At 41.3% G+C, this 40453-nt stretch carries 42 protein-coding genes, 12 tRNA genes, 1 rRNA gene and 1 pseudogene; 53 read left to right on the top strand and 3 right to left on the bottom strand.

Annotated elements, in window-relative coordinates; translation table 11 throughout:
* The first annotated feature begins 48 nt into the window (after positions 1 to 48).
* From BLS46_RS08805 to BLS46_RS08855, 11 genes are all read left to right on the top strand, one after another.
* Positions 49 to 119, top strand: a tRNA-Gly gene (locus BLS46_RS08805).
* 34 nt (positions 120 to 153) lie between these two features.
* Positions 154 to 227, top strand: a tRNA-Ile gene (locus BLS46_RS08810).
* A gap of 11 nt (positions 228 to 238) precedes the next feature.
* Positions 239 to 310, top strand: a tRNA-Glu gene (locus BLS46_RS08815).
* 5 nt (positions 311 to 315) lie between these two features.
* Positions 316 to 405: transfer RNA gene (locus BLS46_RS08820), tRNA-Ser, on the top strand.
* A gap of 12 nt (positions 406 to 417) precedes the next feature.
* Positions 418 to 491 (top strand) — tRNA-Met (locus tag BLS46_RS08825).
* A gap of 3 nt (positions 492 to 494) precedes the next feature.
* Positions 495 to 567, top strand: a tRNA-Phe gene (locus BLS46_RS08830).
* 14 nt (positions 568 to 581) lie between these two features.
* A tRNA-Tyr gene (locus BLS46_RS08835) sits at positions 582 to 662 on the top strand.
* Positions 663 to 673: 11 nt separating this feature from the next.
* Positions 674 to 744: transfer RNA gene (locus tag BLS46_RS08840), tRNA-Trp, on the top strand.
* Between the two features lie 14 nt (positions 745 to 758).
* Positions 759 to 831 (top strand) — tRNA-His (locus tag BLS46_RS08845).
* Positions 832 to 844: 13 nt separating this feature from the next.
* A tRNA-Gln gene (locus BLS46_RS08850) sits at positions 845 to 916 on the top strand.
* A gap of 9 nt (positions 917 to 925) precedes the next feature.
* Positions 926 to 1009: transfer RNA gene (locus BLS46_RS08855), tRNA-Leu, on the top strand.
* 72 nt (positions 1010 to 1081) lie between these two features.
* Here the strand turns inward: BLS46_RS08855 and BLS46_RS08860 are convergent.
* Positions 1082 to 1333 (bottom strand): annotated as a pseudogene (locus BLS46_RS08860) (tyrosine-type recombinase/integrase); the annotation flags it as partial.
* Between the two features lie 171 nt (positions 1334 to 1504).
* Between BLS46_RS08860 and BLS46_RS08865 the strand changes: the two are divergent.
* The 11 genes from BLS46_RS08865 (at position 1505) to BLS46_RS08915 (ending at position 11851) form a co-directional block, all read left to right on the top strand.
* Entirely contained in the window at positions 1505 to 2161 is a 657-nt protein-coding gene (locus BLS46_RS08865; protein ID WP_093587083.1) for a hypothetical protein, read from the top strand.
* On the top strand, positions 2158 to 2967 hold the full coding sequence (locus BLS46_RS08870; RefSeq protein ID WP_093587019.1) for an Nmad3 family putative nucleotide modification protein: 810 nt from the start codon (positions 2158 to 2160) through the stop codon (positions 2965 to 2967). The genes BLS46_RS08865 and BLS46_RS08870 overlap by 4 nt, the downstream gene beginning before the upstream one ends.
* Before the next feature lie 38 nt (positions 2968 to 3005).
* The gene (locus BLS46_RS08875) at positions 3006 to 3203 is read left to right on the top strand and encodes a hypothetical protein (protein ID WP_093587021.1); all 198 of its coding nucleotides are present in this window, start codon (positions 3006 to 3008) and stop codon (positions 3201 to 3203) included.
* 522 nt (positions 3204 to 3725) lie between these two features.
* Positions 3726 to 5003 carry a glutamate-cysteine ligase family protein gene (locus BLS46_RS08880; RefSeq protein ID WP_093587023.1) on the top strand — a complete coding sequence of 426 codons (1278 nt, stop codon included), beginning with the start codon at positions 3726 to 3728 and terminating at the stop codon, positions 5001 to 5003.
* A 75-nt stretch (positions 5004 to 5078) separates the two neighbouring features.
* Positions 5079 to 6563 carry a threonine synthase gene (gene thrC / locus BLS46_RS08885; protein WP_093587025.1) on the top strand — a complete coding sequence of 495 codons (1485 nt, stop codon included), beginning with the start codon at positions 5079 to 5081 and terminating at the stop codon, positions 6561 to 6563.
* Positions 6564 to 6623: 60 nt separating this feature from the next.
* Positions 6624 to 7904, top strand: a complete 1281-nt coding sequence (locus tag BLS46_RS08890; protein ID WP_093587027.1) for an MATE family efflux transporter — start codon at positions 6624 to 6626, stop codon at positions 7902 to 7904.
* Positions 7905 to 7907: 3 nt separating this feature from the next.
* Positions 7908 to 8528 (top strand): HAD family hydrolase, encoded by a 621-nt coding sequence (locus BLS46_RS08895; RefSeq protein ID WP_093587029.1) that lies wholly within the window; start codon positions 7908 to 7910, stop codon positions 8526 to 8528.
* Between the two features lie 165 nt (positions 8529 to 8693).
* Positions 8694 to 9881, top strand: a complete 1188-nt coding sequence (locus BLS46_RS08900; protein WP_093587031.1) for a LysM peptidoglycan-binding domain-containing protein — start codon at positions 8694 to 8696, stop codon at positions 9879 to 9881.
* Between the two features lie 149 nt (positions 9882 to 10030).
* A complete protein-coding gene (locus BLS46_RS08905; protein ID WP_093587033.1) occupies positions 10031 to 10894 on the top strand; it encodes a DUF2262 domain-containing protein in 864 nt (287 codons plus the stop codon).
* A 158-nt stretch (positions 10895 to 11052) separates the two neighbouring features.
* Complete coding sequence (locus BLS46_RS08910; protein WP_093587035.1) at positions 11053 to 11478, top strand: MarR family winged helix-turn-helix transcriptional regulator; 426 nt, start codon at positions 11053 to 11055, stop codon at positions 11476 to 11478.
* A 10-nt stretch (positions 11479 to 11488) separates the two neighbouring features.
* Complete coding sequence (locus tag BLS46_RS08915; RefSeq protein WP_093587037.1) at positions 11489 to 11851, top strand: DUF1304 domain-containing protein; 363 nt, start codon at positions 11489 to 11491, stop codon at positions 11849 to 11851.
* Positions 11852 to 11891: 40 nt separating this feature from the next.
* On the opposite strand, the gene BLS46_RS08920 is transcribed toward BLS46_RS08915, so the two are convergent.
* Complete coding sequence (locus BLS46_RS08920) at positions 11892 to 12749, bottom strand: DUF975 family protein (protein ID WP_093587039.1); 858 nt, start codon at positions 12747 to 12749, stop codon at positions 11892 to 11894.
* 116 nt (positions 12750 to 12865) lie between these two features.
* Here BLS46_RS08920 and tgt point away from each other — a divergent pair, with 116 nt between their 5' ends.
* The 24 genes from tgt (at position 12866) to gap (ending at position 35091) form a co-directional block, all read left to right on the top strand.
* Complete coding sequence (gene tgt, locus BLS46_RS08925; protein WP_093587041.1) at positions 12866 to 14008, top strand: tRNA guanosine(34) transglycosylase Tgt; 1143 nt, start codon at positions 12866 to 12868, stop codon at positions 14006 to 14008.
* 134 nt (positions 14009 to 14142) lie between these two features.
* The gene (locus BLS46_RS08930; RefSeq protein ID WP_093587043.1) at positions 14143 to 15960 is read left to right on the top strand and encodes an acyltransferase family protein; all 1818 of its coding nucleotides are present in this window, start codon (positions 14143 to 14145) and stop codon (positions 15958 to 15960) included.
* Positions 15961 to 16100: 140 nt separating this feature from the next.
* Positions 16101 to 17252: an N-acetylglucosamine-6-phosphate deacetylase gene (gene nagA / locus BLS46_RS08935; protein ID WP_093587045.1), complete on the top strand. Its 1152-nt coding sequence runs from the start codon at positions 16101 to 16103 to the stop codon at positions 17250 to 17252.
* Between the two features lie 148 nt (positions 17253 to 17400).
* Complete coding sequence (locus BLS46_RS08940) at positions 17401 to 17766, top strand: DUF1033 family protein (RefSeq protein ID WP_000286399.1); 366 nt, start codon at positions 17401 to 17403, stop codon at positions 17764 to 17766.
* A 63-nt stretch (positions 17767 to 17829) separates the two neighbouring features.
* The gene (comGA, locus tag BLS46_RS08945; RefSeq protein ID WP_093587047.1) at positions 17830 to 18771 is read left to right on the top strand and encodes a competence type IV pilus ATPase ComGA; all 942 of its coding nucleotides are present in this window, start codon (positions 17830 to 17832) and stop codon (positions 18769 to 18771) included.
* Positions 18719 to 19735, top strand: a complete 1017-nt coding sequence (gene comGB / locus BLS46_RS08950; RefSeq protein WP_093587049.1) for a competence type IV pilus assembly protein ComGB — start codon at positions 18719 to 18721, stop codon at positions 19733 to 19735. The genes comGA and comGB overlap by 53 nt, the downstream gene beginning before the upstream one ends.
* 1 nt (position 19736) lies before the next feature.
* Positions 19737 to 20060 (top strand): competence type IV pilus major pilin ComGC, encoded by a 324-nt coding sequence (gene comGC, locus BLS46_RS08955; protein WP_093587051.1) that lies wholly within the window; start codon positions 19737 to 19739, stop codon positions 20058 to 20060.
* A complete protein-coding gene (gene comGD, locus BLS46_RS08960; RefSeq protein WP_093587053.1) occupies positions 20023 to 20457 on the top strand; it encodes a competence type IV pilus minor pilin ComGD in 435 nt (144 codons plus the stop codon). The genes comGC and comGD overlap by 38 nt, the downstream gene beginning before the upstream one ends.
* Positions 20420 to 20722: a competence type IV pilus minor pilin ComGE gene (gene comGE, locus BLS46_RS08965; protein ID WP_180364078.1), complete on the top strand. Its 303-nt coding sequence runs from the start codon at positions 20420 to 20422 to the stop codon at positions 20720 to 20722. The genes comGD and comGE overlap by 38 nt, the downstream gene beginning before the upstream one ends.
* Positions 20685 to 21146 carry a competence type IV pilus minor pilin ComGF gene (gene comGF / locus BLS46_RS08970; RefSeq protein WP_093587055.1) on the top strand — a complete coding sequence of 154 codons (462 nt, stop codon included), beginning with the start codon at positions 20685 to 20687 and terminating at the stop codon, positions 21144 to 21146. Before comGE ends, comGF begins: the two co-directional genes overlap by 38 nt.
* Complete coding sequence (comGG, locus tag BLS46_RS08975; protein ID WP_093587057.1) at positions 21124 to 21537, top strand: competence type IV pilus minor pilin ComGG; 414 nt, start codon at positions 21124 to 21126, stop codon at positions 21535 to 21537. Before comGF ends, comGG begins: the two co-directional genes overlap by 23 nt.
* 32 nt (positions 21538 to 21569) lie before the next feature.
* Positions 21570 to 22160: a class I SAM-dependent methyltransferase gene (locus BLS46_RS08980; RefSeq protein WP_093587059.1), complete on the top strand. Its 591-nt coding sequence runs from the start codon at positions 21570 to 21572 to the stop codon at positions 22158 to 22160.
* 58 nt (positions 22161 to 22218) lie between these two features.
* A complete protein-coding gene (locus BLS46_RS08985) occupies positions 22219 to 23172 on the top strand; it encodes a class I SAM-dependent methyltransferase (protein ID WP_093587061.1) in 954 nt (317 codons plus the stop codon).
* A 49-nt stretch (positions 23173 to 23221) separates the two neighbouring features.
* Positions 23222 to 24412 carry an acetate kinase gene (locus BLS46_RS08990; protein ID WP_093587063.1) on the top strand — a complete coding sequence of 397 codons (1191 nt, stop codon included), beginning with the start codon at positions 23222 to 23224 and terminating at the stop codon, positions 24410 to 24412.
* Positions 24413 to 24571: 159 nt separating this feature from the next.
* Positions 24572 to 24943 (top strand): ribonuclease P protein component, encoded by a 372-nt coding sequence (gene rnpA / locus BLS46_RS08995; protein WP_093587065.1) that lies wholly within the window; start codon positions 24572 to 24574, stop codon positions 24941 to 24943.
* Positions 24918 to 25730 carry a membrane protein insertase YidC gene (locus BLS46_RS09000; protein WP_180364079.1) on the top strand — a complete coding sequence of 271 codons (813 nt, stop codon included), beginning with the start codon at positions 24918 to 24920 and terminating at the stop codon, positions 25728 to 25730. The genes rnpA and BLS46_RS09000 overlap by 26 nt, the downstream gene beginning before the upstream one ends.
* A 17-nt stretch (positions 25731 to 25747) precedes the next feature.
* Positions 25748 to 26737 carry an RNA-binding cell elongation regulator Jag/EloR gene (gene jag / locus BLS46_RS09005; RefSeq protein ID WP_093587067.1) on the top strand — a complete coding sequence of 330 codons (990 nt, stop codon included), beginning with the start codon at positions 25748 to 25750 and terminating at the stop codon, positions 26735 to 26737.
* Between the two features lie 50 nt (positions 26738 to 26787).
* Positions 26788 to 27411, top strand: coding sequence for a ribonuclease P (locus tag BLS46_RS09010; RefSeq protein ID WP_093587069.1), 624 nt, complete (start codon positions 26788 to 26790; stop codon positions 27409 to 27411).
* A 117-nt stretch (positions 27412 to 27528) separates the two neighbouring features.
* Entirely contained in the window at positions 27529 to 29505 is a 1977-nt protein-coding gene (gene tkt / locus BLS46_RS09015) for a transketolase (RefSeq protein ID WP_093587071.1), read from the top strand.
* 117 nt (positions 29506 to 29622) lie between these two features.
* The gene (gene yajC, locus BLS46_RS09020) at positions 29623 to 29943 is read left to right on the top strand and encodes a preprotein translocase subunit YajC (RefSeq protein ID WP_084972885.1); all 321 of its coding nucleotides are present in this window, start codon (positions 29623 to 29625) and stop codon (positions 29941 to 29943) included.
* A 47-nt stretch (positions 29944 to 29990) separates the two neighbouring features.
* Positions 29991 to 30434 carry a low molecular weight protein-tyrosine-phosphatase gene (locus BLS46_RS09025; RefSeq protein ID WP_093587073.1) on the top strand — a complete coding sequence of 148 codons (444 nt, stop codon included), beginning with the start codon at positions 29991 to 29993 and terminating at the stop codon, positions 30432 to 30434.
* Complete coding sequence (locus tag BLS46_RS09030; RefSeq protein ID WP_093587075.1) at positions 30421 to 30834, top strand: MORN repeat-containing protein; 414 nt, start codon at positions 30421 to 30423, stop codon at positions 30832 to 30834. Before BLS46_RS09025 ends, BLS46_RS09030 begins: the two co-directional genes overlap by 14 nt.
* A 296-nt stretch (positions 30835 to 31130) precedes the next feature.
* Entirely contained in the window at positions 31131 to 33782 is a 2652-nt protein-coding gene (adhE, locus tag BLS46_RS09035; protein WP_093587077.1) for a bifunctional acetaldehyde-CoA/alcohol dehydrogenase, read from the top strand.
* Positions 33783 to 34080: 298 nt separating this feature from the next.
* Positions 34081 to 35091 carry a type I glyceraldehyde-3-phosphate dehydrogenase gene (gap, locus tag BLS46_RS09040; RefSeq protein ID WP_000260678.1) on the top strand — a complete coding sequence of 337 codons (1011 nt, stop codon included), beginning with the start codon at positions 34081 to 34083 and terminating at the stop codon, positions 35089 to 35091.
* A 67-nt stretch (positions 35092 to 35158) separates the two neighbouring features.
* Here the strand turns inward: gap and BLS46_RS09045 are convergent, their stop codons facing one another.
* Entirely contained in the window at positions 35159 to 36034 is an 876-nt protein-coding gene (locus tag BLS46_RS09045; RefSeq protein WP_093587079.1) for an RluA family pseudouridine synthase, read from the bottom strand.
* Positions 36035 to 36120: 86 nt separating this feature from the next.
* Between BLS46_RS09045 and pbp2a the strand changes: the two genes are divergently transcribed.
* From pbp2a to BLS46_RS09085, 7 genes are all read left to right on the top strand, one after another.
* Positions 36121 to 38316, top strand: coding sequence for a penicillin-binding protein PBP2A (gene pbp2a / locus BLS46_RS09050; RefSeq protein ID WP_093587081.1), 2196 nt, complete (start codon positions 36121 to 36123; stop codon positions 38314 to 38316).
* A gap of 52 nt (positions 38317 to 38368) precedes the next feature.
* A complete protein-coding gene (rpmG, locus tag BLS46_RS09055) occupies positions 38369 to 38521 on the top strand; it encodes a 50S ribosomal protein L33 (protein WP_001809375.1) in 153 nt (50 codons plus the stop codon).
* Between the two features lie 9 nt (positions 38522 to 38530).
* The gene (secE, locus tag BLS46_RS09060) at positions 38531 to 38707 is read left to right on the top strand and encodes a preprotein translocase subunit SecE (RefSeq protein ID WP_000505776.1); all 177 of its coding nucleotides are present in this window, start codon (positions 38531 to 38533) and stop codon (positions 38705 to 38707) included.
* A 57-nt stretch (positions 38708 to 38764) separates the two neighbouring features.
* Positions 38765 to 39301: a transcription termination/antitermination protein NusG gene (nusG, locus tag BLS46_RS09065; RefSeq protein WP_000376732.1), complete on the top strand. Its 537-nt coding sequence runs from the start codon at positions 38765 to 38767 to the stop codon at positions 39299 to 39301.
* Between the two features lie 120 nt (positions 39302 to 39421).
* Positions 39422 to 39895 (top strand): hypothetical protein, encoded by a 474-nt coding sequence (locus BLS46_RS09070; RefSeq protein WP_001049309.1) that lies wholly within the window; start codon positions 39422 to 39424, stop codon positions 39893 to 39895.
* Between the two features lie 65 nt (positions 39896 to 39960).
* Positions 39961 to 40032 (top strand) — tRNA-Glu (locus BLS46_RS09075).
* A 232-nt stretch (positions 40033 to 40264) separates the two neighbouring features.
* A 16S ribosomal RNA gene (locus BLS46_RS09085) occupies positions 40265 to 40453 on the top strand; the annotation flags it as partial.

Here is a 40453-nt window from a genome sequence, read left to right on the forward strand (position 1 = left end):
CATGTGTCGGCGGTTCGATTCCGTCTCGCGCCATTTTATAATAGTTATGCGGGTGTAGTTTAGTGGTAAAACTACAGCCTTCCAAGCTGTTGTCGCGAGTTCGATTCTCGTCACCCGCTTTGAACTTTGTTCAAATTACCAAGTTTTTAACTTGGGCGCGTAGCTCAGGTGGTTAGAGCGCACGCCTGATAAGCGTGAGGTCGGTGGTTCGAGTCCACTCGTGCCCATTTATGAATATGGTCCGTTGGTCAAGGGGTTAAGACACCGCCTTTTCACGGCGGTAACACGGGTTCGAATCCCGTACGGACTATTTTTGGAGGATTACCCAAGTCTGGCTGAAGGGAACGGTCTTGAAAACCGTCAGGCGTGTAAAAGCGTGCGTGGGTTCGAATCCCACATCCTCCTTTTTATTATTAACGCGGGATGGAGCAGCTCGGTAGCTCGTCGGGCTCATAACCCGAAGGTCGTAGGTTCAAATCCTGCTCCCGCAATTTGGCTCGGTAGCTCAGTTGGTAGAGCAATGGATTGAAGCTCCATGTGTCGGCGGTTCGATTCCGTCTCGCGCCATATACTTATGACTAGGAAGGGTAGCGAAGAGGCTAAACGCGGCGGACTGTAAATCCGCTCCTTCGGGTTCGGGGGTTCGAATCCCTCCCCTTCCATTCCTTTAGTTACGGGCATAGTTTAAAGGTAGAACTAAGGTCTCCAAAACCTTCAGTGTGGGTTCAATTCCTACTGCCCGTGTTTATAGAATTATGGCGGGTGTGGTGAAGTGGTTAACACACCAGATTGTGGCTCTGGCATGCGTGGGTTCGATCCCCATCACTCGCCTATTTTATATTATTGGGGTATAGCCAAGCGGTAAGGCAAGGGACTTTGACTCCCTCATGCGTTGGTTCGAATCCAGCTACCCCAGTTACTATTTGCCGGCGTGGCGGAATTGGCAGACGCGCTGGACTCAAAATCCAGTGTCCGCAAGGACGTGCCGGTTCGACCCCGGCCGCCGGTATAGTAATAAAGACAAGGTTTTTGCACCTTGTCTTTTTTTATCAGTTTTTGTTGAGTTACCAATTTTTCCATTTTAAAATAAATCATCAAGTTTATTAGCCAATGTTTTCTGTTTGCTAGGGTACAAATGAGAATAAGTATCAATTGTTGTTGTAATAGATGCGTGTCCTAATCTTTCTTTGACAACAAGATAATCCTCTCCTTGATTTATAAGTAATGATGTATGAGAGTGTCTCAAATCATGTATTCTTATTTTCTTTAAATCTTTATCCCTTTCTAGTATTTGCTTAAACTTCTTATCAATCATATTTTTTGTAATTGTTATTCCTTGAGGTTATCCGAACGTTAAACTATCTTCAGCATGTATTTACAAAAGAGTATAATCCCTTTCATCAACAGAGCATTTTTGATATACTATATTTAATTAGAATACAAAAACTTTTGGAGAGAAGGAGGTAAAAGAGTGGACAAACAAACCATTTTTTACTGCTATAGAATGACTCATGATTATGGTATCAATCCTTGTGTCTTTACAGAAAATTATGATACAACTCCTCATCTTCTTACCGAAGGAGGATGTATGCTTCAGTTAAGAAGGAATATTAAAAAGAACTGGGCGGATAAAATAAACTCTAAGTCTGTAGATGCTTACATAATGGCTGTAGCAGGGCATTCAAATGATGGGAAAAAATGGAGAGATGATCAAGGAATGTTTATCACTCCAAAATATAATCATCTAATTTTTGTTGCTAAAATTAGTGAAATTTTAACAATGAAAGAATATTTACTTTCTCCAAAATCTAATAATAGAAGAGATGCTTATACTTATCAATGGCTGATTGAAAAGAATGGATTAAACCAATCAAGTTTTATGAATGAAATAGTGATTCTTGCAGACCGTTTTAATTATTTTGGTAAGTCTCCACTTAAAATTCCTAAAGAAATTTTAGACTTTTTTCCGATGGGAGAACGAGCAAGAATGAATGGGAAACCATTCCCAAGATGGAATGCTAAAAATGGATTTTATAATTCGGAAGAGAGATTTACTGATGTGTTAGAATTAATGGAATTTGCTGAAACTATACTAGGTTCACAAAACAAAGTAATGGATTTGCCCTATCATCCATTCTTTATACGAGGAAAAGAATTGTGAAAATAATTTTATCAAGAAAGGGATTTGATTCATCCAATGGTTCCATCCCGAGTCCTATATTACCTGACGGGACGCTACTTTCATTGCCAATACCTGCCAAGTTTGATAGTATCTCTTTTGACGACTTAAACTATAACGGAGTATTATTTTCAGATATCTTAAGACAACTAAAAGGGAAAGAAGATAAAACAAATCATTATAATTGTCATCTTGATCCAGATATAAGAGGAAATCTTAGGAATACTCCTGTTTCTAACTGGAGAGCAGCATTTGGTCAAATTAAAAGCTCACAGGGATTATTAAGAAATCAAAATGTTTCTATCGGCGATCTTTTTCTATTTTTCGGATGGTTTAGACAAACCGAAGGAGATATTTACAACGGAACATTGCATTTTAAAAAAGATGCCCCGGATCTAAATATCATTTATGGTTATTTGCAAATTGGTAATATGATGAATGATAAAGAATCTCTGCAAAATATGTATCCATTTCATCCTCATTCTTGCGACCATATGAGTAATTTGCAATCAAATATGCTTTATATCCCAAGTGAAAACTTATCATTTTTACCTCAAGAAAAAGGATATGGAACTTTTAATTTTCACGATGACAGAGTATTAACAATGAATGGTAAATCAAGAAGTGTATGGAAAGAGATACCAGCGCTTATGCCTGAAAATATAAATGGGAATCATAAAAATTCTGCTAAAGATTGTGGTTTAAAATATTCTGGTATATGGCAAGAAAAAGTTTTGTTAGAAAATGAATTATCAAATTCTTGGGCTAAAGAGTTATTTTTGTTATAATAAAAAAAACACTTACCCTAATTAAAGGAGAAAATAAAATGATTACATTAACTGTTGAAAAAGATTGGACTGGGAAATACACGTTTATAGTTTCGAATGGATTTGATAGTCAAAGTTTGACACCAGGAACATTTGTTTCAGATTTTCAAATCGACCAAGCTAAACAAAACATTCAGTATGCCGGAAGTATTGATGATGGTATTAGAGTAGTAAAAAATACTTTAGGAATTATCTAAAAGAAAAATATTAGAGTCATTTATACAAAAATTAGACCTAATTTATGTCTAGTTTGTTAATATTCCATATACCTCAAATAATCGTACAAGTGTCTCGAATACCTCTGGATGAATATAACCTATTGGGACATATCGTCTATTCTCTGATGATGCTCTTAGAACGATACGGTATGGAGTGTTACCAAAAAGTTACTAAAATTTGAAAAATGAGTCTATTTTGCAAGCTTCAAAAGGCTTAAAACCCTATTAAATCAAGGTTGTAAGATTTAAATAATGTAGTTATGGAACTCAAAATCCAGTGTCCGCAAGGACGTGCCGGTTCGACCCCGGCCACCGGTATAGTATGAAAGACAAGGTTTTCGGACCTTGTTTTTTGATTTAGTGAAGATTTTGATATTTTTCTTTAAGTACAGATAACTGATGAATGATCTTTTTCTTCTTATTCTAGTCATTTTTAGTGTATTTTTGGTATAATATTACTTATTCACAATTTATTTTGATTATGAAAGAGTTTGGTGATTAATGTCTCGGTCTGTTGAACTACTAAAGAAACGTTATTTAAAGAATATAAAAGAGAACCCAGATTTATTTATTGGGGTTGAGCTGGAGTATCCTGTTGTAAATTTAGAGGGTAAGGCTACGGATATTGAGGTTGTTAAGGAACTGTTTCGGTATTTATCTTCTATTCTGAAGTTTACAGTTGAGAAAGTTGATGATTTTGGCAATCCAATTCAGTTACTAGATCTGGTCAGTCAGGATACCATCTTATTTGAAGTTGCTTATACGACCGTTGAGTTTGCCTTTGGTAGGGCTAAATCCATCCAAGAGGTTGAGGAGCGTTTTAGAGACTACATGGATCTGATTCAGAATAAGTTGGGTGAAGCTAATCATGCTATTGTTGGTTCTGGAGTCCATCCATACTGGGAGAAGAATGAGAATCAACCGGTGGCTTATCCCCGCTATCAGATGTTAATGAACTATTTGAAGTTGAGCAGAACCGTTCCAAGAACGGATTTACACGATTATCCACGATATGGTGCTTTTATCTGTGGGAGCCAAGTTCAACTGGATGTTTCAAGGTCTAACTTTCTGCGGGTCATTAACGCTTTTACGCAAATTGAAGCAGCAAAAGCTTATTTGTTTGCCAATTCAGAGTTTTCAGGAGAAGATTGGAATACCAAGATTTCTAGGGATATTTTTTGGGAAGAGTCTATGCATGGGATTTATCCTGAAAATGTAGGTGTTAATGCCAGACTCTTCAAAGATGAGAATGATTTTTTTGATTATCTGAATCACTCTGCGATTTTTACAGCAGAGCGGGATGGTGAAACCTATTATTTTTATCCAATTCGAGCAAAAGATTATTTGACTACACCTGAAATCCAGGCATTTACCCTTAATGGGGATGAGGTATTGATCTATCCTCAGGAGGAGGATTTCCAAACTCATCGTAGTTACCAGTACCAAGACTTAACGACTCGAGGAACAGTTGAGTTTCGTAGTGTGTGTACTCAGCCGCTTGATAGGACTTTTGCTTCTGCTGCCTTTCACTTGGGATTGTTGGTTAATTTAGATCAATTAGAAACTTATTTGCAAAAGGCTCCGTTTTTTACTACAGCTGGTCGTGATTACAAGTCTTTAAGGCGACAATTTTCTAAGAAAAAACTTACAGATCAGGAAGAAACTGCAATTGTTGAGTTTTCAAAAGACTTACTCCTTCTAGCTGAGGAAGGATTGGAGCAAAGAGATAAGCAAGAAATGATTTATTTACAGCCTTTAAAGAAAGAATTGGGATTATAAATTCTCTTATAAAGGGAGAATTTTCTGAAAAATCATGATATAATGGAAGAGACTATAGATAAAGGATAGAGATTCATGACATTAGTTTATCAATCAACGCGTGATGCCAATAATACAGTAACTGCTAGCCAAGCTATTTTGCAAGGTTTGGCGACGGATGGTGGTTTGTTTACACCGCTTACTTATCCAAAGGTAGATTTGGACTTTGAAAAATTGAAAGATGCTTCTTACCAGGAAGTTGCTAAGTTAGTTTTGTCAGCATTTTTAGATGACTTTACTGCAGAGGAGTTGGACTACTGTATCAACAATGCCTACGATAGCAAGTTTGATACTCCATCGATTGCGCCATTGGTGAAACTGGATGGGCAATACAACTTGGAATTGTTCCATGGTTCAACGATTGCCTTTAAGGATATGGCCTTGTCTATCTTGCCATACTTTATGACGACAGCCGCTAAAAAGCATGGTTTAGAGAACAAGATTGTCATTTTGACAGCGACATCTGGTGATACTGGAAAAGCTGCTATGGCAGGGTTTGCGGATGTACCTGATACTGAGATTATCGTTTTTTATCCAAAAGATGGTGTCAGCAAGGTACAAGAGTTGCAAATGACTACTCAGACTGGCGACAATACTCATGTTATCGCTATCGATGGAAACTTTGATGATGCGCAAACCAATGTGAAGCACATGTTCAACGATGTAGCTCTTCGTGAAAAGTTGGCTGCCAATAAACTGCAATTTTCATCAGCTAACTCTATGAACATTGGTCGTTTGGTACCACAGATTGTTTATTATGTCTATGCTTACGCTCAGTTGGTCAAGTCTGGTGAGATTGTGGCTGGTGATAAGGTCAACTTCACAGTACCGACAGGAAATTTTGGAAATATCTTGGCTGCCTTTTACGCTAAGCAAATCGGTCTACCAGTCGGCAAATTGATCTGTGCTTCAAATGATAACAATGTCTTGACAGATTTCTTTAAAACCTGTGTCTATGACAAGAAACGTGAGTTTAAAGTAACAACTAGTCCATCTATGGATATCTTGGTATCTTCAAACTTGGAGCGTTTAATTTTCCATCTTTTGGGGAATGATGCGGTTAAGACAGCTGAACTCATGAATGCCTTGAGTACACAAGGACAATATGAATTGACAGACTTTGATGCAGCGATTCTGGAACTCTTTGCAGCTGAATATGCGACTGAGGAAGAAACTGCGGCAGAAATTAAACGTGTTTATCAAACAGACGCCTATATCGAGGACCCACATACGGCGGTTGCCTCAGCTGTTTATAGAAAATACCAAGTGGCTACTGGCGATGCGACTAAGACAGTGATTGCTTCAACAGCTAGTCCATACAAGTTCCCAGTGGTTGCAGTAGAAGCTGTAACAGGAAAAGCAGGCTTAACTGACTTTGAAGCCTTGGCTCAATTACATGACATTTCAGGAGTGGCAGTGCCACCAGCAGTTGATGGCCTTGAAACAGCTCCAGTTCGTCATAAAACAACAGTGGCAGCTGCTGACATGCAAGCAGCGGTGGAGGCTTATCTAGGACTTTAAGACAGAGGGCGTAAACTCGGTTGGGAAACCAACTGAGTTTCTTTTCATCAGGAGGAGAGATTGTTTAAGAAAAATAAAGAGATTCTTAATATTGCATTGCCAGCTATGGGTGAAAACTTTTTGCAGATGCTCATGGGAATGGTGGACAGTTACTTGGTCGCTCACTTGGGCTTAATCGCTATTTCAGGTGTTTCAGTGGCTGGCAATATTATCACCATTTACCAGGCGATTTTCATCGCTTTGGGAGCTGCTATTTCCAGCGTTATTTCAAAAAGTTTGGGGCAGAAAGATCAGTCCAAGTTGGCTTATCACGTGACAGAGGCTCTCAAGATAACCCTATTGCTGAGTGCACTTTTAGGCGCCTTATCGCTCTTTGCTGGGCAAGAGATGATAGGACTTTTGGGAACTGAGCAGGCTGTGGCCGAGAGTGGTGGACTCTACCTATCTTTGGTAGGCGGATCGATTGTTCTCTTGGGCTTGATGACGAGTCTAGGCGCCTTGATTCGTGCAACGCATAATCCGCGTCTCCCCCTCTATGTGAGTCTTTTATCCAATGCCTTGAATATTCTTTTTTCAAGTCTAGCTATTTTTGTCCTTGATATGGGTATAGCGGGTGTTGCTTGGGGGACTATCTTGTCTCGCTTAGTCGGTCTTGTGATTTTGTGGTCGCAATTAAAACTGCCTTTTGAGAAACCGACTTTTGCTTTAGATAAAGAACTATTGACCTTGGCTTTGCCAGCGGCAGGAGAACGTCTCATGATGAGGGCTGGAGATGTAGTGATCATTGCCTTGGTCGTCTCTTTTGGGACGGAGGCAGTAGCGGGAAATGCAGTCGGAGAAGTTTTGACCCAGTTTAACTATATGCCTGCCTTTGGCGTCGCTACGGCAACGGTCATGCTGGTGGCTCGAGCGGTTGGTGAGGATGATTGGAAAAGAGTAGATAGTTTGAGTAAGCAAACCTTTTGGCTTTCTCTACTTCTCATGTTACCCTTAACTTTCAGTATCTATGCCTTAGGGACACCACTGACTCATCTCTATACGACGGACCCTATAGCAGTCGAAGCTAGCGTGTTGGTGGCACTTTTCTCTCTACTAGGGACTCCCATGACGATAGGAACAGTCATCTATACTGCAGTTTGGCAGGGCTTGGGGAATGCTCGCCTTCCCTTTTATGCAACAAGTATCGGGATGTGGTGTATCCGCATAGGGACAGCCTATCTGATGGGCATTGTTCTTGGTTGGGGCTTACCTGGTATTTGGGCAGGAACACTTTTGGATAATGGTTTTCGCTGGTTATTTCTACGCTACCGTTACCAGCGTTATATGATGTTGAAAGGATAGGAAATGCAAAAAACAGCTTTTATTTGGGATTTAGACGGGACCTTATTGGATTCTTACGAAGCGATTTTGTCAGGGATTGAGGAGACCTTTGCTCAGTTTGCTATTCCTTATGATAAGGAGAAAGTGAGAGAGTTTATCCTCAAATTTTCGGTGCAGGATTTGCTGGAGCAGGTGGCAGAAGAGAGAGATCTGGATGCGGAAGTGCTCAATCAGGTGCGTGCCCAGAGCCTGTCTGAGAAGAATGCTCAGGTAGTTTTGATGCCAGGTGCGCGTGAAGTGCTAATTTGGGCAGACCAAGCAGGAATTCAGCAGTTTGTCTATACTCATAAGGGAGACAATGCTCTTACCATTTTAAGAGACTTGGGGTTGGAATGTTATTTTACAGAAATTCTAACTAATCAGAGTGGTTTTGCGCGCAAGCCAAGTCCAGAAGCGGCGATATATCTGCTAGACAAGTATCAGCTGAATCCTGATAACACCTATTATATAGGGGACCGGACTTTGGATGTGGAATTCGCCCAGAATAGTGGTATTCAAAGCATCAACTTTTTAGAGTCGTCTTATGAAGGGAATCAGAAGATTCAAGCGCTAGAAAATATTCCTTATATTTTTGAGGATAAGTGACGAGAAAATTGTGTCAGTTTTGTGACAGAAACCTAACAAACTATTTCAAGTAATCGAGTTTGTTACAAGGAATAGACAGTTCTATTAAATAGGCCTGAGAGGGCTTTTTTTCTGCTTTCTTTGTGTTATGATAAACAGGTACTCATTTGAAAGGAATATGAACGAATGAAGAAAAGAATTATTTTAGCCTCAACAGTAGCCTTGTCTCTTGCCCCAGTTTTGGCAACTCAAGCAGAGGAGATCCTTTGGACTGCTCGTACCGTTGAGCAAATCAAAAACGATTTGACTAAAACGGACAACAAAACAAGCTATACAGTACAGTATGGTGATACTTTGAGCACCATTGCAGAAGCTTTGGGAGTAGACGTGACGGTTCTTGCTAATTTGAACAAAATCACCAATATGGACTTGATTTTCCCAGATACTGTCCTCACTACAACTGTCAATGAGGCAGAAGAGGTGACGGAAGTTGAAATCCAAACTCCTCAAGCAGATGCTAGTGAAGAAGTGACGACTGCGACCGCTGATTTGACGACGAATCAAGTGACAGTCGATGAACAAACAGTTCAAGTAGAAGATCTTTCTCAACCAATTGAGGAAGTACCAAGTGCAACAGAGACTGAAAAACCAACAGAAGTAGCACCAAGTTCAGAAGTTTCTGAGACAGCGACCGCTGCTGAAGAGATACCATCTACTGAAGCACCTGTAGTTGAAGAAACAGCTGAAACGACTCCAGCAGAAGAACCAGTAGCAGAAACAACTCGTCCGGTTGAAGAAGAAGCTCCTCAAGCAGCGACTCCAGCTACGGAAGAAACGGTAGCAACAACTCCAGCTGCAACACCAGAAACTGAAACGCCTGCTGATACAACGGAAACAAGTGCAACAGAATCAACAACAAATTCTGACACTGCAACTTCGACTTATCAAGCAGAGCAAAGCCAAACTCCTTCAAGAACTTATTCAGCTCCAGCGGCTCCTGACTATGCAGGACTTGCTGTAGCTAAGTCTGAGAATGCTGGTCTTCAACCACAAACTGCAGCCTTTAAAGAAGAAGTAGCCAACTTGTTTGGCATCACATCCTTTAGTGGTTACCGTCCTGGAGACAGTGGCGACCATGGAAAAGGTTTGGCCATTGACTTCATGGTTCCAGTGAGTTCAGCACTCGGAGACCAAATTGCAGAATATGCAGTCAAAAATATAGCTAGCCGTGGTATCAACTATATCATCTGGAAACAACGTTTTTACGCTCCATACGATAGTAAATATGGACCAGCCTACACGTGGAATCCAATGCCAGACCGTGGTAGCGTAACCGAAAACCACTATGACCACATTCACGTATCTATGAATTAAGAATAATAAGAAGCTATACATTTAAAAGTGTAGCTTCTTTTTGTGTAAAATAGTATCAATAAGTGAAATAAAATCTAAAACATGTTAAAATGTAAGCGAATACAAAACTATACTAACGCTTTTAAGCATAGAGAGAAAGGATGAAGTGAATGACAAATCGATTAAAATCTCCATTTGAGAAAACAAGAGATGATTTTGAAGAGGAATTTTGTGGTGAAATTGTCGAATTCTTGATTTTTACCCTCCAAAATGTAACTGGGGCCGCTTCTTTAAAAGATGGTTGTAAAATGCCGTCCGTTCATTTTAAAGCTAGCGTCAATGTTGCAACCCAGGAATTCTCTGAACGTGAGGGACGTTTGGAATGGGTATTGACTCCTGAGGAATTTGAAGAAAAGAGATGGGGCTTTTGTTTTGAACCCTACAAAATTCATCATATCAAATGTCAAAAACGATCCTTCATGGAGTTAGAGCCATATATGTCAGAAGTAGCTAATAACTGCTACCACTTGCTGGAATACCTAGATGACCAATCCTCAGACTCTAGGTTAGAGACCTTGATTGAAACCTATCAAAAACCGGTCATCATTCAAGACGATATTGGCGAATTCACCTTAAACAGAGCCTATTCTTGGTTTGAAGGATTTATCACTTACGAGGGTGGTAAGATTCATGCTATCTTTGCTGCGAGTGCAGATGAAAGTCTCCCTCCAAGTTCTTTTGATGATCTAAAGAAATTTATGGGAACTTTCCAAGTTCAAGATACTCGGATTAAAGACTATATTGTCAAAGAACTGTGGGAAACAGCTCAAGACTGGATAGATTCAGATGAAAATGATGTGGAGTTAACAGAAGAGTATTTTACCAACTCTCTTTCCTTGAGTGAACTATCGATCAACGAAGACGGGGAATTGACCCTCTACTATGATGATAGCGAGGAAATTTTTGCAGGCCATGCCATCGAAGTTGTCATTGATAAAGAGGGAGAAATCCTTCGAGCAGATTTGGTAGGTTAGTGCTGGATTTTATCTAGAATATAGAAATAATAGCCTTTTGGGATTGAAACCAAGAGGCTATTTTTCGTGAGTAAGCAAAATGGTTGCATTTTTAATCTTTCTGTAATATACTTGATAAGTCAATAGTTGATAAATCAAGTGTACGCAAGGAGGTAGAAATGAAAAAAATTAACGACTTACTGTACCAGCTCCATTTAACAGATCAGATGATCACTCAACTTTTTGAGAAACAATTGGGAATTAGTTTGACCCGCTATCAAATCTTGCAGTTTTTACTGCAGCAGTCACCCTGCAACCAGATTGCCGTTCAGGAGAAGTTGCAAATCGACCAGGCGGCCTTGACCCGTCATTTTAAGATACTAGAGTCAGAGGGCTATGTCAGTCGCAAGCGTAATCCGGCCAATCAGCGAGAAGTCTTAGTTGAATTAACCCAAGAAGTCAAGAATCAACTCTTAGTCAGTCCGCCTAAACATCATTTGCGAGTGAAGGAACAGATGGAGAGCATCTTATCGACAGCCGAGCAGAAAGAGCTAACAACTTTACTGACGAAACTAGTGTCAGGTCTAGAAAAAATAGAATTTTAAGGAGAAAACGATGTCAATCATTACTACTATTTTAGCAACCCTTGTTGCCCTCGAACATTTTTATATCTTTTATTTGGAGAGTATGGCAACCCAATCAGATGCAACCAGCCGAGTCTTTAATATGGATAAGGAAGAACTGGCTCGTCCTTCAGTGAGTTCACTGTTTAAAAATCAAGGGATTTATAATGCTTTACTGGGTGTCTTTCTCTTGTATGGGATTTATTTCTCACAAAGTTTGGAAATTGTGACCATCTTTGTTTTATTTGTGCTTGGTGCAGCGACCTACGGTTCTCTGACAGCAGACAAGAAGATTATTCTGAAGCAAGGTGGACCCGCTATTTTGACTCTGCTGAGTGTGTTGCTTTTGAAATAAGAAAACCAGCGTCTTTCAGGACGCTGGTTTTTGTATGCTCTTATCCAGTTCGACGTTTACGAGCTAGTAGTGCTCTGTAAAAGAAGATGTGATTGTTCTGGATATAGGGAAGGATTGAAAAACTAGCAATTCCAAAGGTGATCCAATTGAGGAAGTACCAAGGAAGTAGTTGTAAGTCTAGGACAAAGCGTTGAAATTTGTAACCCTTCATCAAGAAACGGCTGGTTTTCAGGATTTGACGGGGTTTAGCCTGTCCTAAATCCTGAGTGTCGCAGAGGAGGAATTCTACCTGCGAGTAGGCATAATGTTGCGGAACGTAGAGGATGTTTCCCACAATCATCAAGATGAGGCTCGCGAAAAAGTAGAGTCCAAAGGTCATAAGGAACTGCTCTGTTTCAACGGATGAGAGGTCTAATTTTGGAAATTCAGGATGTAAGGCGACAAATCTCCGAGCCAAGAGATTGCTATAAAAGAGAAAATAAACGCCTACTAAGTTTGGAATGCTCCATAAAAAGAGGTAGAAACGTTTGAGGAGCAGGGTTAGGAAGGTTTGCGAGAAGCGCTCTTCAGCAAAGAGGGCCAGGCTTGATTTTACGGAGAGTTCCGTATCCGGATCCTTGAGGAGTCGGAGTGTTGCAAAAGCAGCACCTGCTAGAAAAATCGTGCTCATAAAAGAAACCACTAGCGGGAAGAGATAGGCTTGGAGCACTTGTGCCAGCATGCTGAAAAAGGATTGCTCTAAAACACTTTCTTGGAGACGAGCCAAGGGGTTGAGAAAGCCTGATAAGATGACCAGTATGCTAGGTAAGAGATAGACGAGAAAGAGGCGGGGATTTTCAGCCTGAAATTGCCTCGTCTGCAGACGAATGGTTTTTAAATCAATTTTTGGGTATTTCATTCTTTCATTATACCATAGTTCGTGACAGTTCCTGGTTTTTTTGATAAAATCATACAGTATGCCTTTGGGCGCAAAGTATGAACTGGGACTGTTTTTCCCAGCTTCGGAGGTAGAAAATGTCAGATTCACCAATCAAATACCGTTTGATTAAGAAAGAAAAACACACGGGAGCCCGTCTGGGAGAAATCATCACTCCGCATGGTACCTTCCCAACACCTATGTTTATGCCAGTTGGGACCCAAGCCACTGTTAAAACCCAGTCGCCTGAAGAATTGAAGGAGATGGGATCAGGGATTATCCTGTCTAATACTTATCATCTGTGGCTCCGTCCAGGGGACGAACTCATCGCACGCGCAGGCGGTCTCCACAAGTTCATGAACTGGGACCAGCCAATCCTGACGGATAGTGGTGGTTTTCAGGTTTATTCTCTAGCAGATAGCCGTAATATCACAGAAGAAGGGGTAACCTTTAAAAACCATCTCAATGGTTCCAAGATGTTCCTATCGCCAGAAAAAGCCATCTCTATTCAGAACAATCTAGGCTCAGACATCATGATGTCTTTTGATGAATGTCCTCAGTTTTACCAACCCTATGATTACGTTAAGAAATCCATCGAGCGTACTAGTCGTTGGGCTGAACGTGGTTTGAAGGCTCACCGTCGTCCACATGACCAAGGCTTGTTTGGGATTGTGCAGGGGGCAGGATTTGAAGATTTGCGCCGCCAATCGGCTCATGATCTTATTAGCATGGACTTTCCAGGCTACTCTATCGGTGGTTTGGCAGTGGGAGAAACGCACGAAGAGATGAATGCAGTCTTGGATTTCACAACTCAACTCCTTCCTGAAAACAAACCTCGCTATTTGATGGGAGTGGGAGCCCCAGATAGCTTGATTGATGGGGTCATTCGTGGGGTGGATATGTTTGACTGTGTCTTGCCAACTCGTATCGCTCGTAACGGGACTTGTATGACCAGCCAAGGTCGTTTGGTTGTCAAGAATGCCCAGTTCGCTGAGGACTTTACGCCACTGGATCCTGAGTGTGATTGCTACACATGTAAGAACTATACACGCGCCTACCTTCGCCACTTGCTCAAGGCTGACGAAACCTTCGGTATCCGCTTGACTAGCTACCACAATCTCTACTTCTTGCTCAATCTGATGAAGCAGGTCCGTCAAGCCATCATGGATGACAATCTCTTGGAATTTCGTGAGTATTTTGTGGAAAAATATGGCTACAACAAGTCAGGACGTAATTTCTAAAACGGAATTGATATAAGCTAAAAATCCTACGTTTTCTCGTAGGATTTTTCTTCTTTTTTTGATAGAATAGGGAGTATAATGGAATGGAAATTAGGTGGTGTTTTACTTCCTAATTTAATGGAGAATAGACTCGTATGCGTATTAAATGGTTTTCCTTGATTAGGATTACAGGTTTACTTTTGGTGCTTTTGTACCACTTCTTTCAGACCATCTTTCCTGGAGGCTTCTTTGGGGTAGATGTCTTTTTCACTTTTTCAGGATTTTTGATCACTTCCCTCCTTTTAGAAGAATTTGGGAAGGCACGTCAGATTGATTTGCTGGGCTTTTTTAAGAGACGGTTTTATCGTATCGTGCCACCTGTGGTGCTGATGGTTTTAGTGACCATGCCTTTTACTTTCTTGGTTCGTCAAGACTATGTTGCTGGAATTGGCGGCCAGATTGCTGGAGTTCTCGGTTTTATGACCAACTTCTATGAGATGTTAACAGGGGGAAGTTACGAATCTCAGTTCATTCCGCATCTCTTTGTTCACAACTGGAGTCTAGCTGTTGAGGTTCACTACTATATTCTTTGGGGCTTAGCGGTTTGGTTCTTATCCAAACGTTCAAAATCTAGTAGTCAATTGAGAGGGATGGTATTTCTCCTTTCTGCGGGAGCTTTCATCATTAGCTTTTTCTCCATGTTTATTGGTAGTCTAATGGCTAGTTCCCATTCGTCTGTCTACTTTTCAAGTTTAACCCATATCTATCCCTTCTTTTTAGGAAGTATTTTGGCGACGGTTGTGGGTGTTCGTCAGACGAGCGATTTAGTCAAGCAGTTTGACCGGATGTGGGATCTTCGTCAGAATCTACTGGTGTTTGCCGCAGGTCTCTTGGTATTAGTACTCTTGACCTTCTTTATCAAGTTTACCTACCTGTTCGCTTATCTATTTGGTTTCTTACTGGCGAGTTTAGCGGCCGTGGCCATGATTCTTGCTGCGCGTGTCTTGCATGAGAAAACGCCTGAGATACAAGAACCTCGGATAATCACATTTCTAGCGGATACTAGCTATGCGGTTTACCTCTTCCACTGGCCTTTTTATATTATCTTTTCTCAGTTGATGAGTAATTTGCCCGCTGTTATTTTAACAGTCATCTTTTCTTATTTCTTTGCTATCCTATCCTTCTATATTATTGAGCCGTTGATTGCTGGTAAATCCAATCCTTTAATACGGAAGATTAGTCGATTGCCTCATATTAAACCAATTAGTGCTGGTGCTGCTGGCATTCTTACCTTGCTTACCTTGATTATCATAGCTGTGGCTCCCCAAGTTGGAGCTTTTGAGACAGACTTGATGGTCAATGGTTTTAAACAAGCCCAGACCAATATAGGGCAAACAAAGACTCTTGCTGAGCAAGCAGAGGCTAGCCGACTTGGAATTTCTGAGGGAACGAGTCTGATTGGAGATTCGGTAGCCTTGCGTGCTAATACAGCCTTACAAGAGGCCCTTCCTGAAGCAAATATCAACGCTCAAGTTAGTCGGACAACTAAGCAAGCCAATGACATCATGCTCAATAACAGCCAGAACAAGGTACTTCTAAAAACAGTTGTCATTGCAACGGGTGTAAACGGACCAGAGAATTATAAAGATGACTTAGATACGATAGTTAAAAACCTCCCCAAAGGCCACCATCTGATTCTTGTAACTCCTTATGAAGGTGACAAGAGCAAGGAAACTTACAAATCAGTTGAGCAGTATGCGACTTATGCACGGGAATTAGCTGAAAAGAATCCTTACGTGAGCATCGCTGACTGGAATAAGGTTGCTAAGGAACACCCTGAAATCTGGGCTGGAACCGACCAAGTCCACTTTGGAAATGATAGCAACATGATTGAAGAAGGTGCTAAACTTTACGCAGAGACGATTGCAGCTGCTGTTAAGGCCGCTCAAGAACTACCTGTGAAATCAAAATAAAATCAAAGAGTTGGAGATATCCAGCTCTTTTAAAATATCTCCAGAAAAGAGGTCTATACCATTTACAAATGAAAAAGAAAGGTTTATAATGTAATTGACATAATAAATTCTAGAATCAATCTATCAAGGAGGTTATCATTATGCCTAATTATATTAAAGCGGATCAGTTTTTCTACCCACACGGAGTTCGTCGTGGCGGTTACTTGGAACTTGTGGATGGCAAGTTTGGAAAACATGTAGAACAGATTCCTGAAGGAGCTGAGGTGATTGACTATACAGGCTACAGCATTGCTCCAGGACTTGTGGATACCCACATTCATGGCTTTGGTGGTGTGGATGTCATGGATAATAACATCGAAGGAACACTTCATACCATGAGTGAAGGGCTCCTCAGCATGGGAGTAACGAGTTTCTTGCCAACTACTTTGACCTCTTCTTATGAGCAATTGCTCGCAGTAACAGAAAATATCGGTGCCCGTTACCAGGAAGCAAGTGGAGCTAAGATTCGTGGGATCTATTTTGAAGGTCCGTATTTCACAGAAAAATACAAGGGAGCTCAAAACCCTGCCTATATGAAGGACCCTCGTATGGATGAGTTTCGTGCTTGGCAAAAAGCAGCCAATGGTTTGCTTAATAAAATTGCCCTTGCGCCAGAACGTGAAGGTGTAGAAGACTTTGTTCGTACGATTACGGGTGAAGGAGTGACTGTTGCTCTAGGACACTCAAATGCGACTTTTGATGAAGCTAAAAAAGCAGTCGATGCTGGAGCAAGCGTTTGGGTACATGCCTACAATGGGATGCGTGGGTTGACTCACCGTGAACTCGGTATGGTTGGAGCCATGTATGAATTGCCACATACCTATGCAGAGTTGATCTGTGACGGTCATCACGTGGATCCAAAAGCCTGCGAAATTCTTATCAAACAAAAAGGAACAGAAAATATTGCTCTTATCACAGACTGTATGACAGCGGGTGGATTGGAAGACGGCGACTACATGTTGGGAGAGTTTCCGGTAGTGGTTGCCAATGGAACTGCTCGCCTCAAATCTACAGGCAATTTGGCAGGTTCTATCCTTAAACTCAAAGATGGTTTGAAGAATGTGGTTGAATGGGGAATTGCGAATCCGCATGAAGCGGTCATGATGGCGAGCTTCAACCCAGCAAAATCTGTTCATATTGATGATGTTTGTGGACAAATCCGTGAAGGCTACGATGCTGACTTTATCGTACTAGATAAAGATTTGGAATTAGTTGCAACCTACCTAGATGGTGTGAAACGTTATCAAGCATAATAAAAAGCAGAGGCTGTGATGACTCAGCCTTTGCTTTTCTATTCATAGGTATCTTCAGAAAGCTAGAGGATTGTTCTATAATGAAGCAAAATCCTTTCATTGTTCTAGAAAATTCGTTATAATATACGGTACAAAGGAAGTAGTAAGAATGTATCGTGTTATAGAAATGTATGGGGATTTTGAACCGTGGTGGTTCATAGAAGGTTGGGAAGAAGATGTCATCATGAGTCAATCTTTTGACAAGTATTATGATGCTCTAAAATATTATAAATCATGCTGGTTTGAGCTGGAAAAGAAGAATCCTCTTTATAAGAGTCGGAGTGATTTGATGACTATTTTTTGGGATCCTGCTGACCAACGCTGGTGTGATGAGTGCGATGAGTATTTGCAACAGTACCATTCTTTGGCACTTTTACAGGATGAGCAAGTCATCCCCGATGAAAAGCTACGTCCAGGCTACGAAAAACAAACAGGTCAAGAAAAACACCGTTCTTGCCGCATGAAATGGAGATAAAAAAGTAACTTTTTAAGTTGCTTTTTTAATTTTTTTGCGAATAGTCTAGATAAGGAGGGAGCTATGGTACAAGAAATTGCACAGAAAATTATTGCTACTGCTAAGAAAAAAGGAGCTCAGGATATCTATTTTATCCCCAAGGAAAAGTCCTACGAGCTTCACATGCGGGTTGGAGACGAACGGTGTCTAGTTGACTCCTATGAGTTTGATGTTTTAGCTGCTGTGATTAGTCATTTTAAGTTTGTAGCGGGTATGAATGTAGGAGAGAAGAGGCGTAGTCAGCTGGGCTCTTGCGACTACCAGCATGGGGAGAAGGTGTCTTCTCTGCGTTTGTCTACCGTGGGAGATTATCGGGGACATGAGAGTTTGGTCATTCGTTTGTTACACGATGAGGAGCAGGATCTGCATTTCTGGTTTCAGGATATTGGAGAACTGGGCAAGCAGTACAGGCAAAGAGGACTCTATCTATTTGCAGGTCCAGTCGGAAGTGGCAAGACGACGCTGATGCACGAATTAGCCAAGTCTGTGTTTAAGGGGCAGCAGGTTATGTCCATCGAAGATCCTGTAGAAATTAAGCAGGAAGACATGCTCCAGTTGCAGTTGAATGAGGCGATTGGCTTGAGCTATGAAAATCTGATCAAACTGTCTCTCCGGCATCGTCCTGACCTCTTGATTATCGGTGAAATTCGTGATAGCGAGACGGCGCGTGCAGTAGTTAGAGCCAGTTTGACAGGGGCGACAGTCTTTTCAACCATTCATGCCAAGAGTATCCGAGGTGTTTATGAACGTCTTCTGGAGTTGGGTGTGACGGAGGAGGAACTAGCAGTTGTCCTGCAAGGAGTCTGTTACCAGAGATTAATCGGGGGAGGAGGAATCGTTGACTTTGCAAACAAAGACTATCAAGAACACCAGCCAACTAGCTGGAATGAGCAGATTGACCAGCTTCTTAAAGATGGACATATCACAAGTCTTCAGGCTGAAACGGAAAAAATTAGCTACAGCTAAGCAAAAGAAAATCATCACCCTGTTTAACAATCTCTTCTCCAGTGGCTTTCATTTGGTGGAAATTATTTCTTTCTTGGGCAGAAGTGCCTTGCTGGAAAAGGACTATGTGGCCCAGATGCACCAAGGGCTGTCTCAGGGAAAATCTTTCTCAGAAATGATGGACAGTTTAGGGTTTTCAAGTGCCATTGTGACCCAGCTATCCCTAGCTGAAGTTCACGGGAATCTCCATCTGAGTTTAGAAAAGATAGAAGAATATCTAGATAATCTCGCCAAGGTCAAGAAAAAATTAATCGAAGTGGCGACCTATCCTCTGATTTTACTGGGATTTCTCCTGCTAATCATGCTGGGGTTGAGGAACTATTTGCTCCCCCAACTGGACAGCAGCAATATCGCCACCCAAATTATCGGCAATCTTCCACAAATATTTCTGGGACTAGTGCTGGTTTGCTCTCTGTCTTTACTTTTAGCCCTCGCTTTCTACAAAAGAAGTTCCAAGATGCGGGTCTTCTCGATGTTAGCACGGATTCCCTTTCTAGGAATCTTTGTCCAGACCTATCTGACAGCTTATTACGCGCGTGAATGGGGCAATATGATTTCACAGGGAATGGAGCTGACGCAGATTTTTCAGATCATGCAGGAACAGGGTTCTCAGCTCTTTAAAGAAATCGGTCAAGATTTGGCTCAAGCCCTGCAAAATGGCCGCGAATTTTCTCAAACCATAGCGACCTATCCTTTCTTTAAAAAGGAGTTGAGTCTCATCATCGAGTATGGGGAAGTCAAATCCAAACTGGGGAGTGAGTTGGAAATCTATGCAGAAAAGACTTGGGAAGCCTTTTTTACCCGAGTCAACCGCACCATGAATCTGGTGCAGCCACTGGTTTTTATCTTTGTGGCCCTGATTATCGTTTTACTTTATGCGGCAATGCTTATGCCCATGTATCAAAATATGGAGGTAAATTTTTAAAATGAAAAAACTCATGACAAAATTAAAAAAAGCCAAGGTTAAAGCTTTCACTTTGGTAGAAATGTTAGTGGTCTTGCTCATCATCAGCGTTCTTCTCTTGCTCTTTGTGCCTAATTTGACCAAGCAAAAAGATGCCGTTGATGGCAAAGGAAAAGCTGCTGTTGTCAAGGTGGTGGAAAGTCAGGCAGAGCTCTATAGTCTGGATAAAAATGAAGATGCTAGTTTGAGTAAACTAGAGGCAGACGGGCGTATCACTGCTGAGCAAGCTAAAGCCTATAAAGAATACCATGTCAAACAAAAAACGAGTCAAGCTGTTGCAGATTAAGGCCTTTACTCTGCTGGAAAGTCTCTTAGTTTTGGGACTTGTGAGTATCATTGCTTTGGCTTTATCTGGCTCAGTCCAGTCCACTTTTGCAGCAGTGGAAGAGCAGATATTTTTCATGGAATTTGAAGAACTATACCGTGAAACTCAAAAGCATAGTGTAGCTAGTCAACAAAAGACCAGTCTAAACTTAGATGGGCAGACGATTAGTAATGGCAGTCAAAAATTGACCGTTCCTAAAGGGATTCAGGCACCATCAGGACAGACGATTCACTTTGACCGAGCTGGTGGAAATAGATCTCTGGCTAAGGTTGAATTTCAGACCAGAAAAGGAGCAATCAGCTATCGATTATATCTAGGAAATGGAAAAATTAAACGCATTAAAGAAACAAAAGATTAAGGCAGTGATTTTACTGGAAGCGGTAGTAGCGCTAGCCATATTTGCCAGTATTGCAACCCTCCTCTTGGGACAAATTCAGAAAAATAGACAAGAAGAGGCAGAAATATTGCAAAAGGAGGAAGTCTTACGTGTGGCTAAGATGGCTCTGCAAACAGGTCAAAATCAGGTAAACATAAACGGAGTGGAGATTCAGGTGTTTGCTAGTGAAAAGGGATTGGAGGTCTACCATGGTTCAGAGAAATTGCTCGACCTTAAAGAGCAGTAAGGTTAAGGCGTTCACTCTTCTAGAATCTCTGATTGCCCTTATCGTCATCAGTGGAAGCTTGCTCCTCTTTCAAGCTATGAGCCAGCTCCTCATTTCAGAAGTTCGTTACCAGCAACAGAGTGAGCAAAAAGAGTGGCTCTTGTTTGTGGATCAGCTGGAGGCGGAGTTAGAGCGTTCGCAGTTTGAAAAGGTAGAAGGTAATCGCCTCTATGTGAAGCAAGATGGCAAGGATATCGCTATGGGTAAGTCCAAATCGGATGATTTTCGGAAAACTGATAGCAGTGGACGAGGCTACCAACCTATGGTTTATGGCCTCAAATCAGCACAAATCACAGAGGAAAATCAATTGGTTCGCTTTCGCTTCCAATTTCAAAAGGGCTTAGAAAGGGAGTTCATCTATCGTGTGGAAAAATCAAAAAGTTAAGGCAGGTGTTCTCTTATATGCAGTTACTATGGCAGCCATCTTTAGTCTATTGTTACAGTTTTATTTGAATCGGCAAGTCGCCCATCACAAAGACTTTGCCCTAAACAAAGAAAAGTTGGCTGCTTTTGCCATGGCCAAACGAAGTAAAGATAAGGCTGAGCAAGAAAGTGGGGAACGAGTCTTCAACTTAGGAAAAGTCACGTATCAAAATACGAAAACAGGTTTTGCAACAAGTATTCGTATGAATAAGGGCAACTATGAATTTTTCTTTCCTCCGATGAAAGCCAAGGAAAAGAAAGCGGATAAAAAGCAACAGGTAGCGACTGATTTAAGTCAAGAACCAAATCAGACAAAAACAGAAAATAAGGCAGATAAGAAAGCCAATTCCTAGGCAATTCAACTTCTTTGTGATACACTAAAAACATGAAACACGATTTTAATCACAAAGCAGAAACTTTTGATTCGCCCAAAAATATCTTTCTTGCAAACTTGGTTTGTCAGGCAGTTGAAAAACAGATTGGTTTTCTATCAGACAAGGAAATACTGGACTTTGGTGGTGGGACGGGTCTGTTAGCCTTGCCCCTAGCTAAGCAGGTCAAGTCGGTTACCCTAGTAGACATCTCGGAGAAAATGCTGGAGCAAGCCCGTTTGAAAGCAGAGAACCAAGAAATCAGGAATCTTCAACTCTTGGAGCAGGATTTACTGGCAAATCCCTTGGAGCAGCAATTTGACCTGATTGTTGTCAGTCGAGTTCTTCATCACATACCTGATCTAGATGCGACTCTTGCCATGTTTCACCATCACCTTAGGGAGAATGGACAAATCCTCATTGCTGACTTTGTCAAGACAGATACCAACCATCACGGCTTTGAATTGGCTGAACTGGAAAACAAACTCGACCAGTTTGGTTTTTCGAGCATTGACAGTCAGATTCTTTACAGTGCTGAAGATCTTTTCCTAGGAAATTACGCAGAGCTCTTTTTAACTGTAGCCCAAAAATCACTCGCTGACTAAAGCAGTGATTTTTTCTCTTCAGATGGAAAAAATAGGGGAATTTTGATAAGATAGGAATATGGATTTTGAAAAAATAGAACAAGCTTATACGTATTTATTAGAAAATGTCCAAGTCATCCAAAGTGATTTGGCGACCAACTTTTATGACGCCTTGGTAGAGCAAAACAGCATCTATCTGGATGGCGAAACTGAGCTAGAGAAGGTAAAGGAAAACAATCAAGCCCTTAAGCGCTTAGCACTTCGCAAGGAAGAGTGGCTCAAGACCTACCAGTTTCTCTTGATGAAGGCAGGACAAACTGAGCCTTTGCAAGCCAATCACCAGTTTACGCCGGATGCCATTGCTCTCCTCTTGGTACTTATTGTGGAAGAGTTGCTTGATAAAGAGGAAATTAGCATCCTCGAAATAGGTTCTGGAGTGGGAATTCTGGGTGCTACTTTCTTGATATCTCTTGCTAAAAAAGTAGATTACTTGGGAATTGAAGTGGATGACTTGCTGATTGATTTGGCGGCTAGCATGGCAGATGTGATTGGTTTGCAGGCAGGATTTGTCCAAGGTGATGCCGTTCGTCCGCAAATGCTTAAAGAAAGCGATGTGGTCATTAGCGACTTGCCTGTCGGCTATTACCCAGACGATGCCATCGCTTCACGCTATCAAGTGGCTTCTAGTCAAGAACATACCTATGCCCATCATTTGCTGATGGAACAAGGTCTCAAGTACCTCAAGTCAGATGGCTATGCTATTTTTCTAGCTCCGAGCGACTTGTTGACCAGTCCTCAAAGTGATTTGTTAAAAGGTTGGCTCAAAGACGAAGTGAGTCTGGCTGCTATCATCGCTCTGCCAGAGGATATTTTCTCAACTGCAAGCCAAGCTAAAAGTATTTTTGTCTTACAGAAGAAAAGAGACAAGGAAATAGAACCATTTGTCTATCCTTTGACCAGTCTGCAAGATCCAGCTGCATTAATGAAATTCAAAGAAAATTTTCAAAAATGGAGCAAAGGTACTGAAATGTAAGGTAAATTTTGTTATAATAGTTGAAAACGCTTAAAAGAGGTATCATGTTATGACAAAAACAATTGCAATCAATGCAGGAAGCTCGAGTTTGAAATGGCAACTTTACCAAATGCCAGAAGAAATAGTATTGGCGAAAGGCTTGATTGAACGTATTGGCTTGAAGGACTCTATCTCAACTGTAAAATTTGATGGCCGTTCTGAACAACAAATTCTTGATATTGAAGATCACACACAAGCTGTTAAAATTTTATTGGATGATTTGATTCGTTTCGATATCATCAAATCTTATGATGAGATTACAGGTGTTGGGCACCGTGTTGTGGCTGGTGGCGAATATTTCAAAGAGTCAACCTTGGTAGAGGGTGATGTTTTGGAAAAGGTTGAAGAGTTGGGACTTTTAGCTCCTCTTCACAACCCAGCCAACGCAGCAGGAATTCGCGCATTTAAGGAATTGCTTCCAGATATTACCAGCGTTGTTGTTTTTGATACATCATTCCATACAACAATGCCAGAGAAAGCCTATCGTTACCCTCTTCCAAACAAATACTATACTGAAAATAAAGTTCGTAAGTATGGAGCCCACGGGACAAGTCATCAGTTTGTAGCAGGAGAAGCAGCTAAAATTTTAGGTCGCCCTCTAGAAGAGTTGAAATTGATTACCTGCCATATTGGTAATGGTGCTTCTATTACAGCTGTCAAAGGCGGTCAGTCTGTTGATACATCCATGGGCTTCACTCCACTTGGTGGTATTATGATGGGGACTCGTACAGGTGATATTGATCCGGCAATTATCCCCTATTTAATGCAACATACAGATGACTTTAATACACCAGAGGATATCAGTCGAATTCTCAATCGTGAGTCAGGACTTTTGGGTGTTTCTGAGAGATCAAGCGATATGCGTGATATTCACGAAGCTATGCGTGCGGGTGATGAGAAAGCGCAGCTGGCAAATGAGATTTTTGTGGATCGTATCCAAAAGTATATTGGTCAGTATTTGGCAGTTTTGAACGGTGCAGATGCCATTATCTTTACAGCTGGAATTGGAGAAAATTCTGTAACGATTCGTCAGATGGTTATTGAAGGCATTTCTTGGTTTGGCTGTGATGTAGATCCTGAAAAGAATGTCTTTGGAGCGACAGGTGATATCTCAACAGAAGCTGCTAAAGTTCGTGTCTTGGTTATCCCAACTGATGAAGAATTGGTTATCGCTCGTGATGTTGAACGCTTGAAAAAGTAACATGAACTGAATAAAATTACAAGATAAGATACAATAAAAAGGAGTTGGGAGATAAATTTTCCCAACTTTTTGTTGTTAAAACAGTCTAAAACCTTGTCATTATTGGCTTTTTTGAAATTTATGGTATAATAGTAGTAATTTAATAGATGGAGTGGAGTTTTGAAGAAAAGCTTTCGTGTAAAAAGAGAGAAAGATTTTAGTGCGATTTTCAGGGATGGAACAAGTTTTGCTAATCGTAAATTTGTTGTCTACCAATTGGAAAATCAGAAAAGTCATTTTCGAGTAGGGCTGTCCGTCAGTAAGAAATTAGGGAATGCAGTTACCAGAAATCAAATTAAAAGACGGATTCGACACATTTTGCTAAGTGTAAGGGAGCAGTTAGCTGATAACGTTGATTTTGTCGTGATTGCTCGAAAAGGGGTTGAAGGCTTGGATTATGCAGAAATGGAGAAAAATCTACTCCACGTATTAAAGTTATCAAAGATTTACCGGGAAGGAATTAGGAGTGAAAAAGAAACTACAGTTGACTAGTTTGCTGGGCTTGTCCTTATTTGTCATGACAGCCTGTGGGACAAGCGATGTTGCAGCAGATTCTACAGATATATGGAGTAAATTTGTCTATTTTTTTGCTGAAATCATCCGCTTCTTGTCCTTTGACGTTAGTATCGGAGTGGGGATTATCCTCTTTACGATCCTGATTCGTACGATTCTATTGCCAGTCTTTCAGACTCAGATGGTGGCCTCTAGAAAAATGCAAGAGGCTCAACCACGCATCAAGGCTCTGCAAGAACAATATCCAGGTCGTGATATGGAAAGTAGAACCAAGCTGGATCAGGAGATGCGGAAGGTCTATAAAGAATTAGGGGTCAAACACTCTTCTTCTCTCTGGCCGATTTTGATTCAAATGCCGGTTCTCTTGGCTCTCTTCCAAGCCTTGACTCGAGTGGACTTTTTGAAAACAGGGCATTTTTTGTGGGTGAACCTTGGGGGAGTGGACACAAGCTTTATCCTTCCGATTTTGGCAACGGTCTTTACCTTCTTAAGCAGTTGGTTATCGAATAAGGCTTTACCTGAAAGAAGTGGAGCTATGACAGGGATGATGTACGGGATGCCTGTACTGATCTTTATCTTTGCCATCTCTTCACCTAGTGGCGTAGCCTTGTACTGGGCAGTATCCAATGCTTATCAAGTTTTGCAAACCTACTTCTTAAATAATCCTTTTAAGATTATTGCAGCGCGTGAGGCGGAAGTACAAGCTAAAAAAGATTTGGAAAATAGAAAAAGAAAAGCCAAGAAAAAGGCTCAGAAAACGAAATAATAAGGAGGAATCTGATAATGGTATTATTTACAGGTTCAACTGTTGAAGAAGCAATCCAGAAAGGATTGAAAGAGTTAGGTATTCCGAGAATGAAGACTCACATCAAGGTCGTGTCCAAAGAGAAGAAAGGTTTTTTAGGCTTATTTGGGAAAAAACCAGCTCAAGTTGATATTGAGGCGATTAGTGAGACGACTGTGATTAAGGCCAATCAACAAGCTGTAAAAGGTGTTCCGAAAGAGATCAATGAACAAAACGAACCTGTTAAGACAGTAACAGAGGCGACAGTTGATCTTGGTCATGTTGTTGAGGCGATTAAAAAAATAGAAGAGGAAGGTCAGGGTGTTTCTGATGAAATCAAGGCTGAAATCTTGAAAAATGAGAAACATGCTAGCACGATCTTAGAAGAAACAGGTCACATCGCGATTTTAAATGAATTGCAGACAGGAGATGCTGGAGTGGAAGACCCAGCAGAGTGTGAAGAATTTGTATCTATGTCAGAATCGTTAGAAAGCCAGTCTTTGGAAGATCTAGGTTTGAAGGTGGAGCCGAATTATGACATCGAACAAGTAGCAGCTCAAGTGGCTAACTATGTCCAAACCATTGTGGACGATATGGATGTTGAAGGGACGATTTCAAGCGACTACAATCGTCGTACGATTAATCTTCAAATCGATACCAATGAGCCTGGTCGTATTATTGGCTATCATGGGAAAGTATTGAAAGCACTTCAGCTTTTGGCGCAAAACTACCTCTACAATCGTTATTCAAGAACTTTCTACATCACGATCAACGTCAATGATTACGTTGAACACCGTGCAGAAGTTTTGCAAACCTACGCTCAAAAATTGGCGACTCGCGTTTTGGAGGAAGGTCGTAGCCAGCAAACAGATCCAATGTCGAATAGCGAACGCAAGATTATCCATCGCATTATTTCACGCATGGATGGAGTGACCAGCTATTCTGAGGGCGATGAGCCAAATCGCTATGTTGTCGTAGATGCAGAATAAACAAAATCAGGTCAAACCTGATTTTTTGTTAGAAAAGGGAGAAGAAACAGATGATGGAAGCAATCAAGAACTATCTATCTTATGCGGGAATCCAGTACCGTAATCCAGATAAGGCTGGAGATGAGCGAGAAAAGATGCTGGAATTGCGCCACAAAGGGCAGGAGGCTCGCAAGGCTTTTACGAACTTAGCCAAGGCCTTCCAAGAAAAGCATCCAGAATGGCAACTGCAACAGACTAGTCAGTGGATGAATCAAGCGCAACGCTTGCGACCGCATTTCTGGGCCTATCTACAGAGAGATGGACAAGTGACAGAACCTATGATGGCCTTGCGTTTATATGGAACGCCTGCTGACTTTGGGATTTCTTTGGAAGTCAGTTTCATCGAGCGCAAGAAAGATGAGCAGACTCTGGGCAAACAAGCCAAGGTTTTAGATATTTCACCGGTAGAAGGGATGTATTATCTAGTATATACCGACGACCAGAGTCAAAAGGTAGAAGCCACAGAAGAAGATCGTCAGCTCTTACGCGAGAAGGTACAATGTCAGGAAATTCGTAAAGTCTTAGTCAAGTCAGATGTTTCCTTCATTGAAGATCAATCAGTAGAAGCGATTTTAGAAAAGTTAGAAGATGCTTATACTCGCCTACTTCCTTACTATGAGGTGACGAGAGGATAGAAAATCAAATGTGTTAGATGAACGCAAATTGTTTTATTGCTATTCTATGCATTTTTTCATATAATAGTAAAATAGAATGTGTGAACTACTAATCGTCTCAAAGAGAAAGGAAAGTCTATGTCAAATCTATCTGTTAATGCAATTCGTTTTCTAGGTATTGACGCCATCAACAAAGCAAACTCAGGTCACCCAGGGGTGGTTATGGGAGCGGCTCCAATGGCCTATAGCCTCTTTACAAAACAACTTCGTATCAATCCAGCTCAACCAAACTGGATCAACCGCGACCGCTTTATTCTTTCAGCAGGACACGGCTCTATGCTTCTTTATGCCCTTCTTCACCTTTCTGGTTTTGAAGATGTCAGCATGGATGAGGTCAAGAACTTCCGCCAATGGGGTTCTAAAACGCCAGGTCACCCAGAATTTGGCCATACTGCAGGGGTTGACGCTACAACTGGTCCTCTAGGACAAGGGATTTCTACTGCTACTGGTTTTGCCCAAGCAGAACGTTTCCTTGCGGCCAGATATAACCGCGAAGGATATAATATCTTTGACCACTATACTTACGTTATCTGTGGCGACGGAGATTTGATGGAAGGTGTTTCAAGCGAGGCAGCTTCATACGCAGGTTTGCAAAAACTCGACAAGTTGGTTGTTCTTTATGATTCAAATGACATTAACTTGGATGGTGAGACAAAGGATTCCTTTACAGAAAGTGTTCGTGACCGCTACAATGCCTACGGTTGGCATACAGCCTTGGTTGAAGATGGAACAGACTTGGAAGCAATCCATGCTGCTATCGAAGCAGCCAAAGCTTCAGGAAAACCATCTTTGATTGAAGTGAAGACTGTGATTGGATACGGTTCTCCAAATAGACAAGGAACCAATGCGGTACACGGTGCTCCTCTTGGAGCGGATGAAACTGCGGCTACTCGCCAAGCTCTCGGTTGGGACTACGAGCCATTTGAAATCCCAGCTGAGGTTTATGCTGATTTCAAGGAAAATGTAGCAGACCGTGGTGCATCAGCTTATCAAGCTTGGACAAAATTAGTTGCTGATTATAAAGAAGCTTATCCTGAACTTGCAGCAGAAGTAGAAGCCATCATTGACGGACGTGATCCAGTTGAGGTAACTCCAGAAGACTTCCCAGCCTTAGAAAACGGCTTTTCTCAAGCAACTCGTAATTCAAGTCAAGATGCTTTGAATGTTGTAGCTGCCAAGTTACCAACTTTCTTAGGTGGATCAGCTGACCTTGCTCACTCAAACATGACTTATATCAAGACTGATGGACTTCAAGACGATGCCAATCGCCTGAACCGTAACATTCAGTTTGGTGTTCGTGAATTTGCAATGGGAACAATCTTGAATGGGATGGCTCTTCATGGTGGACTTCGTGTTTACGGTGGTACTTTCTTTGTCTTCTCTGACTATGTGAAAGCAGCTGTCCGCTTGTCAGCCTTACAAGGACTTCCTGTGACCTATGTCTTTACTCATGACTCGATCGCTGTCGGAGAAGATGGTCCAACTCACGAACCAGTTGAACACCTAGCAGGTCTTCGTGCGATGCCAAATCTGAATGTTTTCCGCCCAGCAGATGCGCGTGAAACTCAAGCGGCTTGGTATCTTGCAGTGACAAGTGAGAAAACACCAACTGCCCTTGTTTTGACACGTCAAAACTTGACTGTCGAAGAAGGAACAGACTTTGATAAGGTTGCAAAAGGTGCCTATGTTGTCTATGAAAACGCGGCAGATTTTGATACAATCTTGATCGCAACAGGTTCAGAGGTCAATCTAGCTGTCGCAGCTGCCAAAGAATTGGCTAGTCAAGGCGCAAAAGTCCGCGTAGTTAGCATGCCATCTACAGATGTCTTTGACGCACAAGACGCAGCTTACAAGGAAGAAATCCTTCCAAATGCAGTTCGCCGTCGTGTTGCAGTCGAAATGGGTGCAACTCAAAACTGGTACAAATATGTTGGTCTAGATGGTGCGGTTCTCGGTATTGATACCTTTGGAGCATCTGCCCCAGCACCAAAAGTATTGGCAGAGTATGGATTTACTGTTGAAAATCTAGTCAAAGTAGTTCAAAACTTGAAATAATCGCAGAAATCAGAGTGAAAACTCTGATTTTTTTATTGCCATAAAACAAGGCACAACCTTGTAAAAGTAGTTGAAATTTGATATAGTAGTCCTATGTAAAATACAAAGGAGAAAACAATGGATCCAAATATTACTTTTTTAATCATGCTTGTAGGGATGATGGCCTTGATGTTCTTTATGCAACGTTCTCAAAAGAAACAAGCACAAAAGCGTATGGAAAGCTTGAACAAGCTTCAAAAAGGCTATGAAGTCATTACAATCGGTGGCCTTTACGGAACAGTTGATGAAGTAGATACTGAGAAGAAAACAATCGTACTGGATGTAGATGGCGTTTATTTGACTTTCGAATTGACTGCAATCAAGACAGTGTTGCCACTCAAAGAGGCTGTGACACCAGAAGGAGCAGTTATCGACGAAAGCGGAGCAATTGAAGAATAAAACGGGATCTATCGCTCCCGTTTTTCTATGAGATGAGAGGAAAAGGGATGAAAAAAATAGTATTTGTTTGCCTAGGAAATATCTGTCGCAGCCCCATGGCAGAGTTTGTAATGAAATCCATGACGAGCGATTACCAGATTGAGAGTCGTGCGACTTCGTCTTGGGAACATGGCAATCCGATTCATAAGGGAACGCAAGGAATTTTCCAGCGGTATCAGATTCCTTATGACAAAGACAAAACATCGCTTCAGATTGGCAGAGAAGACTTTGAGTCGTTTGATTACATTATCGGTATGGATGCCTCAAACGTTTCAGATCTGCGTCAAATGTGTCCTCAGGAACTACAGCACAAAATCTACTCTTTTGCATCTGAAAGTGTTCCAGATCCTTGGTATACAGGAGATTTTGAGGAAACCTATGCGCGTATCACAAATGGATGCCAAAGCTGGCTAGATCGATTAGAAAAAGAGAGTGACAATGGAAAAGCTTAAAGAAATCTTCGAAAAATATCGAGTTTATCTAACTCGCCCACGTGTAGAGATTGCAACAGTCCTTCTAATCGCTATCTGTGCCATCTCGGTTTTTCTACTAAACACACCAAAAAAGGGCGTCCTGACACTTGATGGTGGTGCGCTTGTTTATGATGGTACCTTGGTACGAGGGAAAATGAATGGTCAAGGAACCATGACCTTTGAAAATGGGGACCAATACACAGGTGAGTTCAACAATGGGGCTTTCAATGGAAAAGGGATTTTCCAATCAAAATCTGGGTGGAAATACGAAGGTGATTTTGTAAATGGCCAGGCTGAAGGTCAAGGGAAGTTGACGACAGAACAAGAAGTTGTCTATGAAGGAACCTTTAAACAAGGTGTTTTTCAACAAAAACAGTAGTCTCTAGGTGAGGAGACTATTTTTCAAAACAGGAAAGAAAGCGCTTTCTATGTTTTAATTCGATAAATAACGATCAATCAGAAAAACTTTGTGAAATAAAAAAAAATTTTATCACAATTTCACAAGTCGTCTGAAGAAAAGTTGTTATAGAAGACCTTTAAGAAAAAATTCACAATCTCATAAAATTTCTTTGTGAAATGCTTATGAAATGGTTTACAAAGTCTTGAAAAAGAGTTATAATAAACTTGTGAAAAAATTAACAAAGGATTAAATCCTTGAAGTCTATGGAGGACAATATGGCTGATAAAAAAACGTTAACACCTGAGGAAAAACAACTTGCTGCTGAAAAGCATGTCGACGGGTTAGTGAAAAAAGCCTTGATTGCGCTTGATGAAATGCGCAAGTTGAACCAAGAGCAAGTTGACTATATCGTGGCAAAAGCTTCGGTTGCAGCACTTGACGCGCATGGTATCCTTGCACAACATGCAGTTGAAGAAACTGGTCGTGGAGTATTTGAAGATAAGGCAACAAAAAACCTTTTTGCCTGTGAACACGTTGTCAATAACATGCGTGGTGTTAAAACTGTCGGTGTTATTGAAGATGACCCTGTTACTGGCTTGACTAAAATTGCAGAGCCTGTCGGAGTAGTCTGTGGTGTCACTCCAACAACAAATCCAACATCAACAGCTATTTTCAAATCACTCATTGCTTTGAAAACACGTAATCCAATCGTTTTCGCCTTCCACCCATCAGCTCAAGAATCTTCTGCTCACGCAGCACAAATCGTTCGTGATGCAGCTATCGCGGCTGGAGCACCTGAAAACTGTGTTCAATGGATTACAGAACCATCTATGGAAGCAACTGGAGCGCTTATGAACCACGAAGGCGTTGCAACTATCCTTGCAACTGGTGGTAATGCCATGGTTAAGGCGGCTTACTCATGTGGGAAACCAGCTCTTGGGGTAGGTGCCGGAAACGTTCCTGCTTATGTAGAAAAATCTGCCGACCTCCGTCAAGCTGCTCACGACATCGTTATGTCTAAATCATTTGATAATGGTATGGTCTGTGCATCAGAACAAGCTGTTATCATTGATAAAGAAGTGTATGACGAATTTGTAGAAGAATTCAAATCATACCACACTTACTTTGTAAACAAGAAAGAAAAAGCACTTCTTGAAGAATTCTGTTTCGGCGTGAAAGCAAACAGCAAAAACTGTGCAGGTGCTAAACTAAACGCAAACATCGTTGGTAAACCAGCAGCATGGATTGCTGAACAAGCAGGATTTAGTGTTCCAGAGGGAACAAACATCTTGGCTGCAGAATGCGCAGAAGTAGGACCAAAAGAACCATTGACTCGTGAAAAATTGTCACCAGTTATCGCTGTCCTAAAAGCTGAAGATACAGAAGACGGTCTTAAAAAAGCTCGTCAAATGGTTGAGTTTAACGGACTTGGTCACTCAGCAGCTATTCATACAAAAGACGAAGCTCTTGCTAAACGCTTTGGCACAGAAATCAAAGCAATGCGTATTATCTGGAACTCTCCATCTACTTTCGGTGGTATCGGTGACGTATACAATGCCTTCATTCCATCATTAACACTTGGATGTGGCTCATATGGACACAACTCAGTTGGTGATAACGTGAGTGCGATCAACCTTCTAAACATCAAGAAAGTAGGGAAACGTAGAAATAATATGCAATGGTTTAAAGTTCCTTCAAAAATTTACTTCGAACGCAATTCTATCCAATACCTTCAAACATGTGAAGATATTGAACGCGTTATGATTGTTACAGACAAATCTATCGAAAAACTAGGCTTTGTTCAACGTGTTATTGATCAATTGAACAAACGTAGCAACCGTGTAACTGTCCAAGTCTTCTCAGACGTTGAACCAGACCCAGATATCACAACTGTAGAACGTGGTACTGAAGTAATGAGAGCATTTGAACCAGACACAATCATCGCTCTTGGCGGTGGTTCTCCAATGGATGCAGCGAAAGTAATGTGGCTCTTCTACGAACAACCACAAATCGACTTCCGTGACTTGGTTCAAAAATTCATGGACATCCGTAAACGTGCCTTCCGCTTCCCATCACTTGGTAAAAAAGCGAAATACATTGGTATTCCAACAACTTCAGGTACAGGTTCAGAAGTAACACCATTTGCCGTTATCTCTGATAAGAAAAACAACCGCAAATACCCATTGGCTGACTACTCATTGACACCAACTATTGCCATTGTTGACCCTGCTTTGGTTGAGTCAGTTCCAGATTTCATCGCTGCGGATACAGGTATGGACGTCTTGACTCACGCGACTGAAGCTTACACTTCAAACTTTGCTAACGACTACACAGACGGTATCGCCCTTCAAACAATCAAACTTGTCTTTGAATGGTTGGAAAAATCTGTTAAGACAGCTGATCCAGAAGCTCGCGAAAAAATGCACAATGCATCTACAATGGCTGGTATGGCCTTTGCCAATGCCTTCCTTGGTATGAGCCACTCAATGGCCCACAAGATCGGTGCGGTTCACCATACTGTTCACGGACGTACAAACGCTATCTTGCTTCCATATGTTATCCGTTACAACGGAACTCGTCCATCTAAGACTACTACATGGCCTAAATACAACTATTGGAAAGCCGATGAGAAATTCCAAGACATCGCGAAAATGCTTGGCTTGCCTCACTCAACTCCAGAAGAAGCAGTTGAAGCATACGCTAAAGCTGTTTATGAACTTGGTGTTGCAGTAGGTATCAAGATGAACTTCAAGGATCAAGGAATTGATGAAAAAGCTTGGAAAGACAGCTTGCATGAAATTGCTTTGCTTGCTTATGAAGATCAATGTTCACCTGCTAACCCTCGCTTGCCAATGGTAGCTGACATGGAAGAAATCATGGCAGATGCTTACTATGGTTACGCAGAACGTCCAGGACGTCGTAAATAATCGTTTATCAGCCTAGAGGCAGGAGTTATCCTGCCTCTTTTCATAGTCCTATTTCTGAAGTTAGAGTTGAACTATGAGAAGAGAAGATTATGCGGATAGGATAGAAGATCCTAGAAATAAAAGCTTGGGTGAATGAAGGGGATCGAAAAGTAGAAAAGCAAGAGAGAAAAACAACGCCCGTACTTGCAATTCTACTTAAATAGTTATATAATAATAATGTTGAAAGGTGATTTGTAGTGATTCAAGTTACTCTTTTCACAATAAAATTTTCAGGATTTTCATAAGGAGGAAATCACTAATGGTAGTTAAAGTTGGTATTAACGGTTTCGGACGTATCGGTCGTCTTGCTTTCCGCCGTATCCAAAACGTAGAAGGTGTTGAGGTTACTCGCATCAACGACCTTACAGATCCAGTGATGCTTGCACACTTGTTGAAATACGACACAACTCAAGGTCGTTTCGACGGTACTGTAGAAGTTAAAGAAGGTGGATTTGAAGTTAACGGTAAATTCGTTAAAGTTTCTGCTGAACGTGATCCAGAACAAATCGACTGGGCTACTGACGGTGTAGAAATCGTTCTTGAAGCAACTGGTTTCTTTGCTAAGAAAGCAGCGGCTGAAAAACACTTGCACGCTGGAGGAGCTAAAAAAGTTGTTATCACTGCTCCTGGTGGAAACGATGTTAAAACAGTTGTATTCAACACTAACCACGACGTTCTTGACGGTACTGAAACAGTTATCTCAGGTGCTTCATGTACTACAAACTGCTTGGCTCCAATGGCTAAAGCTCTTCAAGACAACTTCGGTGTTGTAGAAGGATTGATGACAACTATCCACGCTTACACTGGTGACCAAATGATCCTTGACGGACCACACCGTGGTGGTGACCTTCGTCGTGCTCGCGCTGGTGCTGCTAACATCGTTCCTAACTCAACTGGTGCTGCTAAAGCTATCGGTCTTGTAATCCCAGAATTGAATGGTAAACTTGACGGATCTGCACAACGTGTTCCAACTCCAACTGGATCAGTTACTGAATTGGTAGCAGTTCTTGAAAAGAACGTTACTGTTGATGAAGTGAATGCAGCTATGAAAGCAGCTTCAAACGAATCATACGGTTACACAGAAGATCCAATCGTATCTTCAGATATCGTAGGTATGTCTTACGGTTCATTGTTTGACGCAACTCAAACTAAAGTTCTTGACGTTGACGGTAAACAATTGGTTAAAGTTGTATCATGGTACGACAACGAAATGTCATACACTGCACAACTTGTACGTACTCTTGAATACTTTGCAAAAATCGCTAAATAATTCTTGAGTCGATAAAAGCAAGGCCAGAAGGCCTTGCTTTTTCTATATGGAAAAATGGATGCTGGTGTCATCCATTTTGTTTTAATTCTGTTTCGAAAGTATCCGAGAAGGCAGTGAAACTCAATTTTTCTAAGGTGAGTGGGTGGGTAAAGGAAAGGCGAAAAGCGTGAAGCATAAGTCTGTTTGCATTGGACGTCGTGTTATAGAGAGGGTCGCCTATGATAGAATGTTTATGATGAGAAAGGTGAACACGGATTTGATGGGTTCGACCGGTCTTTAGTTTGCAACGAACCAGAGAAGTCTTATTTGGGAATTGTTTTAATCGACTGATATGAGTTTCAGCATGTTGACCATTTTTAGGATCCACTACCCGTTTTCTGCGATCGTGTCGATCACGACCAATTTTATCTCGGAAGATAAGTTCTTTATTCCCTACTTGCCCCTCTACGAGTGCCCAGTACTCACGAGCGATTTCCTTTTTCTCCAACAAACGATTGAGAATAGGAAGGATAAAAGGATTTTTGGCAAAAAGCACTAAACCGCTTGTTTCCATATCCAGACGATGAACAACATAGCAAGTTTGACCAACGTAGGCAGAGACATGGTTGAGAAGGGCAATTTCATCTGGTTGATTACCGTGTGTTTTCATGCCTTCGGGTTTGTTGACGATAATGAGATGTTGGTCTTGGTAAATCTCCTGAACAAGGTCTGGGTTGCCCAAAAGGATTTCCTTTGTGGGATAACCTTCCTCGTCAAAAGTCAATTGACAAATATCCCCTGGCTTCACCATCTCGTTCCAGTGAACTTGTTTTTGATTGATTAAGATATTCTTCTTGGTTCTTAGAAAATGGCGAATCTTTCTAGGAATGAGGAGTTGCTCCTCTAGGAATTGTTTGACCGTCATTTGAGGCAAGGATGATGGTAATGTAAATGTGAATTGCATACAGATATTGTAACAAAAAAAGCCCTATTTGGATAGGTAGTAGCTAAATTCTTGAGTTCCTATGGTGAAGATGATAAAATAAACGCATGAAATTAGATAAATTATTTGAGAAGTTTCTTTCTCTCTTTAAAAAAGAAACGAGTGAATCGGCGGAGCCTGATTCGACTAGCATGCGTCGTTCACGGAGCGATAGAAAAAAATTGTCCCAAGTAGGCCCAATTCGGAAATTTTGGCGTCGTTATCATCTGACAAAGATCGTCATCATTTTAGGGTTAAGTGCTGGTTTGCTAGTAGGAACCTACCTATTTGCAATAGCCAAGTCTACCAATGTCAATGATTTGCAAAATGCCTTGAAAACGCGAACTCTGATTTTTGACCGTGAAGAAAAAGAGGCAGGAGCCCTGTCAGGTCAAAAGGGAACCTATGTTGAGCTGACAGATATCAGCAAAGACTTGCAGAATGCTGTCGTCGCGACAGAGGACCGTTCCTTCTATAAAAATGACGGGATTAACTATGGTCGGTTCTTCCTAGCTATTGTCACAGCAGGTCGTTCTGGAGGCGGTTCTACCATCACCCAACAGTTGGCGAAAAATGCCTATCTGTCTCAGGACCAAACCGTTGAACGGAAGGCCAAGGAGTTTTTCCTTGCCTTAGAGTTGACAAAGAAATACAGCAAGGAGCAAATCCTTACTATGTACCTCAATAACGCCTACTTCGGGAATGGGGTGTGGGGTGTTGAAGATGCAAGTAAGAAATATTTCGGTGTATCCGCTTCGCAACTAACGCTTGATCAGGCGGCGACTCTAGCCGGTATGCTCAAGGGACCAGAGTTGTATAATCCATTAAATTCTGTTGAAACTTCGACCAACCGTAGGGATACTGTTTTGCAAAATATGGTTGCAGCAGGCTATATTGATAAAAATCAAGAAACTGAAGCAGCTGGAGTAGATATGACTTCTCAACTGCAAGATAAGTATGAAGGTAAGATTTCTGATTATCGTTACCCATCCTATTTTGACGCAGTTGTCAACGAAGCAGTATCCAAGTACAATCTAACAGAAGAAGAGATTGTCAACAACGGTTATCGCATCTATACAGAGCTTGACCAAAACTATCAAGCAAACATGCAGGTTATTTATGAAAACACTTCGCTATTTCCAACGGCAGAAGACGGAACGCATGCTGAATCAGGTAGTGTTGCTCTAGAGCCTAAAACAGGTGGGGTGCGTGGAGTTGTCGGACGCGTAGCTGGTGATGACAAATCAGGCTTCCGTAATTTTAACTATGCAACTCAGTCTAAACGCAGTCCAGGCTCGACGATTAAGCCTTTGGTCGTTTATACTCCAGCTGTGGAAGCGGGCTGGGCCTTGAACAAACAACTGGACAACCACACTATGCAGTATGACAGTTATCAAGTAGACAACTATGCGGGTATTAAGACATCTCCAGAAGTACCTATGTATCAGGCCTTGGCAGAATCACTCAACTTGCCAGCGGTTGCGACTGTAAATGATTTGGGAATCAATAAGGCCTTTGAAGCTGGGACGAGATTTGGTCTGAATATGGATAAAGTTGACCGTGTTCTCGGAGTTGCCCTAGGTGGAGGAGTAGAGACGAATCCTCTTCAGATGGCACAAGCCTATGCAGCCTTTGCTAATGAAGGACTGATGCCTGAGGCGCATTTCATCACTCGTATCGAAAATGCCAGTGGACAGGTCATCAAGAGTCATAAAAACTCCCAAAAACGAGTGATTGATAAGTCGGTAGCTGATAAAATGACCAGCATGATGCTAGGAACATTTACCAATGGTACAGGAATTAGTTCGTCGCCAGCGGATTACGTTATGGCTGGTAAAACAGGAACTACTGAGGCTGTTTTCAATCCTGAATATACGAGTGACCAGTGGGTGATTGGTTATACTCCAGATGTGGTGATTAGCCACTGGCTTGGCTTCCCAACAACAGATGAGAACCATTATCTAGCAGGTTCGACCTCAAATGGAGCAGCCCATGTTTTTAGAAGTATGGCTAATACCATTTTGCCTTACACTCCTGGCAGCACCTTTACGGTTGAGAATGCCTATAAGCAAAATGGTATTGAACCAGAAAATACCAAGCGGCAAGTCGTTGAAAATGAAACGAATCAGACGGAAGATCCGCTAGGAGATATTCGTAGTCGTGCTCAAAATCTTGTAGATGAAGCAGGTCGGGCGATTTCAGAAGCCAAGATAAAAGAAAAAGCCCAGACAATATGGGACTCAATCCTTAATCTATTTCGTTAAGAGGCTTGTCAAAGCCTAGGTTTCTTGTTATAATAGATAAGATGGAGGCGTTATGGCACTAAAAAAAGCAAGCCTAGCTTGTGCAGTTTGTGGTTCAAGGAATTACTCAATCAAAATTAGTGGGAACCCCAAGCCAACACGACTAGAAGTAAATAAATTTTGTAAACATTGTGGAAAATATACGACACATAGAGAAACGAGATAGGAGAGAACGATGGGTTTTATTAAGGATATTTTTAAACTTCTTAAAGAAACAACTTGGCCAACTCGCAAAGAAAGCTGGAGAGATTTTCGCTCTATTATGGAATACACAGCCTTCTTTGTGGTCATCATTTACATTTTTGACCAGTTGATTGTTTCAGGTTTGATTCGATTTATTAACATTTTTTAGAAGAGAAGCGGAGAACTTCTGCTAACTTTCTTCTATATATGTATGAAAGGAAATATCATGGATAGTTTTGACAAGGGATGGTTTGTTCTACAAACTTATTCTGGCTATGAAAATAAGGTAAAAGAAAATCTATTGCAACGTGCGCAAACATATAACATGTTGGATAATATTCTACGCGTTGAGATTCCAACACAAACCGTGCAAGTTGAGAAAAATGGAAAGAAAAAGGAAGTTGAAGAGAATCGCTTTCCAGGTTATGTCCTTGTAGAAATGGTCATGACAGATGAAGCATGGTTCGTTGTTCGAAACACACCTAACGTAACAGGATTCGTCGGCTCACACGGGAACAGATCAAAACCAACTCCACTATTGGAACAAGAAATCCGTGATATTCTGGTTTCAATGGGACAAACTGTTCAAGAGTTTGATATTGACGTTGAAGTTGGCCAGACAGTCCGCATCATTGATGGTGCTTTTGCAGACTACACAGGTAAAATTACTGAAATTGATAACAACAAAGTGAAGATGATTATCTCTATGTTTGGTAATGATACGATTGCAGAAGTGAATCTCAACCAAATTGCAGAATTATAACCCCAGAGAGGCTTTGCCTCTCTTTTTATGTGCCGTTGAGGGAGGAAGAAGTATAGAATAGAGGAAGTAGACCCAGTGGCTCGCACATTTTGCTAAACTAAATGCAGAAAGGAGAGGTCTATGAATCTAAAAGATTTATATGAAGAAAGTAAGGGAATCGTCCATAAGTGTCGCAAAGATTATCATTTGCATCTGTGGGAGAAAGAGGACTGGAATCAGGAAGGCATGTTATGTCTGTATGAGCTGGTGAGTTGCAACCCAGAGTTACTAGAGGGGGAGCGCCATCGACTTTATGTCTGCTTTAAAACAAAGTTTAGAAATCGTATCCTAGATTACATCCGTAAACAGGAAAGCCACAAGCGCCGTTTTGACAAAGAACCCTATGAAGAGGTGAGTGAGATTAGCCATCGTCTAGGAGAGAAAGGACTCAGGCTGGACGATTATTATCTCTTTCACGAACTTCTAAAGAATTACAAATCAAAGCAGAGTATGGAAAAACAAGAATTAATAGACCGTCTAATGGGAGGAGAAGTCTTTAGAGGACGTAAAGCTCTCCTGAGAGAACTTTCCCTAATCTTTTCAGAATTTCGGTAAAGAGGAAAAAAAGTCCTTGACAAAGGCGGAAAAGTAGGTATAATAGAAAGAGTTGAAAAGCTCAAGGTCCGTTGGTCAAGGGGTTAAGACACCGCCTTTTCACGGCGGTAACACGGGTTCGAATCCCGTACGGACTATGGGTGTATTGTGGTTAAAAAAACTTGAAAAAAGTTTAAAAAATCTGTTGACAGAGACAGATGGCTGTGATATACTAATATAGTTGTCGCTTGAGAGAGAATGAGTGACAAAGACCTTTGAAAACTGAACAAGACGAACCAATGTGCAGGGCACTATAACTGAAGTTATAGTACTGAACAATGAAAAAAACAATAAATCTGTCAGTGACAGAAATGAGTGAGAACTCAAACTTTTAATGAGAGTTTGATCCTGGCTCAGGACGAACGCTGGCGGCGTGCCTAATACATGCAAGTAGAACGCTGAAGGAGGAGCTTGCTTCTCTGGATGAGTTGCGAACGGGTGAGTAACGCGTAGGTAACCTGCCTGGTAGCGGGGGATAACTATTGGAAACGATAGCTAATACCGCATAATATTGACTAT

It is taken from the genome of Streptococcus sp. NLAE-zl-C503 (genome assembly GCF_900104285.1).
Taxonomy (GTDB): Bacteria; Bacillota; Bacilli; order Lactobacillales; family Streptococcaceae; genus Streptococcus.

What these genes read in the sequence shown, in the direction of transcription:
- secE (WP_000505776.1), top strand. Translation starts at nt 38,531, where the DNA reads ATGGGTTTTATTAAGGATATTTTTAAACTTCTTAAAGAAACAACTTGG.
- BLS46_RS08900 (WP_093587031.1), top strand. Translation starts at nt 8,694, where the DNA reads ATGAAGAAAAGAATTATTTTAGCCTCAACAGTAGCCTTGTCTCTTGCC.
- BLS46_RS08865 (WP_093587083.1), top strand. Translation starts at nt 1,505, where the DNA reads ATGACTCATGATTATGGTATCAATCCTTGTGTCTTTACAGAAAATTAT.
- tkt (WP_093587071.1), top strand. Translation starts at nt 27,529, where the DNA reads ATGTCAAATCTATCTGTTAATGCAATTCGTTTTCTAGGTATTGACGCC.
- rpmG (WP_001809375.1), top strand. Translation starts at nt 38,369, where the DNA reads ATGGCACTAAAAAAAGCAAGCCTAGCTTGTGCAGTTTGTGGTTCAAGG.
- nagA (WP_093587045.1), top strand. Translation starts at nt 16,101, where the DNA reads ATGCCTAATTATATTAAAGCGGATCAGTTTTTCTACCCACACGGAGTT.
- yajC (WP_084972885.1), top strand. Translation starts at nt 29,623, where the DNA reads ATGGATCCAAATATTACTTTTTTAATCATGCTTGTAGGGATGATGGCC.
- BLS46_RS09045 (WP_093587079.1), bottom strand. Translation starts at nt 36,034, where the DNA reads ATGCAATTCACATTTACATTACCATCATCCTTGCCTCAAATGACGGTC.
- nusG (WP_000376732.1), top strand. Translation starts at nt 38,765, where the DNA reads ATGGATAGTTTTGACAAGGGATGGTTTGTTCTACAAACTTATTCTGGC.
- adhE (WP_093587077.1), top strand. Translation starts at nt 31,131, where the DNA reads ATGGCTGATAAAAAAACGTTAACACCTGAGGAAAAACAACTTGCTGCT.
- BLS46_RS09030 (WP_093587075.1), top strand. Translation starts at nt 30,421, where the DNA reads ATGGAAAAGCTTAAAGAAATCTTCGAAAAATATCGAGTTTATCTAACT.
- BLS46_RS09070 (WP_001049309.1), top strand. Translation starts at nt 39,422, where the DNA reads ATGAATCTAAAAGATTTATATGAAGAAAGTAAGGGAATCGTCCATAAG.
- BLS46_RS08910 (WP_093587035.1), top strand. Translation starts at nt 11,053, where the DNA reads ATGAAAAAAATTAACGACTTACTGTACCAGCTCCATTTAACAGATCAG.
- BLS46_RS09025 (WP_093587073.1), top strand. Translation starts at nt 29,991, where the DNA reads ATGAAAAAAATAGTATTTGTTTGCCTAGGAAATATCTGTCGCAGCCCC.
- BLS46_RS08880 (WP_093587023.1), top strand. Translation starts at nt 3,726, where the DNA reads ATGTCTCGGTCTGTTGAACTACTAAAGAAACGTTATTTAAAGAATATA.
- comGB (WP_093587049.1), top strand. Translation starts at nt 18,719, where the DNA reads ATGGACATATCACAAGTCTTCAGGCTGAAACGGAAAAAATTAGCTACA.
- pbp2a (WP_093587081.1), top strand. Translation starts at nt 36,121, where the DNA reads ATGAAATTAGATAAATTATTTGAGAAGTTTCTTTCTCTCTTTAAAAAA.
- comGD (WP_093587053.1), top strand. Translation starts at nt 20,023, where the DNA reads ATGTCAAACAAAAAACGAGTCAAGCTGTTGCAGATTAAGGCCTTTACT.
- comGA (WP_093587047.1), top strand. Translation starts at nt 17,830, where the DNA reads ATGGTACAAGAAATTGCACAGAAAATTATTGCTACTGCTAAGAAAAAA.
- BLS46_RS08915 (WP_093587037.1), top strand. Translation starts at nt 11,489, where the DNA reads ATGTCAATCATTACTACTATTTTAGCAACCCTTGTTGCCCTCGAACAT.
- comGC (WP_093587051.1), top strand. Translation starts at nt 19,737, where the DNA reads ATGAAAAAACTCATGACAAAATTAAAAAAAGCCAAGGTTAAAGCTTTC.
- BLS46_RS08875 (WP_093587021.1), top strand. Translation starts at nt 3,006, where the DNA reads ATGATTACATTAACTGTTGAAAAAGATTGGACTGGGAAATACACGTTT.
- BLS46_RS08930 (WP_093587043.1), top strand. Translation starts at nt 14,143, where the DNA reads ATGCGTATTAAATGGTTTTCCTTGATTAGGATTACAGGTTTACTTTTG.
- thrC (WP_093587025.1), top strand. Translation starts at nt 5,079, where the DNA reads ATGACATTAGTTTATCAATCAACGCGTGATGCCAATAATACAGTAACT.
- BLS46_RS08920 (WP_093587039.1), bottom strand. Translation starts at nt 12,749, where the DNA reads ATGAAATACCCAAAAATTGATTTAAAAACCATTCGTCTGCAGACGAGG.
- BLS46_RS08905 (WP_093587033.1), top strand. Translation starts at nt 10,031, where the DNA reads ATGACAAATCGATTAAAATCTCCATTTGAGAAAACAAGAGATGATTTT.
- BLS46_RS08980 (WP_093587059.1), top strand. Translation starts at nt 21,570, where the DNA reads ATGAAACACGATTTTAATCACAAAGCAGAAACTTTTGATTCGCCCAAA.
- BLS46_RS08940 (WP_000286399.1), top strand. Translation starts at nt 17,401, where the DNA reads ATGTATCGTGTTATAGAAATGTATGGGGATTTTGAACCGTGGTGGTTC.
- comGF (WP_093587055.1), top strand. Translation starts at nt 20,685, where the DNA reads ATGGTTCAGAGAAATTGCTCGACCTTAAAGAGCAGTAAGGTTAAGGCG.
- BLS46_RS08990 (WP_093587063.1), top strand. Translation starts at nt 23,222, where the DNA reads ATGACAAAAACAATTGCAATCAATGCAGGAAGCTCGAGTTTGAAATGG.
- gap (WP_000260678.1), top strand. Translation starts at nt 34,081, where the DNA reads ATGGTAGTTAAAGTTGGTATTAACGGTTTCGGACGTATCGGTCGTCTT.
- tgt (WP_093587041.1), top strand. Translation starts at nt 12,866, where the DNA reads ATGTCAGATTCACCAATCAAATACCGTTTGATTAAGAAAGAAAAACAC.
- BLS46_RS09010 (WP_093587069.1), top strand. Translation starts at nt 26,788, where the DNA reads ATGATGGAAGCAATCAAGAACTATCTATCTTATGCGGGAATCCAGTAC.
- BLS46_RS08985 (WP_093587061.1), top strand. Translation starts at nt 22,219, where the DNA reads ATGGATTTTGAAAAAATAGAACAAGCTTATACGTATTTATTAGAAAAT.
- BLS46_RS08895 (WP_093587029.1), top strand. Translation starts at nt 7,908, where the DNA reads ATGCAAAAAACAGCTTTTATTTGGGATTTAGACGGGACCTTATTGGAT.
- comGE (WP_180364078.1), top strand. Translation starts at nt 20,420, where the DNA reads ATGGAAAAATTAAACGCATTAAAGAAACAAAAGATTAAGGCAGTGATT.
- jag (WP_093587067.1), top strand. Translation starts at nt 25,748, where the DNA reads ATGGTATTATTTACAGGTTCAACTGTTGAAGAAGCAATCCAGAAAGGA.